This window comes from Streptomyces malaysiense (genome assembly GCF_000980885.2).
GTDB lineage: Bacteria > Actinomycetota > Actinomycetes > Streptomycetales > Streptomycetaceae > Streptomyces > Streptomyces malaysiense.
On record NZ_LBDA02000067.1, the window covers coordinates 1 to 56,441 of the forward strand.

At 71.9% G+C, this 56,441-nt stretch carries 51 protein-coding genes, 10 tRNA genes, 1 other RNA gene and 1 pseudogene (1 of these 63 running past the window's edge); 33 read left to right on the forward strand and 30 right to left on the reverse strand.

What is annotated here, in order from left to right; genetic code table 11:
- The 6 genes from VT52_RS36060 to VT52_RS26650 form a co-directional block, all read right to left on the reverse strand.
- Nucleotides 1-150, reverse strand: a 150-nt coding sequence (locus tag VT52_RS36060) for a transposase (protein WP_143070920.1), incomplete at its 3' end; no start/stop codon positions are given.
- Nucleotides 151-411: 261 nt separating this feature from the next.
- A tRNA-Lys gene (locus VT52_RS26630) sits at nt 412-484 on the reverse strand.
- Nucleotides 485-572: 88 nt separating this feature from the next.
- On the reverse strand, nt 573-2,108 hold the full coding sequence (locus tag VT52_RS26635; RefSeq protein ID WP_046428250.1) for an amino acid permease: 1,536 nt from the start codon (nt 2,106-2,108) through the stop codon (nt 573-575).
- 113 nt (nt 2,109-2,221) lie between these two features.
- Nucleotides 2,222-4,339 (reverse strand): DEAD/DEAH box helicase, encoded by a 2,118-nt coding sequence (locus VT52_RS26640; protein WP_053055733.1) that lies wholly within the window; start codon nt 4,337-4,339, stop codon nt 2,222-2,224.
- Between the two features lie 218 nt (nt 4,340-4,557).
- Nucleotides 4,558-5,076, reverse strand: coding sequence for a hypothetical protein (locus VT52_RS26645; protein WP_046428254.1), 519 nt, complete (start codon nt 5,074-5,076; stop codon nt 4,558-4,560).
- Between the two features lie 189 nt (nt 5,077-5,265).
- Nucleotides 5,266-5,616 carry a metallopeptidase family protein gene (locus VT52_RS26650; RefSeq protein ID WP_046423001.1) on the reverse strand — a complete coding sequence of 117 codons (351 nt, stop codon included), beginning with the start codon at nt 5,614-5,616 and terminating at the stop codon, nt 5,266-5,268.
- A gap of 83 nt (nt 5,617-5,699) precedes the next feature.
- Here VT52_RS26650 and VT52_RS26655 point away from each other — a divergent pair, with 83 nt between their 5' ends.
- The 5 genes from VT52_RS26655 (at nt 5,700) to VT52_RS26675 (ending at nt 8,064) form a co-directional block, all read left to right on the forward strand.
- Complete coding sequence (locus VT52_RS26655) at nt 5,700-7,289, forward strand: metallophosphoesterase family protein (protein ID WP_079175283.1); 1,590 nt, start codon at nt 5,700-5,702, stop codon at nt 7,287-7,289.
- A gap of 80 nt (nt 7,290-7,369) precedes the next feature.
- Nucleotides 7,370-7,442, forward strand: a tRNA-Glu gene (locus VT52_RS26660).
- 39 nt (nt 7,443-7,481) lie between these two features.
- A tRNA-Asp gene (locus VT52_RS26665) sits at nt 7,482-7,556 on the forward strand.
- A gap of 24 nt (nt 7,557-7,580) precedes the next feature.
- Nucleotides 7,581-7,654: transfer RNA gene (locus tag VT52_RS26670), tRNA-Phe, on the forward strand.
- 77 nt (nt 7,655-7,731) lie between these two features.
- The gene (locus VT52_RS26675) at nt 7,732-8,064 is read left to right on the forward strand and encodes a hypothetical protein (protein WP_046423003.1); all 333 of its coding nucleotides are present in this window, start codon (nt 7,732-7,734) and stop codon (nt 8,062-8,064) included.
- Nucleotides 8,065-8,076: 12 nt separating this feature from the next.
- Here VT52_RS26675 and VT52_RS26680 read toward each other — a convergent pair whose 3' ends face one another.
- Nucleotides 8,077-9,102 carry an ABC-2 transporter permease gene (locus VT52_RS26680; RefSeq protein WP_046423005.1) on the reverse strand — a complete coding sequence of 342 codons (1,026 nt, stop codon included), beginning with the start codon at nt 9,100-9,102 and terminating at the stop codon, nt 8,077-8,079.
- 108 nt (nt 9,103-9,210) lie between these two features.
- On the opposite strand from VT52_RS26680, the gene hrpA reads away from it, so the two are divergent.
- The 3 genes from hrpA (at nt 9,211) to VT52_RS38170 (ending at nt 13,750) form a co-directional block, all read left to right on the forward strand.
- Entirely contained in the window at nt 9,211-13,155 is a 3,945-nt protein-coding gene (gene hrpA / locus VT52_RS26685; protein ID WP_046423007.1) for an ATP-dependent RNA helicase HrpA, read from the forward strand.
- A gap of 97 nt (nt 13,156-13,252) precedes the next feature.
- Nucleotides 13,253-13,327: transfer RNA gene (locus tag VT52_RS26690), tRNA-Asp, on the forward strand.
- Between the two features lie 249 nt (nt 13,328-13,576).
- Nucleotides 13,577-13,750, forward strand: a complete 174-nt coding sequence (locus tag VT52_RS38170) for a DUF6274 family protein (RefSeq protein ID WP_167377743.1) — start codon at nt 13,577-13,579, stop codon at nt 13,748-13,750.
- Between the two features lie 440 nt (nt 13,751-14,190).
- On the opposite strand, the gene bldC is transcribed toward VT52_RS38170, so the two are convergent.
- Nucleotides 14,191-14,397, reverse strand: a complete 207-nt coding sequence (gene bldC / locus VT52_RS26695) for a developmental transcriptional regulator BldC (RefSeq protein WP_003949541.1) — start codon at nt 14,395-14,397, stop codon at nt 14,191-14,193.
- Nucleotides 14,398-14,951: 554 nt separating this feature from the next.
- Nucleotides 14,952-15,794, reverse strand: a complete 843-nt coding sequence (locus tag VT52_RS26700; protein ID WP_046423017.1) for a DUF8083 family protein — start codon at nt 15,792-15,794, stop codon at nt 14,952-14,954.
- Between the two features lie 198 nt (nt 15,795-15,992).
- Here VT52_RS26700 and VT52_RS26705 point away from each other — a divergent pair, with 198 nt between their 5' ends.
- The gene (locus VT52_RS26705; protein WP_046423018.1) at nt 15,993-17,096 is read left to right on the forward strand and encodes a Leu/Phe/Val dehydrogenase; all 1,104 of its coding nucleotides are present in this window, start codon (nt 15,993-15,995) and stop codon (nt 17,094-17,096) included.
- 318 nt (nt 17,097-17,414) lie between these two features.
- Nucleotides 17,415-17,663 (forward strand): DUF3073 domain-containing protein, encoded by a 249-nt coding sequence (locus VT52_RS26710; protein WP_046423021.1) that lies wholly within the window; start codon nt 17,415-17,417, stop codon nt 17,661-17,663.
- Nucleotides 17,664-17,758: 95 nt separating this feature from the next.
- Here VT52_RS26710 and purM read toward each other — a convergent pair whose 3' ends face one another.
- The 7 genes from purM to purS form a co-directional block, all read right to left on the reverse strand.
- On the reverse strand, nt 17,759-18,826 hold the full coding sequence (gene purM / locus VT52_RS26715; RefSeq protein WP_046423023.1) for a phosphoribosylformylglycinamidine cyclo-ligase: 1,068 nt from the start codon (nt 18,824-18,826) through the stop codon (nt 17,759-17,761).
- Between the two features lie 34 nt (nt 18,827-18,860).
- Entirely contained in the window at nt 18,861-20,390 is a 1,530-nt protein-coding gene (purF, locus tag VT52_RS26720; RefSeq protein WP_046423025.1) for an amidophosphoribosyltransferase, read from the reverse strand.
- Nucleotides 20,391-20,593: 203 nt separating this feature from the next.
- Nucleotides 20,594-21,040: an META domain-containing protein gene (locus VT52_RS26725; RefSeq protein WP_046423026.1), complete on the reverse strand. Its 447-nt coding sequence runs from the start codon at nt 21,038-21,040 to the stop codon at nt 20,594-20,596.
- Between the two features lie 53 nt (nt 21,041-21,093).
- A complete protein-coding gene (locus tag VT52_RS26730) occupies nt 21,094-21,891 on the reverse strand; it encodes a maleylpyruvate isomerase family mycothiol-dependent enzyme (protein ID WP_046423027.1) in 798 nt (265 codons plus the stop codon).
- A gap of 269 nt (nt 21,892-22,160) precedes the next feature.
- Nucleotides 22,161-24,419, reverse strand: coding sequence for a phosphoribosylformylglycinamidine synthase subunit PurL (purL, locus tag VT52_RS26735; protein ID WP_046423028.1), 2,259 nt, complete (start codon nt 24,417-24,419; stop codon nt 22,161-22,163).
- The gene (gene purQ, locus VT52_RS26740; RefSeq protein ID WP_046423029.1) at nt 24,416-25,096 is read right to left on the reverse strand and encodes a phosphoribosylformylglycinamidine synthase subunit PurQ; all 681 of its coding nucleotides are present in this window, start codon (nt 25,094-25,096) and stop codon (nt 24,416-24,418) included. Before purQ ends, purL begins: the two co-directional genes overlap by 4 nt.
- Complete coding sequence (gene purS / locus VT52_RS26745; protein ID WP_037650676.1) at nt 25,093-25,365, reverse strand: phosphoribosylformylglycinamidine synthase subunit PurS; 273 nt, start codon at nt 25,363-25,365, stop codon at nt 25,093-25,095. The genes purQ and purS overlap by 4 nt, the downstream gene beginning before the upstream one ends.
- A 310-nt stretch (nt 25,366-25,675) precedes the next feature.
- Here purS and VT52_RS26750 point away from each other — a divergent pair, with 310 nt between their 5' ends.
- The 8 genes from VT52_RS26750 to VT52_RS26785 all read left to right on the forward strand — a co-directional run bounded on the left by VT52_RS26750 (nt 25,676) and on the right by VT52_RS26785 (nt 30,346).
- Nucleotides 25,676-25,993 carry a histone-like nucleoid-structuring protein Lsr2 gene (locus VT52_RS26750; protein ID WP_046423035.1) on the forward strand — a complete coding sequence of 106 codons (318 nt, stop codon included), beginning with the start codon at nt 25,676-25,678 and terminating at the stop codon, nt 25,991-25,993.
- A gap of 190 nt (nt 25,994-26,183) precedes the next feature.
- Nucleotides 26,184-26,255 (forward strand) — tRNA-Gly (locus VT52_RS26755).
- Nucleotides 26,256-26,337: 82 nt separating this feature from the next.
- Nucleotides 26,338-26,413 (forward strand) — tRNA-Gly (locus VT52_RS26760).
- 147 nt (nt 26,414-26,560) lie between these two features.
- Nucleotides 26,561-27,526, forward strand: coding sequence for an ABC transporter ATP-binding protein (locus VT52_RS26765; RefSeq protein ID WP_046423037.1), 966 nt, complete (start codon nt 26,561-26,563; stop codon nt 27,524-27,526).
- 47 nt (nt 27,527-27,573) lie between these two features.
- Complete coding sequence (locus tag VT52_RS26770; RefSeq protein WP_046423039.1) at nt 27,574-28,353, forward strand: ABC transporter permease; 780 nt, start codon at nt 27,574-27,576, stop codon at nt 28,351-28,353.
- Complete coding sequence (locus VT52_RS26775) at nt 28,326-29,639, forward strand: sensor histidine kinase (protein ID WP_338059205.1); 1,314 nt, start codon at nt 28,326-28,328, stop codon at nt 29,637-29,639. The genes VT52_RS26770 and VT52_RS26775 overlap by 28 nt, the downstream gene beginning before the upstream one ends.
- Nucleotides 29,636-30,250, forward strand: coding sequence for a response regulator transcription factor (locus VT52_RS26780; RefSeq protein ID WP_046423041.1), 615 nt, complete (start codon nt 29,636-29,638; stop codon nt 30,248-30,250). The genes VT52_RS26775 and VT52_RS26780 overlap by 4 nt, the downstream gene beginning before the upstream one ends.
- 23 nt (nt 30,251-30,273) lie before the next feature.
- Nucleotides 30,274-30,346: transfer RNA gene (locus VT52_RS26785), tRNA-Gly, on the forward strand.
- 46 nt (nt 30,347-30,392) lie between these two features.
- Here the strand turns inward: VT52_RS26785 and VT52_RS26790 are convergent.
- The 6 genes from VT52_RS26790 to ffs form a co-directional block, all read right to left on the reverse strand.
- Nucleotides 30,393-31,292 carry a phosphoribosylaminoimidazolesuccinocarboxamide synthase gene (locus VT52_RS26790; protein WP_046423042.1) on the reverse strand — a complete coding sequence of 300 codons (900 nt, stop codon included), beginning with the start codon at nt 31,290-31,292 and terminating at the stop codon, nt 30,393-30,395.
- Between the two features lie 91 nt (nt 31,293-31,383).
- Nucleotides 31,384-32,880 carry a N,N-dimethylformamidase beta subunit family domain-containing protein gene (locus VT52_RS26795; protein ID WP_046423044.1) on the reverse strand — a complete coding sequence of 499 codons (1,497 nt, stop codon included), beginning with the start codon at nt 32,878-32,880 and terminating at the stop codon, nt 31,384-31,386.
- Between the two features lie 251 nt (nt 32,881-33,131).
- Nucleotides 33,132-34,943, reverse strand: coding sequence for a M48 family metalloprotease (locus tag VT52_RS26800; protein ID WP_046423047.1), 1,812 nt, complete (start codon nt 34,941-34,943; stop codon nt 33,132-33,134).
- A gap of 330 nt (nt 34,944-35,273) precedes the next feature.
- A complete protein-coding gene (purD, locus tag VT52_RS26805; protein ID WP_046423048.1) occupies nt 35,274-36,530 on the reverse strand; it encodes a phosphoribosylamine--glycine ligase in 1,257 nt (418 codons plus the stop codon).
- 140 nt (nt 36,531-36,670) lie between these two features.
- Complete coding sequence (locus VT52_RS26810; protein ID WP_071387668.1) at nt 36,671-38,977, reverse strand: DNA polymerase III subunit gamma and tau; 2,307 nt, start codon at nt 38,975-38,977, stop codon at nt 36,671-36,673.
- Between the two features lie 54 nt (nt 38,978-39,031).
- An RNA gene (gene ffs / locus VT52_RS26815) (signal recognition particle sRNA small type) lies at nt 39,032-39,126 on the reverse strand.
- A 73-nt stretch (nt 39,127-39,199) separates the two neighbouring features.
- Between ffs and VT52_RS26820 the strand changes: the two genes are divergently transcribed.
- Nucleotides 39,200-39,287 (forward strand) — tRNA-Ser (locus VT52_RS26820).
- Nucleotides 39,288-39,344: 57 nt separating this feature from the next.
- Here VT52_RS26820 and VT52_RS38980 read toward each other — a convergent pair.
- From VT52_RS38980 to VT52_RS26840, 5 genes and pseudogenes are all read right to left on the reverse strand, one after another.
- A pseudogene (locus VT52_RS38980) lies at nt 39,345-39,494 on the reverse strand (site-specific integrase); the annotation flags it as partial.
- A gap of 149 nt (nt 39,495-39,643) precedes the next feature.
- Nucleotides 39,644-40,405, reverse strand: coding sequence for an SDR family NAD(P)-dependent oxidoreductase (locus VT52_RS26825; protein ID WP_046424619.1), 762 nt, complete (start codon nt 40,403-40,405; stop codon nt 39,644-39,646).
- Nucleotides 40,402-40,878 carry a cupin domain-containing protein gene (locus tag VT52_RS26830; protein WP_046424622.1) on the reverse strand — a complete coding sequence of 159 codons (477 nt, stop codon included), beginning with the start codon at nt 40,876-40,878 and terminating at the stop codon, nt 40,402-40,404. The genes VT52_RS26825 and VT52_RS26830 overlap by 4 nt, the downstream gene beginning before the upstream one ends.
- A 21-nt stretch (nt 40,879-40,899) precedes the next feature.
- Nucleotides 40,900-41,484 (reverse strand): GNAT family N-acetyltransferase, encoded by a 585-nt coding sequence (locus VT52_RS26835; protein ID WP_046424624.1) that lies wholly within the window; start codon nt 41,482-41,484, stop codon nt 40,900-40,902.
- Complete coding sequence (locus tag VT52_RS26840) at nt 41,474-43,570, reverse strand: penicillin acylase family protein (protein WP_046424627.1); 2,097 nt, start codon at nt 43,568-43,570, stop codon at nt 41,474-41,476. Before VT52_RS26840 ends, VT52_RS26835 begins: the two co-directional genes overlap by 11 nt.
- Nucleotides 43,571-43,666: 96 nt before the next feature.
- On the opposite strand from VT52_RS26840, the gene VT52_RS26845 reads away from it, so the two are divergent.
- Entirely contained in the window at nt 43,667-44,260 is a 594-nt protein-coding gene (locus tag VT52_RS26845) for an HhH-GPD-type base excision DNA repair protein (RefSeq protein WP_046424631.1), read from the forward strand.
- A gap of 78 nt (nt 44,261-44,338) precedes the next feature.
- Nucleotides 44,339-45,034, forward strand: coding sequence for an HdeD family acid-resistance protein (locus VT52_RS26850; protein ID WP_046424632.1), 696 nt, complete (start codon nt 44,339-44,341; stop codon nt 45,032-45,034).
- Between the two features lie 61 nt (nt 45,035-45,095).
- On the opposite strand, the gene VT52_RS26855 is transcribed toward VT52_RS26850, so the two are convergent.
- Entirely contained in the window at nt 45,096-46,694 is a 1,599-nt protein-coding gene (locus VT52_RS26855) for a helicase HerA-like domain-containing protein (protein ID WP_046424634.1), read from the reverse strand.
- A 132-nt stretch (nt 46,695-46,826) separates the two neighbouring features.
- Here VT52_RS26855 and VT52_RS26860 point away from each other — a divergent pair, with 132 nt between their 5' ends.
- Both VT52_RS26860 and VT52_RS26865 read left to right on the forward strand, forming a co-directional pair.
- Nucleotides 46,827-47,123 carry a type II toxin-antitoxin system VapB family antitoxin gene (locus tag VT52_RS26860; protein WP_004943146.1) on the forward strand — a complete coding sequence of 99 codons (297 nt, stop codon included), beginning with the start codon at nt 46,827-46,829 and terminating at the stop codon, nt 47,121-47,123.
- A 134-nt stretch (nt 47,124-47,257) separates the two neighbouring features.
- Entirely contained in the window at nt 47,258-47,905 is a 648-nt protein-coding gene (locus VT52_RS26865; RefSeq protein ID WP_079175284.1) for a LytR C-terminal domain-containing protein, read from the forward strand.
- 103 nt (nt 47,906-48,008) lie between these two features.
- Here the strand turns inward: VT52_RS26865 and upp are convergent, their stop codons facing one another.
- Nucleotides 48,009-48,644, reverse strand: coding sequence for a uracil phosphoribosyltransferase (gene upp, locus VT52_RS26870; protein ID WP_046424662.1), 636 nt, complete (start codon nt 48,642-48,644; stop codon nt 48,009-48,011).
- 103 nt (nt 48,645-48,747) lie between these two features.
- Here upp and VT52_RS38985 point away from each other — a divergent pair, with 103 nt between their 5' ends.
- The 8 genes from VT52_RS38985 (at nt 48,748) to VT52_RS26910 (ending at nt 53,391) form a co-directional block, all read left to right on the forward strand.
- A complete protein-coding gene (locus VT52_RS38985) occupies nt 48,748-48,942 on the forward strand; it encodes a hypothetical protein (protein ID WP_046424664.1) in 195 nt (64 codons plus the stop codon).
- Between the two features lie 321 nt (nt 48,943-49,263).
- The gene (locus VT52_RS26880; protein WP_046424638.1) at nt 49,264-49,803 is read left to right on the forward strand and encodes a tRNA adenosine deaminase-associated protein; all 540 of its coding nucleotides are present in this window, start codon (nt 49,264-49,266) and stop codon (nt 49,801-49,803) included.
- Nucleotides 49,804-49,871: 68 nt separating this feature from the next.
- Nucleotides 49,872-50,303 carry a tRNA adenosine(34) deaminase TadA gene (tadA, locus tag VT52_RS26885; RefSeq protein ID WP_046424665.1) on the forward strand — a complete coding sequence of 144 codons (432 nt, stop codon included), beginning with the start codon at nt 49,872-49,874 and terminating at the stop codon, nt 50,301-50,303.
- A 45-nt stretch (nt 50,304-50,348) separates the two neighbouring features.
- A tRNA-Ser gene (locus VT52_RS26890) sits at nt 50,349-50,433 on the forward strand.
- 155 nt (nt 50,434-50,588) lie between these two features.
- On the forward strand, nt 50,589-50,768 hold the full coding sequence (locus VT52_RS26895; protein ID WP_046424641.1) for a hypothetical protein: 180 nt from the start codon (nt 50,589-50,591) through the stop codon (nt 50,766-50,768).
- A gap of 10 nt (nt 50,769-50,778) precedes the next feature.
- Nucleotides 50,779-51,072: a Dabb family protein gene (locus VT52_RS26900; protein WP_046424643.1), complete on the forward strand. Its 294-nt coding sequence runs from the start codon at nt 50,779-50,781 to the stop codon at nt 51,070-51,072.
- Nucleotides 51,073-51,236: 164 nt separating this feature from the next.
- Nucleotides 51,237-52,091, forward strand: coding sequence for an RNA polymerase sigma factor SigF (locus VT52_RS26905; protein WP_079175286.1), 855 nt, complete (start codon nt 51,237-51,239; stop codon nt 52,089-52,091).
- A gap of 385 nt (nt 52,092-52,476) precedes the next feature.
- On the forward strand, nt 52,477-53,391 hold the full coding sequence (locus tag VT52_RS26910) for an RNA polymerase sigma factor SigF (RefSeq protein ID WP_046424646.1): 915 nt from the start codon (nt 52,477-52,479) through the stop codon (nt 53,389-53,391).
- Nucleotides 53,392-54,052: 661 nt separating this feature from the next.
- Here the strand turns inward: VT52_RS26910 and VT52_RS36070 are convergent.
- Nucleotides 54,053-54,256, reverse strand: a complete 204-nt coding sequence (locus VT52_RS36070; protein WP_079175287.1) for a hypothetical protein — start codon at nt 54,254-54,256, stop codon at nt 54,053-54,055.
- 206 nt (nt 54,257-54,462) lie between these two features.
- On the opposite strand from VT52_RS36070, the gene VT52_RS26920 reads away from it, so the two are divergent.
- The gene (locus tag VT52_RS26920) at nt 54,463-54,957 is read left to right on the forward strand and encodes a MarR family winged helix-turn-helix transcriptional regulator (protein WP_046424649.1); all 495 of its coding nucleotides are present in this window, start codon (nt 54,463-54,465) and stop codon (nt 54,955-54,957) included.
- Nucleotides 54,958-55,045: 88 nt separating this feature from the next.
- A protein-coding gene (locus VT52_RS26925; protein ID WP_046424666.1) for an MFS transporter crosses the window boundary here: on the forward strand, nt 55,046-56,441 show its 5' portion. The gene runs 1,094 nt beyond the window's last position; 1,396 of the gene's 2,490 nt are visible here — the first part of the coding sequence; it begins with the start codon at nt 55,046-55,048; its stop codon lies off the right edge, out of view.

The window sequence follows — 56,441 nt, forward strand, 5'->3', positions numbered from 1 at the left end:
CAGATCACGCCACGGAACACCCGTGCGAACCCGCCACCGAACTCCGTTGATCAACCGCCGCCGGTTCGCGGACCTGCGGCTCACGCCTGCCGCCGGCAGCAACGACTCCAGCACCGACCACTGTTCATCAGAAAGATCCCCACGCCCCACACCGTGATCATCACGGCGCGAGGCGTGGACCGGAACCCGATCTAAAACACGGCCTAGGGCACGTACCGGCAACCATCGGTATGCAGCCGCACACGCCGCCGATCACCTGCCCTGCGGACACCGCCTGGCGTGCAGCCCCGAACGCATCCGCTCACGCATCGCTCACGCAAGAGCCGGAAAACGAAGCAGCGCCCGGGACGGCCGAAGCCGACACGAGCGCTGCGTAGCAGGTCAGAGGGGGTAAGCCCTCCCCTGCCGCCGTAGGCCCTGTGGGACTCGAACCCACAACCAATGGATTAAAAGTCCACTGCTCTGCCAATTGAGCTAAGGGCCCAGGCGATGTTGCCTGTCCGAGCATAGCCGGAGGAGGCCGGGTCTCCGATCGGGTAGGGGGGACCCGGCCGCGTCGGGGGGCGGGATGGCTAGTTTTTGACGGGGTTGGAGGCGGGGGTGCGGGCGCGTGCGGGGTCGAGGAACCAGTGGCGGGCGGAGACCAGCCACCAGGTGGTGGCGAAGCCCAGGACGACCAGGACGGCGACGGGGGCGTAGTTGAAGGTCTTCCAGGTGACGGGGGACACCTGGGGGAGCATGAAGAGGATCGTGATCGCCAGCACCCACAGGACGGAGATCACCCCGACCACGCCCGACCAGCGGCCCAGGTGCCAGGGTCCCCGCTCGAACGCGGCGCCCTTGCGGACCCGCAGGAAGGTCGGGACGACGTAGGCGATGTAGAGGCCGATCACCGCGATGGACGTCACCGCCGCGTAAGCCGTCGAGTTGATCAGGTAGGGCAGGCCGAGGACCAGCGCGGCGAGCGCGGCCAGCCAGACCGCAGCCACGGGGGTGCGGGTGCGGGGGCTCACCGTGTGCCAGAGCCGGGAGAACGGCAGCGCGCCGTCGCGCGAGAAGGCGTAGATCATGCGGCTGTTGGCGGTCACGGAGGCCATGCCGCAGAAGAGCTGGGCGCCGATCACCACCAGGAGCAGCAGCTTGCCCGCGGTGGCGCCGAGCGCGTCCAGCAGGATCTGGGCCGGCGGCGCGCCCGTCGCGGACGCCAGCTCCCCGTCGTACGACTGGATCGCGTAGGTGAAGCCGAGCAGCAGGACGAACCCCGCGATCCAGGACGTCCAGATGGAGCGCACGATGCCCTTCGGGCCCGCCGTGGCCGCGTCGTGCGTCTCCTCGGTCATATGGGCGGAGGCGTCGTAGCCGGTGAAGGTGTACTGGGCCATCAGGAGGCCGAGCAGGACGACGTAGACGCCGCTGCCCCAGCCCGTCCGGTCGACGAAGTGGGTGAAGACGAAGGACGTCGAGCGGTGGTGGTCGGGCACGACGGCCAGGGCGCCGACGATGACCACCACCCCGAGCACGTGCCACCAGACGCTCACGCCGTTCAGGAAGGCGACGATCCGCACCCCGAAGGTGTTCAGCAGGCCGTGCAGCACCAGGATCGCGGCGAAGAGCAGGACGGTGCGCCCGCGCGTGACCTCGAAGCCGAACTGGAGGTTCAGGTAGGCACCGAGGAAGGACGCGGCACCGAAGTCGATGCCCGCGGTGACCGCGACCTGGCCCAGCACGTTGAACCAGCCCGTGAACCACGCCCAGGCCGCCGCCGAGCGCGCGGGCGCCAGCCGGTGGGCCCAGAAGTACAGGCCGGCCGAGGTCGGGTAGGCCGAGCAGATCTCGGCCATCGACAGCCCCACGAGCAGCGTCATCAGGCCGACCGCGACCCAGCCCCAGGTGATCACGGCGGGGCCGCCCGTGGTCATGCCGAAGGAGTAGAGGGTGAGACAGCCCGACAGAACCGAGATGATCGTGAAGGACACCGCGTAGTTGGCGAACGCCGACATACGCCGGGCGAGGACCTGTGTGTAACCGAGCTGGGCCAGCCGTTCCTCGTCCGACGGCACACCCGCTGTCGCGTCACCTGTGGCGCCGCCTGTCGCATCTTCTGTCATGCCCCCAGCAATTCCCCCGTCGCGTGCGTGACATGCGTCACTCGGGGACGGTACGCGGAAGGGCCCGCACGACGCAGGTCGTGCGGGCCCTTCGCGGTTCGTACGGCGATCCGTCAGCCGTTGCGCTTCCAGCGCGGCTTGTCGTCGCGGCGGCCGAAGGAGGAACCGGTGCCGCGGTGGTCGTCACGGCGACCGTAGGGGCGCTCGTGGCCGCCGGAGCGGAAGCCCGGACGGTCGTCGCGGCGCTCGCGGTTGAACGGGCGGTCGCTGCCCCGGTGGCCGCCGCGGTCGTCCCGGCGGAAGCCACCGCGGTCGTCGCGGCGCTCGAAGGAACGGCCGCCACGATCGTCACGACGGTCACCGCGGTCGTCCCGGCGGAAACCGCCACGGTCGTCGCGGCGCTCGAAGGAACGGCCGCCACGATCGTCACGACGGTCGTCGCGGCGCTCGAAGCCACGGCCACCACGGTCGTCACGACGGTCGCGGTCGAACGGACGGCGGTCGTCACGGCGCTCGAAGGAACGGCCGCCACGGTCGTCACGACGGTCACCGCGGTCGTCCCGGCGGAAACCGCCGCGGTCGTCACGACGGTCACGGTCGAACGGACGGCGGTCGTCACGGCGCTCGAAGCCACGGCCACCACGGTCGTCACGACGGTCGCGGTCGAACGGACGGCGGTCGTCACGGCGCTCGGGCGCCGCCGAAGCCGCCGGACGCTCCTCGCGCTCGGCCTGCTGCGCGGCCGGCTCCTCGGACACGGCCTCGGCCGCCGCGGCCTGCGCCTCGGCCACCGCGGTCTCCGGGTCCTCGCCGCGCTCACGGGCGACACGGGCCACCAGGCGGTCGGCCTCCTCGCGCAGCTCCGTCGCGCGGCGCTGGGCACGCTCCAGCTGCTTGGTCAGCTGGCCGACCTCGCGCTCGGCCTGCTGCGCGGCGTTGCCGGCGGACTCTGCCTGCACCTCGGTCATGGACCGGGCACCGGTGATCTCGGCGACCTCCGGCTCGAAGGCGGCGCCGCCCTGGATGATGTGGCGGCCCGCGTCGACGCCGGCGTCCTCCATCAGGCGGAAGATCTGGCGCCGCTGGTGAGGCAGCGACAGGGAGACGACGGTGCCGGTACGGCCCGCACGCGCGGTACGGCCCGCACGGTGCAGGTAGTCCTTGTGGTCGCCGGCCGGGTCCACGTTGAGGACCAGGTCGATGCCGTCGACGTGGATGCCGCGGGCGGCGACGTCGGTGGCGACCAGGACGTTGACGTAACCGTCCTTGAAGTCGGCCAGGGTGCGGGTGCGCGCGCCCTGGGTCATGCCGCCGTGCAGCGCGTCGGCCTTCACGCCCGCGTCGCGCAGCTGCTCGGCGACGCGGTCGGCGCCCAGCTGGGTGCGGACGAAGATGATCGTGCGGCCCTTGCGGGAGGCGATCGCGGCGGTGACCGGAGCCTTGTCCTTGGGCTTCACGATGAGGATGTGGTGGGACATGGTCGTCACCGCACCCTGGGCCGCGTCCACCTCGTGGGAGACGGGGTTCTTCAGGTAGCGGTCGACGAGGGTCTGGATCTCGTTCTCCATCGTGGCGGAGAAGAGCATCCGCTGACCGTCGGCCGGGACCTGGTCGAGCAGTTCGGTGACCTCGGGCAGGAAGCCCAGGTCCGACATCTGGTCGGCCTCGTCCAGGACTGCGATCTGGACGTCCTCCAGCGAGCAGGCGCCGCGGTTGATGATGTCGCGCAGCCGGCCCGGGGTGGCGACGAGGATGTCGACGCCGCGCTCCAGGGCGTAGATCTGGTTGCCCATGGACGTACCGCCGCAGACGACCTTCATCTTCAGGCCGACGACGTCGCCGTACGGCTGGAGGGCGTCCGCGACCTGCATGGCCAGCTCACGGGTCGGGGTGAGGATGACCGCGCGGGGGCGCTTCTTCTCGGTGCGGCCGCCGGCCAGCTGGGCCAGGGTCGGCAGACCGAAGGAGAGGGTCTTGCCGGAGCCGGTGCGGCCACGGCCGAGGATGTCCTTGCCGAGCAGGGCGTCCGGGATGGTCGCGGCCTGGATCGGGAAGGGGGTCGTCACGCCGTTCTGCGCGAGCTTGCGCACGACGCCCTCGGGGAGGCCGAGGTCGGCGAAGGTGGTCTGGGGGGCCTCGGGGGCCTGGGTCTCAGTGGCCTCGGTCGTCTCGTCCACGAGTTCGTTCTCGTTTTCGGGCACGACGATCTGGTCAAAACTGGACACGGACATGCGAATGCGAAACCTTCCGGAGTCTCGTCGGCACGCGCCCGTCAACTCCGTGATTCGCATACGACCGCCTCAATGCGGTCCGACACGGCAAGGGAGAGTACGCGCCACACGGCGCGCTCTGTGGTGGCGCCGGGCAAATGGGATCAAACGATCTACCACCATACGCACCCTCCACCCATGAAGGCAAACCGATGGGCCGCTCCGGAGGGTGCGTCCGGTCACATCGGGATGCCCGCCGCGGGTGCCGGGTCCCGTCGCACCAGCTGGGGGCCCGGGTCCTCGTGCGCCGAGGAGGAGGGTTCGGCCGAAGGGGGCGCGGTGTCGGGCGGCGGCGGGGTGGTCGCCGGTGGCGGGGGCGGCGCGGTGGTGGGTCCGGGGGTCGGCTGCTCCACGGGCGGGGCCGGTGGGGCCCCTGGGGTCCTGCCGGGCTTCACGGGGGCCGTGGAGGCGCTGTCCGCCGAGGACGCGCCGGCCGAGGCCGCCGGAGCGGACTCCCCCGGTTTCCGCTCGGCGCCGCTCCCGCGCGCGCCGTCGCCCCCGGGCGCGACCCGGCCGGGGCCGGCCGCGCCGTCCACCGCGGGCCCGGCGCCGGCCGCCGCCCCGGCGCCGCCGTGCCGCGCCGTGGAATGGGAGGGCGCGATCCGGCTCCCGGCGTCACCCACGTTCACACAACCGGTGGCGGCGCAGACGGCCAGTGCCGTGACGACCAGACGTACGGGTACGGGCAAGGGGCGCACGGCGGCCACCTCCGGGGGCGGGGAACGGGGTCAACCCGTTCAACTCCCGTCGCCCGCAGGAGGACACGCGCCGCGTACGCATCAAGCCGGGACGGCCGGGGAGCCACCACGAGCGGGGCCGCGTCCCCCACGGCCGCCTCGACGCCCCGTCACCCCGTCACCCCGTCACCCCGTCACCCCGTCACCCCGTCACCCGTAGCCGAGCGCGTGCAGCCGGGCGTCGTCGATGCCGAAGTGATGGGCGATCTCGTGCACCACGGTCACCTCGGTCTCCGCCACGACGTCCTCGCGTGTGTCGCACATCCGCAGCGTCGGCCCCCGGTAGACCGTGATCCGGTCGGGCAGCACACCGGCGTACCACTCGCCCCGCTCGGTCAGCGGGGTGCCCTCGTACAGGCCGAGCAGCTCGGGATCCGCGGCGGGCGGCTCGTCCTCCACGAACACCGCCACGTTGTCCATGAGCCGCGTCAGCTCCGGCGGGATCCGGTCGAGCGCCTCGGCGACCAACTCCTCGAACTCCTCGCGCGTCATCTCCAGCACAGGGTCATTGTCGGGCACGGGAAGGCCGCACGGGAGCGGCGGACCGCCGCATACCCCCGCCCGCACATGGGCATACGGGACCAATGGTCCGCGTCCCCGTCCCCGTCGCCGTCCTGAACCGCCTGCCGAACCCCGTCGCGGCCCTCGCCCGCCGCCCCCGCCCCGGTTCCCGCCCCCGTCCGCTCCCCGAGCTGGAGCTCGCCGCCCGCCCCCGGCCATGGCTCGGCGCGCTGGGCCTCACCGCGGTCGTACTGATCGGCGCCTGGCTGGGGCTGCTGGTCGTCGGCAACGTGCGGACGCCGGTCGGCCCGATGAACACCACGATGGCGCTGCGCCCCTCGCTGACCGGCGGCACCAAGATCAACGTGTCACCGCTGGGCGCGCTCACCCTGGACAGCCATGTCGCTCCGGTCCGCCTGGACGTCAACGTCGACCAGCTGGACCCGCTGCGCTCCCAGGAGCTGGTGGACCACCCGGACCGGATCTCCGGTCTCCAGGACGAGGTGGTCCACGACGTGGAGCACGGCACCTTCGAACTCGCCGTGCGCTCCGGCGTCGCCGTGGTGGCCGGCGCGAGCGCCCTCGGGTTCGCCGTCTACCGGCGACCGCGCCGCGCGCTCACGGCCGGCGGGCTCGCCCTCGCGCTGCTGGCCGCCTCGGGCGCCTCCGCGTACGCCACCTGGAACCCCGAGTCGGTGCTGGAGCCGAGGTTCTCCGGGCTGCTGTCCTCCGCGCCCTCGGTGATCGGCAACGCCCGCAGCATCGTCACCGACTTCGACGTCTACCAGCAGGAGTTGGCCCGCCTGGTGACGAACGTGACCAAGCTGTACGACGTCACGTCCACGCTGCCGGCCTATCAGCCGGACCCCTCCACCATCCGGGTCCTGCACGTCTCGGACATCCATCTGAACCCGGCGAGCTGGAAGATCATCGCCTCGCTGGTGAAGCAGTACAAGGTGAACGTGATCGTGGACTCCGGCGACACGATGGACCACGGCACGGCGGCGGAGAACGGCTTCCTGGACCCGATCGCCGGTCTGGGCGTGCCGTACGTCTGGGTACGGGGCAACCACGACTCCCGGACCACCCAGCGCTATCTGGAGCACCTAAAGAACGTCCGCGTGCTGGACGACGGGCACGCGCGGACGGTGGGCGGCCTGCGCTTCGCGGGCATCGGTGATCCGCAGTTCACCCCGGACCGCGCGGTGGTACCGGGCGGTGACGCCGCCGAGCGGCTGGCGGGCGACCGGCTGGACAGCGCGCTGCGCTCCCAGCGGGCGGCGGGGACGCCGGTGGACGTGGCGATCGCGCACGAGCCGGTGGCGGCGCGGGAGACGGACGGGGAGGTGCCGCTGGTGCTGTGCGGGCATCTGCACCACGAGGGGGACGAGAAGCTGCCGTACGGGACACGGCTGCGGATGGAGGGCTCGACCGGGGGCAGCGGGCTGCGCGCGGTGGAGGGGAAGTACCCGGCGCCGATCGAGGCGTCGGTGCTCTACTTCGACCGCGACAGCCATCGGCTCCAGGCCTGGGACGCGATCCGGCTGGGTGGCCTCGGGCTGACGACGGCCGAGGTCAGCCGCCATCTGGCGGACGGGAACCGGCCCGGCGCGACACCCCCGTCGACCGCCCCCTCACCCTCCGGGAGCGGGGGCTCCACCCGCCGCCCGTAAACCGTTTTGGCGATCCCCCTCGCCATCCCATATGCTTCTCACGTCCCCGACGCGCTGAGAAGCGCCCAGGCGGGCCGATAGCCCTCATCGTCTAGCGGCCTAGGACGCCGCCCTTTCAAGGCGGTAGCACGGGTTCGAATCCCGTTGGGGGCACGCAGAACCGTGTGCGACACTGTTGCACACAAACAGCTTGGTCCTGTGGAGCAGTTTGGAGTGCTCGCCACCCTGTCAAGGTGGAGGCCGCGGGTTCAAATCCCGTCAGGACCGCTGAGGTTTCACGTGAAACCTCGTGGCTGGGTAGCTCAGTTGGTACGAGCGATCGCCTGAAAAGCGATAGGTCGCCGGTTCGACCCCGGCCCCAGCCACAACCCGAAGGCCCCGTTCGACGAACGGGGCCTTCGTCGTATGGCAGCATCGCGCTCCAGCCAGGTCGGGGGGACCAATGAGCGGTACCGAGATCGAGCTCGAGAAGGACAAGGCGAAGTACGGCCTGCTGGCGGTGATGGCCAGCAATGTCGCGATCGTCGCCGTGGCGGTCGTCGGGGTCTACCGGCTGAAGGGCGACACCTCGGTGATCGTCGGCATCCTGACCGCCGCCTTCACCGCGGTCAGCGGCATGACCACCGCCTATATCGGCATCAAGGCCGTGTCCAACACCGCGCGGTCCATGACCCTGGTCGGGCCGGCCCAGCAACAGAGCCCCGCACCGGTCCCCGCGGCCCCCGCCGGGCCGGACGCGGCCCCCGTCCCCGCGGCACCCGCCCCGACCTCCTAGGCGCCGGCCTTTCTAGGCACCGACCTCCTTGTCAGGGCCCGTCGGGCGCCCGCCCGGATGACGGTGACGCCAGACCAGGAAGATCACGCAGGCGAGGACGGACCAGCCGGCCAGTACCAGGAACGGGAAGGCGTGCTGGTCACCCCGGAAGTAGACCGCCGTGTGCTGCGCGTTCACCGAGGCGCCCGGCGGCAGCCAGCGGCCGACCGTGCCGAGCACGGACGGCAGCAGGGGCCAGGAGACGGCACCACCGGACGAGGGGTTGCCCAGCAGCACCATCAGGCCCCAGGTCGGCAGCATGGCCCAGCGTCCGAACATCGTGTTGAACATCGTGAAGACCATGCCGGACGTGAACATCGTCAGGGCGAGGATCAGCCATGACTCCACGAACGGCAGCCGCAGCGCGCCCAGCCACCAGTCCACCACCGCGGCGATCGTGAACCCGCCGAGCAGGGAGTAGGCGACGGTGAAGGCGATGCGCTCCAGCGGGTTCAGCGCCTTCGCGTGCACGCTGAGCTGGATCGCGCCGATGAAGCCGATCACCACCGCGGCGAGCGAGACGTAGAAGATCGCCAGCCCTCGCGGGTCGCCCTTCTGGAGCGGCTTGAGGTCGTGCAGCACGACGGGCGTCCCGGTGGCCCGGCCCACACTCGTCGCGGCCTCCCCGAGGACCTGCGCGACGGTCGCCCCGGAGGCCGCCGACACGTCCATCCTGACCGGGCCGGTGCCCGAGGGCGCGTCGATCACCGCGAAGACGCGCTGTTCGTCCACGGCGCGTACGGCCGCCGCCCGGTTCGCGTACGGGTGCAGCTTCAGCGAGGCCGACAGGGCGTGCTCCATGCCCGTGAGGAAGGTGCGGACGGGCGGCCGGTCGTAGGGGCCGGTGACCGCGGCGGGGATGCTGTGCGGGGTCGGGTTCGCCATGGCGTAGGTGTAGGAGCCCGCGAAGAGGCCGGCCGCGGCGGAGATCAGCAGGAGCAGGACGGAGGCGGGGAGGAAGGGGGACCGTTTGAACGCCGTCCAGCGCGAATCGGACATGGTGGAACTCTGGCATCCCGCCGTGGGAGGTGCCTCCGGGCGCGCCCCGCCCGACCGGCGGCAAATCGGTCGACTCGGTTTCGGCCGAGGTGAGATCCTGGATCGCGTATGTCTACGCATCCAGCCCCCGCCCTCGGCTCCCTCGCCGCCCGTCTGACCGAGTTGTCGCTGCGTGACGCGCACCGGCTCGGACGCCGGCTCGAGGGCGCGCGCAAGATCCGTAAGCCCGAGGCCCGTGACGCCGTGCTCGCCGAGATCGAGGGCGAGCTCGACAAGGCAGCGGGCCGGATGGCCGAGCGGCGTGTCCGCGTGCCGGCCGTCACCTATCCCGAGCAGCTGCCCGTCAGCCAGAAGAAGGACGAGATCGCGGCGGCCATCCGCGATCACCAGGTCGTCATCGTCGCCGGTGAGACCGGTTCCGGAAAGACGACGCAGATCCCCAAGATCTGTCTCGAACTGGGCCGCGGCGTGCGCGGCATGATCGGGCACACCCAGCCCCGCCGGATCGCGGCCCGCACCGTCGCCGAGCGCGTCGCCGAGGAGCTGCGCACCCCGCTCGGCGAGGCCGTCGGCTGGAAGGTGCGCTTCACCGACCAGGTGAACCCGGACGCCACCTTCGTGAAGCTGATGACGGACGGCATCCTGCTCGCCGAGATCCAGACCGACCGCGAGCTGCGCGCCTACGACACGATCATCATCGACGAGGCCCACGAGCGGTCCCTCAACATCGACTTCCTGCTCGGCTACCTCGCCCAGCTGCTGCCCAAGCGGCCGGACCTCAAGGTCGTCATCACCTCGGCGACCATCGACCCCGAGCGCTTCTCCCGGCACTTCGGGGACGCCCCGATCATCGAGGTCAGCGGGCGGACGTACCCCGTGGAGGTGCGCTACCGGCCGCTCCTCGAAGCGGAGTCGGAGGACGCCGACCGCGACCAGATCACGGCGATCTGCGACGCGGTCGAGGAGCTCCAGGCCGAGGGCAAGGGCGACATCCTCGTCTTCCTCTCCGGCGAGCGGGAGATCCGCGACACGGCGGACGCGCTGGAGAAGAAGAAGTACAGGTTCACCGAGGTCCTGCCGCTGTACGCCCGGCTGTCGCACGCCGAGCAGCACCGGGTCTTCCAGCAGCACACCGGCCGCCGGATCGTGCTGGCCACGAACGTCGCCGAGACCTCCCTCACCGTCCCGGGCATCAAGTACGTCGTCGACCCCGGCTTCGCCCGGATCAGCCGCTACAGCCACCGCACCAAGGTCCAGCGGCTGCCCATCGAACCGGTGTCGCAGGCCAGCGCCAACCAGCGCAAGGGGCGCTGCGGCCGTACCTCGGACGGCATCTGCATCCGGCTGTACAGCGAGGACGACTTCCTCGCCCGGCCGGAGTTCACCGACGCGGAGATCCTGCGCACCAACCTCGCCTCCGTCATCCTCCAGATGACCGCGGCCGGCCTCGGCGACATCGAGAAGTTCCCCTTCATCGACCCGCCGGACCACCGCAACATCCGCGACGGCGTGCAGCTGCTCCAGGAACTGAGCGCGCTGAACCCCGCCGAGAAGGACCCCCGCAAACGGCTCACCGACACCGGCCGCAAGCTGGCCCAGCTGCCCGTGGACCCGCGGCTCGCCCGGATGGTGCTGGAGGCCGACCGCAACGGCTGTGTCCGCGAGGTCATGGTCATCGCGGCCGCCCTGTCCATCCAGGACCCGCGCGAGCGCCCCGCCGACAAGCAGGCGCAGGCCGACCAGCAGCATGCCCGCTTCAAGGACGAGACCAGCGACTTCCTCGCCTACCTCAACCTGTGGCGCTACGTCCGCGAGCAGCAGAAGGAGCGCGGCTCCAGCTCGTTCCGGCGGATGTGCAAGCAGGAGTACCTGAACTTCCTGCGCATCCGCGAGTGGCAGGACATCTACACCCAGCTGCGGACCGTGGCCAAGCAGATGGGCATCCACCTCGCCGAGGAGGACGCCCCGGCCGACCGGGTGCACGTCTCCCTGCTCGCCGGCCTGCTCTCCCACGTCGGTATGAAGGACGTACGGGAAGGCAGCAAGAACGAGTACCTGGGCGCCCGCAGCGCCAAGTTCGCGATCTTCCCGGGCTCGGCGCTGTTCAAGAAGCAGCCCAAGTTCGTGATGTCGGCCGAGCTGGTGGAGACCAGCCGGCTGTGGGCCCGGGTCAACGCGAGGATCGAGCCCGAGTGGGTCGAGCCGATCGCCGGGCATCTGTTGAAGCGCACGTACAGCGAGCCGCACTGGGAGAAGGACCAGGCGGCCGTGATGGCGTACGAGAAGGTCACGCTGTACGGCGTGCCGATCGTCGCCCAGCGCAAGGTGAACTACGGCCGGATCGACCCCGAGGTCTCCCGCGAGCTGTTCATCCGCAACGCGCTGGTGGAGGGCGACTGGCGCACCCACCACAAGTTCTACGCCGACAACCGCAAGCTCCTCAGCGAGGTCGAGGAGCTGGAGCACCGGGCGCGGCGCCGGGACATCGTGGTGGACGACGAGACGCTGTTCGACTTCTACGACCAGCGGGTGCCCGAACACGTCGTCTCCGGAGCGCACTTCGACTCCTGGTGGAAGCGGAAGCGGCACGAGCGGCCGGACTTCCTGGACTTCGAACGGGAGATGCTGATCCGGGAGTCCGCGGAGGCCGTCACCAAGGCGGACTATCCGGACAGCTGGCGGCAGGGCGCCCTGAAGTTCCGGGTCACCTACCAGTTCGAGCCGGGTGCGGACGCGGACGGTGTGACCGTGCACATCCCGCTCCAGGTCCTCAACCAGGTCACGGACGAGGGCTTCGACTGGCAGATCCCGGGCCTGCGGGAAGAGGTGGTCACCGAGCTGATCCGGTCCCTGCCCAAGCCGATCCGGCGCAACTACGTGCCGGCGCCGAACTACGCCAAGGCGTTCCTGGAGCGGGCGGTGCCCCTCCAGGAGCCGCTGACCGTGACGATGGCGCGCGAGCTCAAGCGCATGGTCGGGGTGCCGTTCGAGGCGGAGGACTTCGACTGGGCCAGGGTTCCCGAGCATCTTCGGATCACGTTCCGGATCGTCGACGAGCGGCGCCGGAAGCTGGCCGAGGACAAGGACCTGGAGGCGCTCAAGCTCAGCCTGAAGCCGAAGGCGCGCAAGGCGCTCTCCCAGGCCGCGGCGGCGACCGCGTCCCGCGAGGGCGGCCCCGCGCTGGAGCGCAGGGGGCTGACCGACTGGTCGATCGGCACGCTGAGCCGGGTCTTCGAGACGCGCCGGGCCGGACAGCCGGTGAAGGCGTACCCGGCGCTGGTGGACGACGGCGACACGGTCTCCGTACGGCTCTTCGACACGGAGGCCGAGCAGGCGGAGGCCATGTGGAGGGGCACCCGGCGGCTGATCCTGCGCAACATCCCGGTGAACCCGGCCAAGTTCGCGTCCGAGAAGCTCAGCAATCAGCAGAAGCTGGGGCTGTCCGCCAATCCGCACGGGTCCGTCCAGGCGCTGTTCGACGACTGCGCGATGGCCGCCGCGGACAAGCTGATCGCGGACTTCGGCGGCCCGGCGTGGGACGAGGAGTCGTACCGGAAGCTGTACGACAAGGTGCGTGCCGAGATCGTGGACACCACGGTGCGCACGGTCGGCCAGGTGCAGCAGGTGCTGGCCGCGTGGCAGGCCTGTGAGCGGCGCCTGAAGGCCGTGCGCAGCCCCGCGCTGCTGGCGAACCTGACGGACGTCCGCAAGCAGCTGGACGCGCTGGTGAAGCCGGGGTTCGTCACGTGGGCGGGGATACGGCGGCTGCCGGATCTGATGCGGTACCTGGTGGCGGCGGACCGGCGGCTCCAGCAGATGCCGGCGAACGTGCAGCGGGACACCACGCGCATGGAGAAGGTCCACGAGATGCGGGACGAGTACGCCTGGCTGCTGGAGCAGCTTCCGCAGGGGCGGCCGGTTCCGCAGCAGGTCCTGGACATCCGCTGGATGCTGGAGGAGCTGCGGGTCAGCTATTTCGCGCACGCGCTGGGCACGGCGTACCCCGTCTCCGACAAGCGGATCGTGAAGGCGATCGACGCGGCCGCGCCGTGACCGACCGATCACAGGGGGTGAGTTCGACCAGGCGGCTCCACCTCCTGTAGAGTCTCGTCTCGCAGCGCAACGCGACAAGCCAAGCGCCGCGAAACCTGGTCCTGTGGAGCAGTTTGGAGTGCTCGCCACCCTGTCAAGGTGGAGGCCGCGGGTTCAAATCCCGTCAGGACCGCAGTAAGGCCAAGGCCCGCATCCCCTGAGGATCGCGGGCCTTAGTCGTGTCCGCCCATGTCCGCCGACCCCCTCGCCCGGCCCCTCGACGGATCCCTGCGGCGACGGCACGGCCACAACGGCCCCTGAGGGCAACGAAACTCAGCAAACCCCACCAGAAGCCCACCCGGCCCCTTCCGGGCGCTTCCGGGTGCCTCCACGCCGTCGCGCGGCCTTGACCGCGCCCGCTTCGCTCGGTACCCAGGAGGGCATGAGGACATCGCTCAGACAGGAGACGCGGGCGCTGCTCAGGGCGCACCTCGCGGCCGCGTCGTCGCACCGGCATCTCACCCGGCACTGCCCGGTCTGCCACCACTTGATGCGGCTGGCGATGAGCGCGGGGGCTGGGGGGCGGGGCGAGGACCGGGGGCCCGGTACCGCGTGACCGGTACAGGCCCCAACTCCCCTCTGCGCAGGGGACACTGGAACCAGTGATTCCACTAGCCCACGTATGCCCGGGGCAACAAGTGGCCCGGCATGTGACGGGTGTCACTGCATGAGTTTTCAGAACCGCGCAACTTACACCCCTCCTACAACGGGTCAATTTAATATGTGCAATTGCACTCTGTACCGGAGTGCACCCTCAGCGCCCCCACCAACCCCCACCCCGCCTCCGACCAGCGCACAAAACAGATCGCGCTGGACCCGGCGGAGTCCAGCGCGATCGACGACGCACCCTGTGTCGCTTGCCTACAACGTTCTTTTCGGCCTGGGCGTGGGTCCTGTTGGGGCAGGTCCCGCGTCGCTTGAAGCTAGGGTTTCGGGCGTCTCGGCAGGTTGGGGGGCCTGCCGTTTCGCCCTGTTTTCAGTTGTTCCGCTGCTCGGTCAGGCCTCGCTGCGCTGCTGCGGGATGCCCGCGAGCAGAGCGCGGACCTCAGCCTCGCGGTAGCGGCGGTGCCCGCCGAGCGTGCGGATCGACGTGAGCTTGCCGGCCTTCGCCCACCGCGTGACCGTCTTGGGGTCGACGCGGAACATGGTGGCGACCTCAGCCGGGGTCAGCAGCGGCTCGGCATCAGGGGTGCGAGCGGTCATGAGCGGCCTCCTCGGGAGAACCGAACCTTCTCGGTTCTTTCCTCTAAATTCTGCACCTTGACCCGCGTTGCCCGAAATGGCGGACGCGAGTCGAGTCGGTTATAGGACGAACGGCTTGTCCTCGGCACTACAACTACACCATCTGTCCAGCCCGGTCGGCCAAACCGATGGAATTGCCCTCCCAGGTGTTCATCAGCGACGGAAGCCGATGGACCATGCCATAGCGGACAGTCACGCCACCGTGACGATCAGTCACAGGGCGATCAGGAGGCACCAGTCCCCCCAAAGCGTGCAATGCAGAGATTCCGCCCACAGTGCACCACACTTGGACGGAAGGAGCCCTCCCCGGACTCCTTGTCCTATTTTGGCATGAGGAGGGGGAAGAGGCGCAAGGGCCCTGTACGTGCAGTCCATCACCTTTAGGGCGCCCTTGACGCAAACGCCCCGATCGGGGCCGACACCCCGTCAGTTGAGTGAAACGCGCTTGACCGTACGCCGTTGAGCACCGTCTCAGCTGTGACGTGGATCACGTTCTGGCGGATTCTGTTTGAACGTCAGTTCGCCGAGCGCCGGTCCCGCACCGCACGCCACCGCTCCACGAGCCGCGCGTACGCCTCTCCGGCCGCCGCCTCGTCCCCCTGGCGCAGCGCCTCGATGCCCTCGGCGACGTCCGCCGCCGAGTGGTCGTCCGCCAGTTCGTCGGCCGGCAGCACATGCACCAGACCGCCGTAGTCCAGCTCCACCAGCGACCTCGGATGGAACTCCTCCAGCCAGCGCCCGACGTCCAGCAGGCCGTCGATCAGCGGCCCCTCCGCGACGGTCTCCCTCAGGGTGCGCAGCGCCCTGGCCACCCGGCGCCGGGCCTGCACCATCGGCGTGCGGTAGCGCAGTACCGGTGGCGCCTCGTCGGTCCCCTTGTCGTACTGCCGCTCCTCGTCCGCGACCAGCACGAACCAGTTCACCGGCACCTGCCAGGTCGCCGTGCGGATCCACGGGCGCGCGTCGGGGTTGCGGCCGAGCCAGCGCTCGTAGTCCAGGGCCGCCTGCCGGCGCACCACCGGCGGCAGCACCGCGTCCAGCACCGGCGGGGGCAGCTCGTCGCCGAGTTCCTCCAGCGCCTGCCAGCCGCGCAGCCGGGTCCGCCAGGGGCACACGCAGACCACCCCGTCGACCTCCAGCACGAAGGCGTCGCCGCTCTCGTGCACCGGCACCGCGATGGGCGGGGTCGGCACCAAGTCGGCCAGCGCGCGCCGCAGTTCGTCCTGGTACGAGGGCCGGTCCGGGCGGCGGGCGTAGCGCGCCCAGTGGCCGCGCTCCGGCTCCGGGAAGGCGCCCAGCGGCTCGTACACGCGCAGGTAGGCGGCATAGGGGACGACCACGGAGGACACCTTCGGCACGCCTGCTCCCTCCCCATCGGACCCGGCTGGAAACACTGCAAATCGTGCCACGGTCAGGGGGGCGCGGTGAGTCCGTGCGAGTGATCCTGAACACTGCGCGGACGACGCCCGCACACAGGCTCTACGCTCATGCCACCAGCACCCGCCACCCGTACGGGGGCTGACCCCACCCGCCGCAAGTACACAGGAGTCACCACAGTGACCGACGTAACCGGCGCGCCCGCTGATGTCCTGCACACCCTGTTCCACTCGGAGCAGGGCGGTCATGAGCAGGTCGTGCTCTGCCAGGACCGCGCCAGCGGTCTCAAGGCCGTGATCGCGCTCCACTCCACCGCCCTGGGCCCGGCCCTCGGCGGTACCCGCTTCTACCCCTACGCCACCGAGGCCGAGGCCGTCGCCGACGCGCTCAACCTCGCGCGCGGGATGTCGTACAAGAACGCCATGGCCGGCCTGGACCACGGCGGCGGCAAGGCCGTGATCATCGGCGATCCGGAGCGTGACAAGACCGAGGAGCTGCTCCTCGCCTACGGCAGGATGGTCGCCTCCCTCGGCGGGCGCTACGTCACCGCCTGCGACGTCGGCACCTATGTGGCCGACATGGACGTGGTCGCCCGCGAGTGCCGCTGGACCACCGGCCGCTCCCCGGAGAACGGCGGCGCCGGGGACTCCTCGGTGCTGACCGCCTTCGGCGTCTACCAGAGCATGCGGGCCAGCGCCCAGCACCTGTGGGGCGACCCCTCGCTGCGCGACCGCACGGTCGGCGTGGCCGGGGTCGGCAAGGTCGGCCACCACCTGGTGCGCCACCTGCTGGACGAGGGCGCGCGGGTCGTGATCACGGATGTCCGCCCGGACGCCGTCCAGCGGGTCCTCGACCAGTACGAGGGTGTGACGGCGGTCGCCGACACCGACGCGCTGATCCGCCTGGAGGGCCTGGACATCTACGCGCCCTGCGCGCTCGGCGGCGCCCTGAACGACGAGACCGTGCCGGTGCTCACCGCCAGGGTGGTGTGCGGCGCGGCCAACAACCAGCTCGCCCACCCGGGCGTGGAGAAGGACCTCGCCGACCGTGGGATCCTCTACGCGCCGGACTACGTGGTGAACGCGGGCGGGGTCATCCAGGTGGCCGACGAACTGCACGGCTTCGACTTCGAGCGGTGCAAGGCGAAGGCGACGCGGATCTTCGACACCACTCTGGCCATATTCGCACGTGCGAAGGAAGACGGGATCCCGCCGGCCGCGGCGGCCGACCGGATCGCCGAGCAGCGGATGGCCGAGGCGCGCGCGGGCCGCACCGGTCACTGACCCGGCCGCGCGGAAGACCCCGCGCGGCCGGCTTCGCACACATGAGCGGTACCCGCCGAGGGCAGCTTAGAGAGAACTCTCACTTCCATCGGCGGGTCGTTCCCCGATAAGTGGTTAAAATCGCCACTGACCAGCGAGGACAGGGCACCTCGAAGGTTCTGTGCACACGCGCGTGCTGCGGGCGACGTACCGTATGGGCGCGGGCTCAGGTACCGTGGAAGCCCTACGGACCGGCCTCTCCACGGAGAGTCCGATCCAGATCATGAACGCGTGTCAGACTCTGGGGCCGTCGAGCCCCGTCACCGAGGGGGTCGAGCCATGGGGCGCGGCCGGGCCAAGGCCAAGCAGACAAAGGTCGCCCGCCAGCTGAAGTACAACAGCGGTGGGACTGATCTTTCACGTCTGGCCAGTGAACTGGGCGCATCAACTTCGAACCAGCCGCCGAACGGCGAGCCTTTCGAGGACGATGACGAGGACGAGGACGACCTTTACTCCCGTTACGCCGACCTCTACGAGGACGACGAGGACGAGGACGAGGGCCCCTCACAACACCGTCGCGGCGCTTGACCTTGCACTGAGCACCAGTCCGGTCGGTGGCACAGCCACCGACCGGCTTCTGTGCTACCCGCGAGCGGCTCTCGCGGGCACCACACCGTGAGGCGTCACTTCGCGTAGTCCCCCACCAGCTCCGCGCCGCTGTCCTTGTCGCCACGCCCGGTGATCTCGCCGGCCACCCAGGCCTCGACGCCCCGGTCGGCCAGCGTCGCGAGGGCCACCTCGGTGGATTCCTCGGGGACGATCGCCATCATGCCGACGCCCATGTTCAGCGTCTTCTCCAGTTCCAGGCGCTCCACGTTCCCGGTCCTGCCGACCAGGTCGAAGATCGCGCCCGGGGTCCAGGTCGCGCGGTCGACCACGGCGTGCAGGTCGTCCGGGATCACCCGGGCCAGGTTGGCGGCGAGCCCGCCGCCGGTGATGTGGCTGAAAGCGTGCACATCGGCCGTGCGGGTCAGGGCCAGGCAGTCCAGCGAGTAGATCTTGGTGGGCTCCAGCAGCTCCTCGCCGAGGGTGCGGCCCAGCTCGGCCACCTCCGACTCCAGGGCCAGACCCGCCGTGTTCAGCAGGACGTGGCGGACCAGGGAGTACCCGTTCGAGTGAAGCCCGGAAGCCGCCATGGCGATCACGGTGTCGCCCTCGCGGATGCGATCCGAGCCGAGCAGCCGGTCGGCCTCCACGACGCCCGTACCGGCGCCCGCGACGTCGAAGTCGTCCTCGCCGAGCAGGCCCGGGTGTTCGGCCGTCTCACCGCCGACCAGGGCGCAGCCGGCCAGCACACAGCCCTCCGCGATGCCCTTGACGATGGCGGCGACCCGCTCGGGGTGGACCTTGCCGACGCAGATGTAGTCGGTCATGAACAGCGGCTCGGCGCCGCACACCACGATGTCGTCCATGACCATGGCGACCAGGTCGTGGCCGATGGTGTCGTAGACACCCAGGCGGCGCGCGATGTCCACCTTGGTGCCCACGCCGTCCGTGGCGGAGGCGAGCAGGGGGCGCTCGTAGCGCTTGAGGGCGGAGGCGTCGAAGAGTCCGGCGAAGCCGCCGATGCCCCCGAGGACCTCGGGACGCCGGGTCTTCTTGACCCACTCCTTCATCAGCTCGACGGCGCGGTCGCCCGCCTCGATGTCGACGCCCGCCGCTGCGTAGCTGGCACCAGTTGTCTCAGACATGACTGTGAGAGCTTTCGTGTCGTACTGCGGGGTGTTACGGGCGGCGGATCGCGTCGGCCGCGGCCGTTTCGGCGGGACCGGCCGCCAGCTCGGTCTCCAGCAGCTGCTTGCCGAGCAGCTCCGGATCCGGCAGCTCCATCGGGTACTCGCCGTCGAAGCAGGCGCGGCACAGGTTCGGCTTCGCGATGGTGGTCGCGTCGATCATGCCGTCGATGGAGATGTACGCGAGCGAGTCGGCGCCGAGGCTGGTGCCGATCTCGTCGATCGTCATGCCGTTGGCGATCAGCTCCGCGCGGGTGGCGAAGTCGATGCCGAAGAAGCAGGGCCACTTCACCGGCGGCGAGGAGATGCGGATGTGCACCTCGGCGGCGCCCGCCTCACGGAGCATGCGCACCAGGGCCCGCTGGGTGTTGCCGCGCACGATCGAGTCGTCCACGACGACCAGGCGCTTGCCCTTGATGACTTCCTTGAGCGGGTTCAGCTTCAGCCGGATGCCCAGCTGGCGGATGGTCTGCGAGGGCTGGATGAACGTACGGCCCACATAGGCGTTCTTCACCAGTCCGGCGCCGAACGGGATGCCCGAGGCCTCGGCGTAGCCGATGGCGGCCGGGGTGCCCGACTCCGGGGTCGCTATCACCAGGTCGGCCTCGACCGGGGCCTCCTTGGCGAGCCGGCGGCCCATCTCCACCCGGGAGAGGTACACGTTCCGGCCGGCGATGTCGGTGTCCGGACGGGCCAGGTACACGTACTCGAAGACACAGCCCTTGGGCTTTGCTTCCGCGAATCGCGAGCTGCGCAGACCGTTCTCGTCGATGGCGACGAACTCGCCCGGCTCGATCTCGCGGACGAAGCTGGCGCCGCAGATGTCCAGGGCGGCGGACTCGGAGGCGACCACCCAGCCGCGCTCCAGGCGGCCGAGGACCAGCGGGCGGATGCCCTGGGGGTCACGGCCGGCGTAGAGGGTGTGCTCGTCCATGAAGACGAGCGAGAAGGCGCCCCGGACCTTCGGGAGGACCTGCTGGGCGGCCTCCTCGATGGTCAGCGGCTTGCCGTCCTCGTCGACCTGGGCGGCGAGCAGCGCCGTCAGCAGGTCGGTGTCGTTGGTGGCCGCGACCCGGGTGGAACGGCTGTTGTTCTCGTTCGGGAGTTCGGCGACCATCTCGGCGAGCTGCGCCGTGTTGACCAGGTTGCCGTTGTGGCCGAGCGCGATCGAGCCGTGCGCGGTGGCGCGGAACGTCGGCTGGGCGTTCTCCCACACGGACGCACCGGTGGTCGAGTAGCGGGCGTGTCCGACCGCGATATGACCCTGGAGCGAGCCGAGAGAGGTCTCGTCGAAGACCTGGGAAACCAGGCCCATGTCCTTGAAGACGAGGATCTGGGAGCCATTGCTGACCGCGATTCCCGCGGATTCCTGACCCCGGTGCTGGAGGGCGTAGAGCCCGAAGTACGTGAGCTTTGCGACCTCTTCACCCGGAGCCCAGACACCGAAGACGCCACACGCGTCCTGGGGGCCTTTCTCACCGGGGAGCAGGTCGTGATTGAGTCGACCGTCACCACGTGGCACGGCACCGAGTGTAGGCGAGATCGACCACTGGTCCGAATTGGGGATACGCGGTCCTAACGGACGGGCGGTTCCCGGATCACCTTGTCGCTTTCTGCGTATACGCAGGTCAGCGCGGCGTGTCCGGGGTCACCCGGGGTCCTCGCCGACCGCCCGCGACTTTCCTCGGGGCGGTTTGGCCGTATGCGTGAGTGAGGTGTCGCACATCATTCTGGTGTGCTGTGGGTGAGGTTGACGTGGTCTCCGTGACTCGTGGTGAGCGTGAGCTCGCCGTGGTCGGCCACGCCGGTGAACGTGCCGCCGCCGAGCAGCCCGCCGAGCAGCCGCTCGAACGCCATCCGGGCGTCGTCGCAGACCATCCTGGTGGTGCGCAGCCGCCCGAAGGTGACGCGATCGCCGTGCAGGGCGGCGGGGGCGCTGAAGCCGTTGCAGCCGAGGTTGCCGGCGGCGGTTCCGTCGTCACGGACCAGCAGGCGGGCGGAGGCCGGTGCGGGGTGCGTGGCGCCCTGGGCGGTGACGCTCACGACCCGCCACTCGACACCGGTCAGGGGTTCGTCGACGGTCACCGCTCCACTGTGCGCGGGCGTGGCGCCACAGGCCACCGCCAGGGGGAGGCACAGGGCGAGAGCGGCGGGCGCTTTGTTCCGTTTCATGCGGATACGACGGTGCACCGTCACCGCCGGTTCCCACCGGTCCCACCGGTCCCTCAGGTCATGACCGGCAGGAGGCCCCCGATGTCGGCCCGCTCCCCACTCGCGCTGACCTTGGCCTCGTCCACGGCCGTCCGCCAGTCCGTCCGCCCGGTGGCGAGCCGTACCCATGTCAGCGGATCGGTCTCCACCACGTTGGGCGGGGTGCCGCGGGTGTGCCGGGGGCCCTCCACGCACTGCACCACGGCGAACGGCGGCACGCGGACCTCGGTGGACCCCCCGGGCGCCTTCACCGCGAGCGCGTCGGCGAGCAGCCGGGTGGTGGCCGCCAGCGCCTGCCGGTCGTACGGCACGTCGAGCCCCGGCACGGCGGCGTTCAGGTCGTCGGTGTGCACGACGAGTTCGACCGCGCGGGTGACCAGGTAGTCGTCCAGGGACAGGACACCGGCGTCGGTCGGCAGCAGCCGGCTCCCCGGGTGCTCGGCGAGGAGATCGCGCAGGGAGACGTCGATGTCCGCGAGGTAGGCGTCGAGGTCGGGATGCCCGGCGGTGAGGTCCCGGGTGAAGGCGTCGATGGCCACGGAGTTCGCGGCGGTCGCGAAGGGCCAGTCGAGCAGCACGGCATCCGCCCTGGCCGGCTCGGGCCGCGCGAGCGCCCGCTGTACGGCCGTCAGCGCCATCCCGATGTGCACGACCAACTCCCGCACGGACCAGCCCCCGAGCCGGGTCTCCCCCGCCAACTGCTCCTGACCGAGCCCGCGTACGGCCTCCCGCACCGCCCCGAACTGGCCGAGGACCGCGGCACGGGTCCGGACGGGATCGTAGGTACGGGCGCGCTTCTTGGCCGGTGGCATGGGGGGAGCTTATGCGCAGTCACCCGTGTGGGTGAGCAGCAGCGGAAACCACGCCGCGCGGGCGGGAGCGGGTGACTCTGGCTTCCGCCTGGAGGGGGATGCAGCATGGCGGCTACCGCGACGTCCATACCGCGAAGTCCGGGGAGAAGGTACTCGTCCCCGGCCCGATGGACATCGAGCTGGACACGGAGATCCTCAAGAACTACGTCCGCTGAACCGTCACGAGAGCCCCCCGCCCGGAACCGGGTTCCGGGCGGGGGGCTCCGTGTCTACGCCAGCAGCGCGGGGATCGTGCCCTCGTGGGCCTCGCGCAGGTCGGCGAGGGGCAGGGTGAACTCGCCCTGGATCTCGACCGAGTCGCCGTCCACGACACCGATGCGGGTGGCCGGGAGGCCGCGGGCGCCGCACATGTCGTTGAAGCGGAGCTCCTCCGAGCGGGGGACGGCCACGAGGGCGCGGCCGGCCGATTCGGAGAGGAGGAAGGTGAAGGCGTCCAGGCCGTCGGGGACGACCAGGCGCGCGCCCTTCCCGCCCAGCAGGGCCGACTCGACCACGGCCTGGACCAGACCGCCGTCGGACAGGTCGTGCGCGGAGTCGATCATGCCGTCGCGGGAGGCGGAGATCAGGATCTCGGCCAGCAGCCGCTCACGCTCCAGGTCGACCGCCGGCGGCATACCGCCCAGGTGGTCGTGGATCACCTGGGACCAGGCCGAGCCGCCGAACTCCTCGCGGGTGTCGCCGAGGAGGTAGAGCAGCTGGCCCTCCTCCTGGAAGGCGACCGGGGTACGGCGGGCGACGTCGTCGATCACACCGAGGACCGCGACGACCGGCGTCGGGTGGATCGCCGCCTCGCCCGTCTGGTTGTAGAGCGAGACGTTGCCGCCGGTCACCGGGGTGCCGAGCTGCTGACAGCCGTCCGCGAGGCCGCGTACCGCCTCCGCGAACTGCCACATCACCGCCGGGTCCTCGGGCGAGCCGAAGTTCAGGCAGTCCGAGACCGCGAGCGGCTTCGCGCCCGTCGTCGCCACGTTCCGGTACGCCTCCGCCAGCGCCAGCTGCGCGCCCGTGTACGGGTCCAGCTTGGCGTAGCGGCCGTTGCCGTCCGTCGCGATGGCGACGCCGAGGCCGGTCTCCTCGTCCACCCGGATCATGCCCGAGTCCTCGGGCTGCGCCAGCACCGTGTTGCCCTGCACGAAGTGGTCGTACTGCTGGGTGATCCACTTCTTGGACGCCTGGTTCGGGGACGCCACCAGCTTCAGGACCTGCTCGCGCAGCTCCTCCGGGGTCGCCGGGCGCGGCAGCTTGTTCGCGTCGTCGGCCTGGAGCGCGTCCTGCCAGGAGGGACGCGCGTACGGGCGCTCGTAGACCGGGCCGTCGTGCGCGACCGTGCGCGGGTCGACGTCCACGATCTTCCCGCCGTGCCAGAAGATCTCCAGCCGGTCGCCGTCGGTCACCTCGCCGATGACCGTGGCGATGACGTCCCACTTCTCGCAGATCTCCAGGAAGCGCTCGACCTTCGCCGGCTCCACGACCGCGCACATGCGTTCCTGCGACTCGCTCATGAGGATCTCCTCGGGCGAGAGCGTCGAGTCGCGCAGCGGGACGTCGTCCAGGGTGACGCGCATGCCGCCGGAGCCGTTGGAAGCCAGCTCGCTGGTCGCGCAGGAGAGCCCGGCCGCGCCGAGGTCCTGGATGCCGACGACCAGCTTCTCCCGGAACGCCTCCAGGGTGCACTCGATGAGGAGCTTCTCCTGGAAGGGGTCACCGACCTGCACCGCGGGGCGCTTGGAGGGCTTCGCGTCGTCGAAGGTCTCGGACGCGAGGATCGAGGCGCCGCCGATGCCGTCGCCGCCGGTCCGGGCGCCGTACAGGATGACCTGGTTGCCCGCGCCGGAGGCCTTGGCGAGGTGAATGTCCTCGTGCCGCATCACACCGATGGCACCGGCGTTGACCAGCGGGTTTCCCTGATAGCAGGCGTCGAAGACGACCTCGCCGCCGATGTTCGGCAGGCCCAGGCAGTTGCCGTAGCCGCCGATGCCGGCGACCACGCCCGGCAGGACGCGCTTGGTGTCGGGGTGGTCGGCCGCGCCGAAGCGCAGCGGGTCGACCACCGCGACCGGGCGGGCGCCCATCGCGATGATGTCGCGGACGATGCCGCCGACGCCCGTGGCCGCGCCCTGGTAGGGCTCCACGTAGGAGGGGTGGTTGTGCGACTCCACCTTGAAGGTGACCGCGTAGCCCTGGCCGACGTCCACCACACCGGCGTTCTCGCCGATGCCGACGAGCAGCGCGTCCGACTCGGGCGCCTTCTCGCCGAACTGGCGCAGATGGACCTTGGAGGACTTGTACGAGCAGTGCTCGGACCACATGACCGAGTACATGGCGAGTTCCGCGCCGGTCGGGCGGCGGCCGAGGATCTCCACCACCCGCTCGTACTCGTCCTTCTTCAGGCCGAGTTCGGCCCAGGGCAGCTCGACGTCGGGGGTCGCGGCCGCGTGCTCGACCGTGTCCAGAGGCGTCCGGCTCATGCGTTGACCAGCTTCTTGAGGATCGAGGTGAAGAAGGGGAGGCCGTCGGTGCGGCCGGAACCGATCAGCGGCTCGACGGCGTGCTCGGGGTGCGGCATCAGGCCGACGACATTGCCCGCCTCGTTGGTGACGCCGGCGATGTCGTTGAGCGAGCCGTTGGGGTTGAAGTCGACGTAGCGGAAGACGACGCGGCCCTCCGCCTCCAGCTTGTCGAGCGTGTACGGGTCGGCGACGTACCGGCCGTCCATGTTCTTCAGCGGGATGTGGATCTCCTGGCCCCGGCGGTAGTCGCCGGTCCAGGCCGTCTCCGCGTTCTCCACCCGCAGCTTCTGGTCGCGGCAGATGAAGTGGAGGTGGTCGTTGCCGAGCATCGCGCCCGGCAGGAGGTGGGCCTCGGTGAGGACCTGGAAGCCGTTGCAGATCCCGAGGACCGGGAGGCCGGCCTTCGCCTGCTCGATGACCGTGTCCATGACCGGCGAGAAACGGGAGATGGCGCCGGCGCGCAGATAGTCGCCGTAGGAGAAACCACCGGGCAGGACCACGGCGTCGACCTGCTTGAGGTCCTTGTCCTTGTGCCAGAGGGCGACCGGTTCGGCGCCCGCGAGACGGATCGCGCGCTGGGTGTCCCGGTCGTCCAGGCTCCCCGGGAAAGTGACGACGCCAATACGAGCGGTCACTTCGCCGCCTCCGCGACTTCCGCGCCCTCTTCCACCTTGACGGTGAAGTCCTCGATCACCGTGTTGGCGAGGAAGGATTCCGCGAGATCACGGATGCGGGCGAGCGCGGCCTCGTCGACCGGGCCGTCAACTTCCAGTTCGAAACGCTTTCCCTGACGGACGTCCGAGATCCCTTCGAATCCCAGGCGCGGCAGCGCACGCTGGACCGCCTGGCCCTGGGGGTCGAGGATCTCCGGCTTGAGCATGACGTCGACTACGACGCGTGCCACTGGCACTCCCGATGTGTGGTGCTGAGCAGGTTCCTTCAGACTACCCGCACAAAATTTCTACGCGGGTAGAGTTGGAGGAAACTACGTGAGGCGCATCACGATCGGGTGTCGGACCCCTGCGGCCGAGAAAAGTTCTGGGAAAGTTCGACAGGCCGCCCGTGACCCCTATTGCGTTCGGACACGCGGACGGATTTAGTCGGGCTTCACTTTGCATTGCCGGGCACTGTACAAATGAATTGGCAATAGCCGATACTCGGCACGTCAACGCCGGTGAGCTGTATCGACGTGCCGCACGAAGGGACCGATATTCGTGGCGCAAAAGGTCGTGGTCACTCTCTTCGACGACATCGACGGCTCGGAAGCGGCGGAGACGATCGCCTTCGGACTCGACGGCAAGTCGTACGAGATCGACCTGAACGAAACCAACGCCAAGAAACTGCGCAAGGCGCTCGCGCCGTTCGTCGAGGCCGGCCGCAAGCGGTCGCGCTCCGGCAAGGCGTACAAGCAGACCGAGGTGGCACCCGACCCGGCGGCCGTGCGCGCCTGGGCCCAGGCCAACAAGATGGACGTGCCCGCGCGCGGGCGTATCCCCAAGAAGGTCTACGAGGCGTTCAGCAGCGCGCGGTGAGGCGTGTGCGGGCCCGCGAAGGGGCGGCGCCCAGGGTCCGTCAGCGGACCCTGGGGGCCGTGCAGTTGGGCCGAGCGGGGGCGGGCGGAGGACCTCCGGGGAAGCCGACTTGCGCTACCCCCCCGCTGATCAGCTAATGTCTGAGACACGCCGAGGGGCGAGGCCGAAAGGCCACAACCCCGAGGATCATGCGGGTGTAGTTCAGTAGTAGAACATCCCCCTTCCAGGGGGAAGGCGCAGTGTGCGATTCCTGTCACCCGCTCTGGCATCGGCCGTCCGGACCACTCTCGTGGATCAGGTAGGCTGGTGCTCGCACCGATCGGTGGGAGCCGGTCGGGGGCAGTGCGGACGTAGCTCAGTTGGTAGAGCGCAACCTTGCCAAGGTTGAGGTCGCGAGTTCGAGCCTCGTCGTCCGCTCCAAGGAAAAGCCCCGGTCTTCGTGACCGGGGCTTTTCTCGTGCTCTCCCCGAAGCGACCCGGAAGTGCGAAGCGCCCGCTGACATTTGTCATGCCGGCCGATGACACCGCGCACTGCCGGCCGCCCCCGGACGCCGGGACGCTGAGGTCATGGACATCGACGGGCACGAGCAGGTGATCGAGGTCACCGGTCTCACACGCGTCTACGGCGGCGGATTCGAGGCCGTACGCGGAATCGGCTTCTCCGTGACGCGCGGCGAGATCTTCGCGCTGCTGGGCACCAACGGCGCGGGCAAGACCTCCACCATGGAACTCCTGGAGGGCCTCGCCGCGCCGACCCGCGGCGAGATCAGGGTCCTCGGCCACGATCCCTACCGCGAACGGACCGCCGTACGCTCCCGTACCGGCGTGATGCTCCAGGAGGGCGGCTTCCCCGCGGAGCTGACCGTCGCCGAGACCGCACGGATGTGGGCGGGCTGCACCAGCGGCGCCCGGCCCGCGGCGGAAGTGCTGGCCAGGGTGGGGCTCGGGGACCGGCACGGGGTGCGGGTCAAACAACTGTCCGGCGGCGAACGGCGCCGGCTCGACCTCGCGCTCGCCCTGCTCGGCGACCCCGAGGTGCTCTTCCTGGACGAGCCGACGACCGGTCTCGACGCCGAAGGCCGCCGGGACACCTGGGAGTTGGTGCGCGCGCTGCGGGACGCCGGCACGACCGTGCTGCTGACCACGCACTACCTGGAGGAGGCCGAGGGCCTGGCCGACCGGCTAGCCATCCTGCACGCGGGCCGCATCGCCGCCGCGGGCACCCCCGCCGAGGTCACCGCGGGCCGCCCCGCCCGGATGTCCTTCCAGCTCCCCGAGGGCTACCACCTCGGCGATCTGCCCCCGCTGGCCGCCCTCGGCGTCCGCGGCCACGAACACGCGGGCCGGACCGTGCGGCTGCGCACCACCGACCCCCAGCGCACCGCCGCCGGCGTCCTCGCCTGGGCCGAGCGCAAGGGCCTGCGCCTGGACGCCCTCGATGTGCGCTCGGCCTCCCTGGAGGAAGCGTTCCTGGGGATCGCGGGGCACGACGGCGGGGACGGTCCGGAACTCGGTCAGGGGGTGGCGGCGTGAGCGGGACGGCATCCGAACGGACGTACACGGGCAGCGGAGGCGACGGCATGAGCGGGGCGGTACGAACGTCGGCCGGGCGGCGGTTGGGGGCGCTCGGGCGGGCCGAAATCGCGCTGCTCGGGCGGAACCGGGGGGCCGTGGTCACCGCGCTGCTGGTGCCGCTCGCGCTGCCGTTCACCGTGCGGGGGGCGTACGCGCGGCTGGACCTGAAGGCGCACGGGGTGGACGCCGGCACCGCGATGCTGACGGCCGCCATCGGCTTCTCCTTCCTCTTCGCCGTCTACACCGCCCTGGTCGGCGCGTACGTCGCCCGCCGCGAGGAACTCGTCCTCAAGCGGCTGCGCACCGGCGAGCTCTCCGACGCCGAGATCCTCACCGGCACCGCCCTGCCCGCCGTCGGACTCGGTCTCGCCCAGGCCCTGGTGCTGTCCGCCGGCTGCGCCCTGCTGCTGCACACCGGCCCGCCACGGGCGCCCTGGCTGATCCTGCCGGGACTGCTGTCCGGCCTCGTGGTGAGCGCCGCGCTCGCCGCCGTCACCGCGTCCTTCACCAGGACCACCGAGAGCGCCCAGGTGACCGCGCTGCCCCTGCTCCTCGTGTCCATGCTCGGCTCCGGGATCACGATCCCCGCCGCGGCCATGCCCGACCGGATGGCGTCGGTCTGCGCGCTGCTCCCGCTGTCCCCGGCGATCCGGCTCGTCGAGGCGGGCTGGACCGGGCGGTCGAGCGGCCCGGAGACGCTGGCCGCCCTGGCGACCGCGCTGGCCTGGACCGTGGTGGCGGTGTTTGCTGTACGACGGTGGTTCCGCTGGGAACCACGGCGCTGAGAACGGGGGTGCGGCGCGTGCTGGGGCGGATGCGGAGCTGGCAGCGGCGGTACTGGGGCGAGCGGAGCAAGGCGGAGCGGGTCGAGTTCCAGAGCGTGGTCACCTGGAACGCCACCATCTGGGTGGTCCCGCTGAGCTGGCTGCTGCCCCCGATCACGGCCGGCCTCCACCGGCACCCGGGGGCCCTCCCGCTCGGCGTCCTGCTGATCGCCGTCGGTCTGCTCCAGTGTCTGGTCGCCTGCCGGCTCACCCGGCCCGTGCTCGACCACTACCTCGGCCGGTCCGCACTGCCCGCGCGGGCCCATCGCGGCGCGGCCCTGCTGCTTGCCCTGGCCCTCGCCCTGCTCGTGGCACTCGTCGCGCTCGGCAGGCTGGGCGGGACCACCAGCCGGATGATGCTCAGCGCGGTGCTCATGCCCTTCGGAATGACCTACGCGTTCACCGTCCCCGTGGCCGTGTTCCTGCGCCGGTCCGCCGCCCTGTCTGCGCTGCTCGCGGTGGCCCTGACGCTCATCCACCCCAGCGGCCTCGGCGTGCTGGCGACCGTGCTGGCGGCCGCCTTCGCCACCGCCTTCACGCTGATGGCCGCCCGCTGCGGCGCCTGGACCCTCTCGGTGCTCTGGGAGGCCGAACGCGGCCGGGAGATCCAGGCCAGGCTCGCGGTGGCCGAGGAACGGCTGCGGTTCGGGCGCGATCTGCACGACGTCCTCGGGCGGAACCTCTCCGTGATCTCCCTCAAGAGCGAACTGGCCGTCCAACTGGCCCGGCGGGGGCGGCCGGAGGCGGTGGAGCAGATGATCGAGGTGCAGCGGATCGCGCAGGAGTCCCAGCGGGAGGTGCGGGCCGTCGTACGCGGCTACCGGGAGGCCGATCTGGGCGCCGAACTGGCGGGCGCGCAGGGCGTGCTGGAGGCGGCCGGGATCGACTGCGAGGTGCACGCGGAGCCGGCCGGGCTGCCCGCCGAGGTGCAGTCGGCGCTCGGCTGGGTGGTGCGGGAGGCGACCACCAATGTGCTGCGGCACGGGGACGCCCGGCGGTGTGCGGTGGGACTGGCGGTACGAGAGGGGTCGGTGGTGCTGACGGTGCAGAACGACGGGGTGCGGGCCGCCGCGACGAGCGCAGGCCGCGGGTCGGGGCTCGCCGGGCTGCGGGAGCGGCTCGCGGCGGTGGGCGGGACGCTGACGGCCGGTGCCGCGGACGGGGACCGGTTCCGGCTGGTGGCCGAGGTGCCGTTGCCGAAGGGGGCGCCGCGAACGGCGCGGGAAGTGAGTGACATCACGTCATGAGTGATCCGGTACGACTGCTGCTCGCCGACGACGAGCACCTGATCCGGGGCGCGCTGGCCGCCCTGCTCTCGCTCGAGGACGATCTGTTGGTGGTCGCGGAGGCGGCCACCGGACCCGAGGCCCTGGCGATGGCGCGGGCGCACGCCCCCGATGTGGCGGTGCTGGACCTCCAGATGCCGGGCCTGGACGGTGTGAGGGTCGCCACATCCCTGCGGGCCGAACTGCCCGGCTGCCGGGTGCTGATCGTCACCGGTCACGGGCGGCCGGGGCACCTGAAGCGGGCCCTCGCGGCGGGGGTGCGCGGCTTCGTGCCGAAGACCGTCAGCGCACAGCGGCTCGCCGAGATCATCCGGACCGTGCACGCCGGAAACCGCTACGTGGACCCGGAATTGGCCGCCGACGCGATCTCCGCCGGGGACTCCCCGCTGACCGCCCGGGAGGCGGAGGTGCTGGAGCTGGCCGCCGACGGGGCGCCGGTCGCGGAGATCGCCGAGCGGGCCGCGCTGTCCCCCGGGACCGTGCGCAACTACCTCTCCTCGGCCGTCACCAAGCTCGGCGCCGAGAACCGGCATACGGCGGTACGTCTCGCCCGCGAGCGAGGTTGGGTATAGTAGCTCTCGCGCCACGGCGCACTGCGGACGTAGCTCAGTTGGTAGAGCGCAACCTTGCCAAGGTTGAGGTCGCGAGTTCGAGCCTCGTCGTCCGCTCCGGATAAAGGCCCCGGTCCATCGGACCGGGGCCTTCCTCGTGTGCCTAGGACCAGCTGGTGCCGGTCAGGCGCTCGTACGCCTCCACGTACTTGGCGCGGGTGGCGTCCACGACGTGCTGGGGCAGCGGCGGCGGGGGCTGCTCGCTCTTGCGGTCCCAGCCGGACTCCGCGGAGGTCAGCCAGTCACGCACGAACTGCTTGTCGTACGACGGCTGCGCGCGCCCCGGCTGCCACTGGTCGGCCGGCCAGAAGCGGGAGGAGTCCGGGGTGAGCACCTCGTCGGCGAGGACGAGCGTGTCGCCGTCGAAGCCGAACTCGAACTTGGTGTCCGCGAGGATGATGCCCCGCTCGCGGGCGATGTCGCGGGCCCGGGAGTAGACGGCGAGGGTGGCCTGGCGCAGCTGGGCGGCGGTCTCGGCGCCGACCTGGCGGGCGACCTCCTCGTACGAGACGTTCTCGTCGTGCTCGCCGACCTCGGCCTTGGTGGCCGGGGTGAAGATCGGGGTGGGCAGCTCGGAGCCGTCGACGAGGCCCTCGGGGAGGGCGAGGCCGCACACGGTCCGGGAGTCCTCGTACTCCACCAGGCCCGAGCCGGTGAGGTAGCCGCGGGCCACGCACTCGACCGGGATCATCCGCAGCGACTTGCAGACCAGGGTCCGGCCCGCCCAGTCGGCGGGGGCGCCGACGGGCAGCTCCTCGGAGATCACATGGTTCGGGGCCAGGTCGCGCAGCTGGTCGAACCACCACAGGGACAGCCGGGTCAGGACACGGCCCTTGTCGGGGATCTCCGTGGGGAGCACCCAGTCGTAGGCGGAGATGCGGTCGCTGGCGACCATCACGAGGTCGCCCGCCTCGTTCCGGTAGAGGTCCCGCACCTTTCCGGTGTGCAGGTGCACCAGGCCCGGAACCTGGATCGGCTCGGGCTTTTCTACGAATCCGGACACGGTTCCTCCCCGTGGTTCTGTCCAACTGCCTCGATTCTCCCCTATGGGGCGGTCGGATCCGGCCAGGGGTCGCCCGGGGCCGGGAGCCGGCTCAGTCGCGCTTGCAGATGCGGTCCAGGAGGTTGGCCGTGGCCCGCTGGATACGGGGGTCCACATGGCCGGGGCGATCCAGGGCCGGGGACCAGGCGAAGGTGCCGGAGGCGAACACCCAGGCGCCGGACGGGGCCCGGTACAGGGAGGTCTCCTGGTGGCGCAGGGTGCCGCCGGCGTCGGTGTACGGGGAGTGCGAGAGCAGGATGCGCTCGTCGTGCGCGGGCAGCGCGGTGCGCGGGAAGTACCGGTCGGCCTCGCCCGCGACCAGGCCGGGGATCTCGTCGCCCTCGTGCGCGCCGGTGGCCTCCCACAGCCAGTGGCCGGCGTTGCGCACGATCAGCGGGCGCGGTTCGGGCACCCGGCCCGCGTACTGGATGCCGATCAGCTCCTGTTCGGGGCGGTCGACCTCCCGCCACAGCACCGGCCTGCCCGGTCCCTTGCGCTTGCGGCAGGTCAGCAGCCGGTCCGGCGTCCCGGACGGCGAGGGCCCCAACTCGACCTGCCAGTACATGGTGTTGGCGGAGAGGAAGACCAGCGAGGTGCCGTGGTCGCGGGCCAGTTCGGCGGCGCGGCGCATGGGCGGCGTCCAGTACTCGTCGTGGCCCGGGAAGATCAGGCCCCGGTAGCGGGTGGGGTCCACCCGGCCGGCGTGCAGGTCACGGGCGTCGGCGTAGGCGAGGTCGTAGCCGTAGCGCTCGGCCCAGCGGATGACGTCGTAGGCGTGCCCGACGTGCAGCGGCAGGCCCGCGCCCGCGTAGGGCCGGTCGAAGGAGACCGTGGTAGCCGCGTCGGCCTCGCCGAGCAGCGCGCCCTGTTCGTCCCAGGCGTGGTAGAGGCTGGCGCCGGTGTGCCCGTCCTCCGGGTACAGGTTGTACGCCTGCCACGTCACGTCGGGCAGCAGCAGCAGGAGATCGGCCGGGCGGTCGTCGCGGACCGTGAACGGCACATGGGAGCGGTAGCCGTCGGCGGTGGTCAGCACGGCCACATAGGCGCCGACGCCCCAGTGCGAGGGCACCTGGAGGCGCCAGGACAGCCACCAGTGGTGGCAGGAGACCGTGCGGTCGGCGGCCAGCGGCGGGGGCTGCACGATGCCGGACAGCCGGGGGCTGGTGGTGATCTTGGCGGCGCCGTCGCCCGCGTAGTGGCCGATCCGGTAGATGTCGACGGAGAACTCCTGCGGCGGGTCGACCGTGATGTGGAAGTCGATCGCCCCGCCGGGCGCGACCGCGCCGGTGGCGGTGAAACCCTTGATCTGGCGGTGCACATCGTCGGCCGAACGGGGGCCGCCGGGGGAGGTGCGCGGCGCGGGGATGCGCGCGTCGTCCCGGGTGTGCTGCTGGGGAACGGCGTCGACGTACCAGGGCACGACGTGGCCGGTGTCGTCGAAGTAGGTCTCGCTGCCGCGCAGCCAGGGCACCGGGCCCAGGCCGAAGGGATCCGTGACGGCGTGCGCGATCGCTCCGGACTCCCAGCGGCGGATGTGGTCCGAGGCCATGGTCGCTCCCCTCCCCGAGCCCCCCGATGTCCTGTGGGCGGGTGGTGCTCGCGGTGCTCGGCCGTGCTGTCGTATGTCGCATGCCTTTGCCAGGTGCGTGATGGTTCCAGCACATCACATGACGCACGGGCTCGGTCACTATTCGTTGCGAATTGACCTGAAGTGGAAGCCGAGGCTCCCGTCGGGCGAGGTGTCTCGGCCGTGGGCCGCCGGACGAGGCGTCCTGACTGTCGGACGAGGCGTATCGGCTGTCAGACGAGGCGTATCGGTTTCTCGGGGCGTATACCCGCGGCGGCCAGCCACTCCCGCAGCGGGCCCGGGTCGCCCTCCTCGATCAGGCTCAGCACCCGGGGGGTCAGGTCGGCCGCCCGCTCGCCGTGCAGCAGCAGGGACGGGCCGTCCAGCCAGTCCAGGGCGGGGACCGCGCCCGCGGTGTCGACGGCGGCGCAGCACACCATCGCCGTGACGTGATCGGTCAGCAGTTCGCGGGCGGTACGCGGGGGCTGGAGGGGGACGAGGGGCAGCGCGCCGCCGTCCCAGAGGGTGCTGGGCGGGCCCTGTCCGGCGGCGGTGGCGCCGCGCGGCACGGCGTTCTCCTCCCGGGCCACCTCGGCGCTGAGGCCGGCGGCGAGGAGGGCGCTGCGTTCGGTGCCGGGGTCGTCGTCCTCGGCGGGGCCGTCGTCCTCGTCCGGGTCGACGGCCGCCGTGGGACCCGGGCAGGAGTCCGGGTCGGCGTGCGCGGGGACGAGGGCGGTCCCGGGCGCGGCGGCCGCCGGGCCGACGGGGTCCGCGGGCTCGGTGAGGTGGTCCAGGATCCGGGCCAGGGTGGGGCCCGCGGTGTGCCGGACGGGACGGGTGCCGAGGGAGTCCAGGACGCGGTGCAGGCGGGCCGCGTCGGCCCGCCAGGTGCGGTCCACGACCTCCTCCGGGTACGCCTGCCAGTCCACCGGCGCCCAGTCGGCGCGGGGTCCGGCGGGGCCGCCGTGGAAGAGGCGCGCGGCGAGCAGCGAGGTGGCCTCGTCCACGCTGCCGGGCTCCTCCAGGAGATCGCAGGCGGGCCGCTCGCCGAGGCGCGAGGTGAAGCCCTCGGCCAGCCGGTCGCGCCGGGACAGCTCGGTGAGCGCGGCCACCACACCCGCGTCCAGCCGGGAGGGCCAGCGGCCCATCCGCCAGGCGGGCAGCGCCACCCGGGTCAGCAGCCGGTCCCAGCCCGCGTACGCGAGCCCGACCTGCTCCTGGGCGACGATCCGCAGTCCGTAGTCCACCGTCCGCGCCCGCTCGGCGGCCGCCGCGGCGACCCCGCGCTCCATCTGCGCGGCGTGCTCCCGGCAGGCGCCCAGCAGCAGCCGGGCCACCCGGCCGAGGAGCGCGCACGCCCCGCGGGCCAGCGGCCCCCGCCGCGGCGTGGCGGCTACGGCGAGGGTGGCGTCGAGGCCGCGCACGAAACGGCGTGCGGCGGCTATGTCGGGGTGCGCCGAGGGGCCCGTACCGGCGACGACCGGGGCGATGACGGCACGCAGTTCACCGACCCGCATCCACCACAGGAACGGGGAGCCGATGACGAGGACCGGCGTGACGGGGACCCGTCGGGGGCGGCGCCGCTCGCCCGGTACCTCCGCGTCGCCGGGACCCGGCCGCGCGGGCGGGCCGTGCGCGGCGTGCGAACGGTCCTCAAGCCAGCTGTCGCAGTCCGGGGTGAGGGCTATGGCGGAGGGCGCCGGGACCTCCAGCCGCTCGGCGAGGTCGCGCACCATCCGGTACAGGTCGGGGGCGGACTCCTCCGTGACCGGCACCGTCGGGGTCATGGCGGGGCGGGCGCGGGCGACGACCAGGGCGATGCCGGCGGTGGCCAGCAGGACGAGGACCGCGAGGGCGCCCACGGCCCAGCGAGCGGCGTCCCAGCCGGGGCCCACCAGATGGCCCGTGGCCGCGCCGGCCAGCAGGACCACCTCGGCCGCCGCGGGCAGCACGGCCGCGCCCAGGGCCCGGCCCCGGACCCGCAACACCGCGAGGGCCCGGGAACGCGCGGCCTGCGCGCCCGCTTCCACACCGATTCCGGTCACGTGCCGACCTCACCCCCTCCCTTGTCGATGCCGTGCTGTCCTGGTGCTGCTCACTCCCCCACTGTGGCATCCGTCACTGACAACGCAATGCCGGTGGGCCAAGTGCGCAGTACCGATGAGCCAAGTGCGCAATGCCGGTGTGCCAAGCGCCGGAGCGCTTGCGCGGCACCCTAGTTGCGCCCCCGGCCCACGTCAGCCGGATGGGCGATTGCTCACTCGATGGAATGGCTTTGGTCAGAGCTGGGTGACAGAAAGCAAAGATCAGGCCCCGGATTGCGAATCCGGGGCCTGATGGGGTGAAACGGGAGCTGGGAGACGTCGGAAGGGCGCTCAGAGCGCCCCGGCGGCCGCCTTCGCCGCGATGTCCGTGCGGTACTGCCCGCCGTCCAGCCGGATCCGGCCCACCGCCCGGTACGCCCGCTCGCGCGCCTCGGTCAGGTCCTTGCCGGTGGCGGTGACGGACAGCACGCGCCCGCCCGCGCTGACGACCGCGTCGCCGTCCTGCCGGGTGCCCGCGTGCAGCACATAGGCGTCCGGGGCGTCCTCGGCGGCCACTTCGGCCAGACCGGTGATCGGGTCGCCGGTGCGCGGGGTGCCGGGGTAGTTGTGCGAGGCGACGACGACGGTGACGGCCGCGTCCTCGCTCCAGCGCAGCGGCGGCAGGTCGGCGAGGCCGCCGGTGGCGGCGGCCGCCAGCAGCCCGGCCAGCGGGGTCCTCAGCCGGGCCAGCACGACCTGGGTCTCGGGGTCGCCGAAGCGGGCGTTGAACTCGATGACCCGCACACCCCGGCCGGTGATCGCCAGACCGGCGTAGAGCAGCCCGGAGAACGGCGTGCCGCGGCGGCGCAGTTCGTCCACCGTCGGCTGGAGCACCGTGCGCAGCACCTCGTCGACCAGCTTCGGGTCGGCCCACGGCAGCGGCGAATAGGCGCCCATGCCACCGGTGTTGGGACCCTCGTCGCCGTCCAGGGCGCGCTTGAAGTCCTGGGCCGGCTGGAGTGGTACGACGGTCTCGCCGTCGGTGACCGCGAACAGGGACACCTCGGGACCGTCGAGGAACTCCTCGATCACCACGCGCTCGCAGGCGGCCGCGTGCGCCTTGGCGGCGTCCAGGTCGGAGGTGACGACGACGCCCTTGCCGGCGGCGAGGCCGTCGTCCTTGACGACGTAGGGGGCACCGAAGGCGTCGAGGGCCTCGGCGACCTCCTCGGCGGTGGTGCAGACGTACGACCGGGCGGTCGGCACCCCGGCCGAGGCCATGACGTCCTTGGCGAACGCCTTGGACCCCTCCAGCCGGGCGGCCTCGCCGGACGGGCCGAAGACCGGGATGCCCGCGGCGCGCACGGCGTCGGCGACACCGGCGACCAGGGGGGCCTCCGGGCCGACGACGACCAGCTCGGCACCGAGCCGCCGCGCCAGCGCGGTCACCGCGGCACCGTCGAGCGCGTCGACCTGGTGCAGCTCGGCGACCTCGGCGATGCCGGCGTTGCCGGGGGCGCAGTGCAGCGCGGTGACGTCGGGATCGAGGGACAGGGAGCGGCACAGGGCGTGTTCGCGGGCGCCGCTGCCGATGACGAGGACGTTCACGGGGTCAGCCTAATGGCAAGGTCGCCGAAGTCCGGGGGGCGGGGAACCCGTACGTTCCTACAAGGCCCCGGGGCCGGGCCGGCTCTCGGACCCGGGACCGGGTCCGGCGCGACCGGCGATCGCCCGCTCCCCGCGCCCGCTCACTCGTTGGTGAATTCCTCCACCACCGTGGCGCCCAGTTCGCGCACGATCAGGTCGTGGCCGGAGAGGGCGGACTCGTCCAGGTCGGGGTCGTCGTCCTCGGGGATGTCGTCCTCGATGGAGACGGGGGGCGGCTCGGGGGCGGCGGGGCGGGGCGCGGCCGGGCCGGATGCCGAGTGGGCGGAGCCGCCGGAGGCGGGGGTGGAGGCCCGCGGGGCGGACTGGGAGGGGGCACCGGGGCGGGGCGCGGGCGAGGAGCCCTGACCGCCGCCGGACGCGCCGCCACCGCCGTGACCGCCGCCGGGGACACCCGGGCCGCCGCCGAAGCCACCGCCAGCGAAGCCCGCGGAGCCGCCCGGGGCCGGGGGCGCGGCGCCGCCGCCGGACGGGTCGACCAGCGACTCGATCTTCCACTGCACGTTGAACTGCTCGGCCAGCGCGGCGCGCAGCACGTCCTCGCTGCCGCTGCTCGCGAAGTTGTCACGGGCCCCGGCGTTCACGAAGCCGAGCTGGAGGGTGGTGCCGTCGAAGCCGGTGACCTGGGCGTTCTGGCTGAGCAGGATCCAGGTGAAGCGCCGGCGGTTCTTGACGGCCTCCAGGATGTTCGGCCAGAGCACGCGGGGGTCGAGACCGCCGGCGGGAGCGGCCGCGGGGGGCTGGGGGGCCGAGGGCGCGGGGGCGGTAGCCGGGGCGGGCCGGGCCGTCGGCCGGGGCGCGGCCGAGGGGGCCTGCTGCTGCGGAGCACCGGGCGCGGCGGCCGTGGGCCAGCCACCGGGGCGCCGTCCGCCTCCGGCGGGAGCGGCCGTGGGCCAGGCGCCGGGGGCGGCCGAGCCGGGAGCCTGGGCGGCCGGGGCCGGCTGCTCGGCGGGAGCGGGCGCCACCGGGGCGACAGGCTCGGGAGCGGGAGCGGGGGCGGGCATGGGCGCGGGTGCGGGGGCGGCCGGAGCCGCGCCACCGGCACCGGCCCCGCCGCCGGCCCCCGGCTCGGAACCGGGAGCGCCGCTCGCTCCGCCCGGCACCCCCCGCACGGCCGCCCGTGCCGCCGCCGGGCCACCGCCGGGCGGGACCATCGCGGCCGGGGCGCCACCGTGGGCCTCCGGCCCGGGGACGTAGCCCATGGCGGGCGCACCGGCGCCCGCGCTGAAGCTGACACCGCGCTCGACACGGTCGAGGCGGGCCATGAGGGAGCGCTCGTCGCCGTAGGCGGCGGGGAGCAGGACGCGGGCGCAGATGAGTTCGAGCTGGAGGCGGGGCGAGGTGGCGCCGCGCATCTCGGTGAGGCCCTCGTTGACGAGGTCGGCGGCGCGGCTCAGCTCGGCCGCGCCGAAGGTGGACGCCTGGGCCCGCATGCGCTCCAGGACGTCCGCCGGGGCGTCGATGAGCCCCTTGTCGGCGGCGTCCGGCACGGCGGCGAGGATCACCAGGTCACGGAGGCGTTCGAGCAGGTCGGCGACGAAGCGGCGCGGGTCGTTGCCGCCCTCGATGATGCGGTCGACGACCTCGAAGGCGGCAGCGCCGTCACCGGTGGCGAAGGCCTCGACGACGGAGTCGAGCAGGGAGCCGTCGGTGTAGCCGAGGAGGGCCGTGGCCATGGCGTACGTCACACCGTCCGCGCCCGCGCCGGCGAGGAGTTGGTCCATGACGGACATGGAGTCACGGACCGATCCGGCGCCCGCGCGCACGACGAGGGGGAGCACGCCGTCCTCGACGGGGATGTCCTCCCTCTGGCACACCTCGCCGAGGTAGTCCCGCAGGGTGCCGGGCGGCACGAGCCGGAAGGGGTAGTGATGGGTCCGGGACCGGATGGTGCCGATGACCTTCTCGGGCTCGGTCGTGGCGAAGATGAACTTGAGGTGCTCGGGCGGCTCCTCGACGACCTTCAGCAGGGCGTTGAAACCGGCCGACGTGACCATGTGGGCCTCGTCGATGATGTAGATCTTGTACCGGCTGCCCGCGGGGCCGAAGAAGGCCTTCTCGCGCAGTTCACGGGCGTCGTCCACGCCTCCGTGGGAGGCGGCGTCGATCTCGATGACGTCGATCGAACCCGGTCCGTTGCGCGCGAGGTCCCGGCAGGACTGGCACTCGCCGCACGGGGTGGGTGTGGGGCCCTGCTCACAGTTGAGGCAGCGGGCGAGGATGCGCGCGCTGGTGGTCTTCCCGCAGCCACGCGGCCCGCTGAACAGGTACGCGTGGTTGACCCGGTTGTTGCGCAGCGCCTGCTGCAACGGGTCGGTGACATGCTCCTGCCCGATGACCTCGGCAAAGGTCTCGGGACGGTAGCGGCGGTACAGCGCGAGAGACGACACGCTTACGAGGTTATAGGCGCGCACTGACAACCGGCCGCCGAAGCCCCCGCCAACGCAGACGCCCCCCACGCACCCGCCAGAGCCGACCTACCCTTGCTGCCTTCCGGCCCTGGGGGAGTTCAGTCAGATAGCGCCGCGTGAGGGGCTACGCAGAGAGTACCCGATCCGGGCCTGCGGGAACGAGTTCGCGAGCACCCTCCTCGGTCATGTAATGTTCCGACCGGAGGATTCGCCTAGAGGCCTAGGGCGCACGCTTGGAAAGCGTGTTGGGGGCAACCCCTCACGAGTTCGAATCTCGTATCCTCCGCCAGTGCCTCACCGGGCACGATGTCGAAGGGCCCCCTGGAAACAGGGGGCCCTTCGACGTGCGGGCGGAGACGCCCGGCTCCCACCCCGTGAGCTGATCGACGACCCGGGCCGGGACCCCGAGCAGCATGAGCACAGTGGCGGCCGTGCGCCGGGCGTCGTGAAGCCGGCCGCCCCGAACCTTCGCGTCTTCCAGTAGCCGCTTCCGGTCGGGCACCCGTGCTTTCACCCGGGACGCACGCGGTTTGCGCACAGCTTGAGGCATCCAGCGGGCACTGTGTGGCCTCTCCGAGGGCGGTTCGGACGGCGCGGTGCGCCCGGTGAGCCGTGGCTCCGGGCCAGCGGCACCCGGCAGGCCCCTCACCAGGTAGGCCGCGCCGACACGCCGCCGTCCACCACCAGGTCGTGCCCGGTGATCCAGGAGGCGAGAGGGGAGGCCAGGAAGACGCAGGCGTCGGCGACGTCCTCGGGGCGTCCCAGGCGGCCGGTGGGGGTGGCGGTGAGCCAGCGGTGGACTCCGTCCAGCCAGGTGCCGGAGAGGCCCGGACGGTCGATCAGGCCCGGGGAGACCGTGTTGACGCGGATGCCGTCGGGGCCGTACTCCAGCGCGGCCGCGCGGGCGTGCGTCACGACCGCCGCCTTGGCCGCGCCGTAGTGGGCGTGGCCGGGGGCGGGGTGGCCCGCCTCGATGGAGGCGATGTGGGTGACGGTGCCACCGCCGTGCGCGCGCAGGTGGGACGCGGCGGCCTGGGTGCAGGCGAAGACGCTGGTGAGGTCGGTGTCGACCACCGCGCGCCACTCGGCCGCGGTCATCCCGGGCAGGGGCTGGACCGGCTGCACGGCCGCGTTGTTGACCAGCGCGGTGAGCCGGCCGCCGGACCACTCCAGGGTGTCGTGGACCAGGCGGTGGCAGGCGTGCTCGTCGCTCAGGTCCGCGCTCAGGACGACCGCCTCACCGCCCGCCTCCCGGATCCGCTCGGCGGTCTCCCCGGCCGCGGTGACCGCCGTACGGCAGTGCAGCGCGACCGCCGCGCCCTGTTCGGCGAAGCGCAGCGCGATGGCGCGGCCGATGCCGCCGCCCGCGCCGGTCACCAGGGCGGTCTGTCCGTCGAGGAGGCTCATGGGCGGCACAGTTCCCTGATCCGGGCGGCCTCGGCGGGGTAACGCGCCGTGAGGTCCGCCGCGTCCCCGTGTTCGTAGTCCGCGTAGGTGAACCCGGGGGCCGTCGTGCAGCCGAAGAACGTCCAGGCGCCGCCGGGGGCCACCCGCGCCCCCATCCAGGTGCGGGCCGGGACGGTCAGCTGGAGCCGCTGTCCGGCGCGCAGGCCGGGGCCGAGGACGGCGGTGCGGGTGGTGCCGTCGGGGGCGAGGAGCAGCAGGTGCAGCGGGTCGCCGAGGTAGAAGTGCCAGACCTCGGCGTAGGGGAGGCGGTGCAGGGCGGAGTAGTCGTCCGCCGTGAGCAGGGCCACGATGGCGGCGCCCTCGGGGCGGCCGTCCGCCCGCTCGGGCCCGGCCCAGGTACGCCGGAACAGACCGCCCTCGCGGGGGATCGGTTCGAGTCCGTAGTGCGCGATCAGCTCGTGCGGAGTCGTCACCCCCGGAAGGCTACCCCCGCTCTACCCGCGCTCCAGGAAGGCGAGTTGGGCGTGCTTCTCGGGCAGGTACACGTCGGGGAGGTCCACCTCGGGCAGGACGACGGCCGGTCCGGGCACGAAGCCCTGGCGGACGAAGCGGGCGATCGCCCTGGCGTTGCGGACGTCCGGGTCGACCACGAGCCGGCGCCTGCCGAGGGCGGTGAGCGCGTACGTCGTCAGGACCGTGAGCAGCGCGGAGGACCAGCCGGGGCGGGCGCCGGCGGCGCCGGCGGGGGCGAGGAGGACGTGCACGCCGAGGTCGCCGGGGCGGACGTCGTAGCACTCGCCGACGCGGTCCGCGGCGGGCTCGTACGTCTGGAACAGGGCGGCCGGGACGCCGTCCTTGGTGACCAGGTGTGCGTGATGGGTGTCCAGGGTGGCCATGTGGGCGTAGATCTCGGCGACCTGGTCGCGGCCGAGGCCGGTCATGCCCCAGAAGACGGCGCGTTCCTCGCTCACCCAGGCGTGGATCACGTCCGCGTCGGCGGCGGGGTCCAGGGGACGGACGCGGACGGTGCCGAAGCCGTCGACGTGCCGTTCGTACGCCGGGTACGGGTCAGTGCTCATGCGGGTGCTCCAGGGTGCGGTCCGGGGTGAGCCGGTTCCAGTCGGTGACGACGGGGGCGAGTTCTCCCCCGAGCCACAGCGGGAGTTGGTCGTGGTGGTGCGGGCTGCCGGGGACGCCGTCGGCGCCGAAGGGGACCACCCAGCGGCTGGCGTCCCGGTCGGCGAGGTCCCAGACCCAGCGGGCGGCGGGGCCCCGGGCGGCGAGGTCGGTGAGGCCGGGCACGGCGGAGGTGCACAGCACGCAGTCGTGGTCGCCGGCCAGACCGGGGGTGGCGAGGCCGTCCGGCAGGGCCTGCCAGGGGGCGAGGCGATGGGTGTCCGACCAGGTGCCGGCGGGGGGTTCGGCGGCCACCTCCTCAAGTGCCGTGCGGACGAGGGACGGACGGTCGATGCCGTACAACTCCTCGGCGCGCAGCAGGTGTTCGAGGGCGTATCCGACGCGCGGGACGAGTGCCAGCCAGGGCCGCAGCACCTCCGGGTACTCCGTCGGAGCGGTGAGCGGCGCGAACACCGGTCGCGCGGCGAGCAGTCGTACGACGGCGCCGCGCAGCGCCGCGTAGACGGCCGCGTCGGTGCTGTCGGCGTCCATGCGGCGGTCCCACGCGAGCAGGCGGTCGCGCAGCCGGGCCGCGGCCGGGGTCAGACCGTCGAGCGCGGCGAGGTGGCCCAGGAGGGGCGCGGCGGAGGCGAGGTGGGTGTCGGTGTGAATCGCGGCCATGTCCCCGGCGCTCCAGCGGCCACCGGCGTCGAGGAGGGCGCGGATGCGGTCGGCACGGTGCGGCGGGGCGAACTCCACGCCGAGCGGGGCGGCCGGGCCGCGCTGGTTGGCCATCACGGCGACGCCCTCCGGGACGGGGGCGTACGGCATCTCGTGCCAGCCCCGCCAGTCGTGGCCGGGGCGCCAGGCGGGTACGGGGTGGAGGAGGTTGGCCCGTGCGCGCAGCGGGACGCGCCCGGCGACCCTGTGCAGGGTGCCGCCCGCCGTGTCGGCGGCCTGGACGACGTTCACCGGCTCGCACCAGGCGTCCAGGGCCCGGTCGACGTCGGCGACGTTCCTCGCGCGCAGCAGCCCGAGCAGCGCGCCGAAACCGAGGTCCTCCGTGACGCGGGGCGGATGGCGCAGGGTGAGCGCCTCGCCGTCGGCGGCCCGTGGCCCGTACGACGTCCCCGGGCCCCCCGCGATCACGGGCCCCCGCTCCGTCTCGATCACCTCGACCTCGACCGGCGCCTCCCCCGCGACCTCCAGGGTCTGTGTGTGCGCGTGCGCCGGGTGCCAGTGCCCGTCCGGGCCCAGTGCCGTCACCGAGGAGCCCTCGCGGCGCAGGCGTTCGCGGTAGAGGTCCTGGTAGTCGGCCATGGCGTTGGTGATGCCCCAGGCGACCGCGCCCGCGTGGCCGAAGTGGGGGAGGCCGGGGACGCCGGGGACGGCGAGGCCGAGGACGTCGAACTCGGGGCAGGCCAGGCGGATCTGCTGGTAGACACCGGGGTCCTCGATGAAGCGGTGGGGGTCGCCGGCGAGCAGCGGGTGCCCGGTTGCGGTGCGGGCGCCGGAGATCAGCCAGCCGTTGCTGCCCGCCGTGCCGGGCCCGTCCGTGGCGAACAGGCCCACCGCCTCCGGGCCCAGGTGCCGGATCGCCCGCTCGCGCCAGAGCTTGGCCGGGAAGCCCGCGAAGAGGAGGTGGGTCGAGAGCCAGACGGCGAGCGGGGTCCAGGGCTCCCAGCGGCCCGGGGCGAGCGCGGTGCGGGCGAACTCCGGGGCGCGGCGGGCGCCGGCCGGCAGGCCCTCGTTGACGCCGTCCGCGTACGACCGCACCCAGTGCGCCGTCTCCGGGTCCCGGCGCTCCAGCGCGGCGAAGCAGCGGCGGGCCGTGTCGGCCAGGCGGGCCCGGCGGGCGAGGACGTCCCAGGGGAGCTCACCGGGGCCGAGGAAGGAGGCGGACGTGCCCTGGGCGCGGTGCCGTTCGACCTCCAGCTGCCAGGCCCGGTCGAGCGCGGTGACCCGGCCCTGGGCGCGGGCCAGTCCATGGACGTCCGCCGCGCGCAGGTGGGGGATGCCGAAGGTGTCGCGGTAGGTCTCGCTGGTCACCCCGGACCCTCCAAATCTTAGGTTAGCCTTGCCTAATTTCCAATGAGGGGAATCGTACGCGACGCGCGATCACCCGCGACGCGGGATCATCGACCCATGGACGTCACCCTGCACCTCGCCCAGGACCCGGCGGCCGACGCGCTGCTCGGACGCTCGCCCCTCGCCGCGCTCACCGGGATGCTGCTGGACCAGCAGGTCCCGATGGAGTGGGCCTTCAAGGGACCCAGGACCATCGCCGACCGGCTCGGCGCCGAGGACCTGGACGCGCACGAGATCGCCGCGCGGGACCCCGAGGCGTTCGCCGCGCTGCTCTCCGAGAAGCCGGCCGTGCACCGCTATCCGGGCTCCATGGCCAAGCGCATCCAGCAGCTGTGCCAGTACCTCGTCGAGCACTACGACGGGGACGCCGAGGCCGTCTGGCGGGGTGTCGGCAGCGGCGCCGAGCTGCTGAAACGCCTGGAGGACCTGCCCGGGTTCGGCCGGCAGAAGGCGCAGATCTTCCTCGCGCTGCTGGGCAAGCGGCTCGGGGTCGCGCCCGAGGGCTGGCGGGAGGCGGCCGGCGCCTACGGCGAACCGGATTCCCACCGGTCCGTCGCCGACATCACCGGACCGGACTCGCTCGCCAAGGTGCGCGCCCACAAGCAGGAGATGAAGGCTGCGGCCAAGGCGGCGAAAGCGGCCCGGAAGTAGCACCGGGAACGGGCCCGGGGGTAAGCCTGGTGGCCCACCCGGGTGGCGGGGAGCGCGGAGCCGTTCCGAGCATGGAGCATGACCGAGGCATCGCAGCACGGCCCGGAATGGGGACGTGAGTTCGACGACCAGCGCGTCCACGGCGGACACCCGCCGGGCGCCCCGCACGATCCGCAGGCGCGCCGCGAGCGCCATGAGGCCGAACCACCGGTCGAGGGGCCGCTGCACGCCCTGGCCGAGGCCGTCTGGCAGGTGGTCCTGGTCACCGGGATCGCCTCGCTGGTCCTGGGCGTCCTGGTCCTGGTGTGGCCGGGCCACTCCCTGGCCGTGGCCGGCGTCCTCTTCGGGATCTACCTCCTGGTCAGCGGTGTGTTCCAGCTGACCGCCGCGTTCGGCACCCACCGGGCGACCTCGCTGCGGGTGCTGGCGTTCATCAGCGGCGCCCTGTCGATCCTGCTCGGCCTGCTCTGCTTCCGCGGGCCCATGCAGTCGACCCTGCTGCTCGCTCTGTGGATCGGCATCGGCTGGCTGATCCGCGGGGTCACCCACACCATGGCCGCGATCTCCGACCCGCGGATGCCCGCGCGCGGCTGGCAGATCGCGCTCGGCATCCTGACCTTCGTGGCCGGGATCGTGCTGATCGACTCGCCGTTCCGGTCGGCGGCCGTGCTGACCCTCGTCGGCGGCATCTGGCTGGTCGTGGTCGGCATCACCGAGATCATCACCGCGTTCCGCATCCGCCACCGGGCGAAGCAGGTGCCGCAGACCGTCTGAACCCGTTTCCGTACCGCCGGGCCCGGCGCGGTCGCCGCCTCCGGTCCGGCGGTCCGCGCGCTCACCGCCTGCGGCGCGCCGTCCCGAACAGGGACCGGGTGATCTCGCGGCCCAGCTGGGTGCCGACCGAGCGGGCCAGGGACTTGAACATCCCGCTGCCGACGACCTGTTCGACCAGCGTGGGCTCCTCCTTCGCCGGACGCTCGCGCGGGGCGGCGGGCGGCGGTGCCTGCACCGCCGCGGCGCTCAGCTTCTCGTACGCCGACACGCGGTCCACAGCCTGTGCATAACGGTCGTGGAGCGGCGAGGCACGCACCGCGTCGTCGAGTTCGGCCGGATCCAGCGGGCTCATCAGGGACTCGGGGGCGCGCAGCCGGGTGGCGGCGACCGGGGTGGGGGCGCCGGTCTCGCCGAGCACGGTCACCACGGCCTCGCCGGTGCCGAGACCGGTGAGCAGTTCCTCCAGGTCGTACGGCGATCTCGGGAAGGTCCGCACGGTCGCCCGCAGCGCCTTCCCGTCGTCCGGGGTGAAGGCCCGCAGGGCGTGCTGGACGCGGTTGCCGAGCTGGCCGAGGACGTCGGCGGGCACGTCCTTCGGGGTCTGGGTGACGAAGAAGACGCCGACGCCCTTGGAGCGGATCAGCCGCACCGTCTGCGTGATCGAGTCCAGGAACGCCTTGGACGCGCCGTTGAACAACAGGTGCGCCTCGTCGAAGAAGAACACCAGCTTCGGCCTGTCCGCGTCGCCGATCTCGGGCAGGTCGTGGAACAGGTCGGCCAGCAGCCACATCAGGAAGGTGGAGAACAGCCGCGGTCTGTCCTGCACGGCGGGGAGTTCGAGGACGGAGACGACGCCCCGGCCGTCGTCCGCCGTCCGCAGGAAGCCGGCCGTGTCGAACTCCGGCTCCCCGAAGAAGTCCGCCATGCCCTGCGCCTCGAAGACGGTGAGCGAGCGCAGGATCACCCCGGCGGTGGCCGCGGAGAGCCCGCCGATGCCCATCAGCTCGGGTTTGCCCTCGTCGGAGGTGAGAAAGGCGACGACCGCCCGGAGATCCTTGAGGTCGATCAGTTCCAGGCCCTTGGTGTCGGCGTAGTGGAAGATCAGGCCGAGGGACTGCTCCTGGGTCTGGTTGAGCCCGAGCACCTTGGACAGCAGCACCGGTCCAAAACTCGTGACCGTGGCGCGCACCGGGATGCCGTGGCCGAGGCCGCCCAGCGCGTAGAACTCCGCCGGGAAACCGGCCGGGGTCCAGCGCCGGCCGACCTCGCCGGACCGCTGCCGCACCCGCTCGTTCTCCTGGCCGGGGCGCGCGATGCCGGACAGGTCGCCCTTGATGTCCGCGAGGAACACCGGCACCCCCTGCGCCGACGATTGCTCGGCGATCAGCTGGAGGGTCTTGGTCTTGCCGGTGCCGGTGGCGCCCGCGACCAGGCCGTGCCGGTTGAGCGCGGCCAGCGGGACGCGGACCGGGGCGTCCGCGTGGCAGGCGCCGTCCCACAGGAGGGCGCCGAGGCCGAGGGCGGGTCCGGAGAAGGCGTATCCGGCGGCGATCTTCCGGGCCGGCCCGGGGAGCCCGGCGGGGCCCGGGGTGTCCGCACCGGGGCCCGCACCGCGGTCCGCGCCGGGGTCCGCACCGGGCTCTGCGTCGCGGTCGCTCATCTGGTCCCCTGTCCCTCCGACACGGCCCTCGCTGCCGATAGACGGCATTCATCCCGCTTGCGGAACCTTTTCAAGCGTCGCACTCCGGCGCCATGGCTGCGCCCGGAACGTCTGGGCCGGTAGGCTTTCCGTGTGATCTTCAAGCGCATCGGAAACGGCCGGCCGTACCCCGATCACGGCCGGGAAAGCACCCGGCAGTGGGCGGACGTCGCGCCGCGCCCGGTCCGCCTCGATCAGCTCGTGACGACCAAGCAGCAGCTGGACCTGGAGACCCTGCTCGCGGAGGACTCGACGTTCTACGGCGACCTCTTCGCGCATGTCGTGAAGTGGCAGGGCGACCTCTACCTGGAGGACGGCCTGCACCGCGCGGTGCGTGCGGCGCTCCAGCAGCGCCAGGTGCTGCACGCGCGGGTGCTCGAACTCGACTGACGGCCGGCCGGGGCCTGGGCCGAGTACGCCGATCGGCCGCGCGGAGCCCGCCGATTGACCCTTTCGGGTTCCACTGAGCGCCCTCGACTGATCATCTAATAGGCATCCCAGCCTCGGCGCACTACGCTGCGTTCATGAGCATGCTGACTCCCCCCGGCATGGGCGGCAAGTACCGGATCACGGGGACGAAGTACCCCCGGATGCGCCGGCCCCGGCGGCGAGGCCGGCTGGTCGCGGCCGTACTGGCCTCCGTGTGCACGCTCGGCCTGCTCGGCTGGGGCACGCTGGAGCTCATCGACGTCTTCAGCGGGGGCGGATCGACCGCCGGCGCCGCGAAGCGATGCCCCGCCGAGGGCAAGGCCGACGCGGCGCGGGCCGCGACCGCGCACGGCGGGAAGGTGCTGCCCCCGCCCGGCCGGATCACCGTGAACGTCTACAACGCCACCCAGCGCACGGGCCTCGCAAAGGACACCGCGGACCAGCTGAAGAAGCGCGGGTTCAAGATCGGTGACGTCGGCAACGCCAGTGCGGACTACGACAAGAAGGTGAAGGGCGCGGGAGTGGTCCTCGGGCCGACCTCCGCGGTCGGCACGTCCCTGCCGGTGCTCGGCGCGCAGGTCGCGGGCGCGGAGCAGCGCCCCGACGGGCGCAAGGGCGCCACGCTCGACCTCATCCTCGGGGACGGGTTCAAGGGGCTGGTGAAGGCGGCCGACGCGAACAAGGCGGTGACGGCCCTGACCGCCCCTTCGACCACCGTCGACCCGGTGAAGAAGGGCTGCTGAGGCTCCGTCGCCGAGTGCGGGTCCGCACCGGCCGCTCGCGCCCGCGCGGCCGGGCCGCGCACCGGCACGGACCCGCGCCCCTCCGGGGCGCGGGAAGCCGCTGTTACTCCGCCGCCCCGTACAGCCTGTCGCCCGCGTCGCCCAGGCCCGGGATGATGTACCCGTGCTCGTTGAGGTGGTCGTCGACCGCGGCCGTCACCACCGTCACCGGCGTGCCCGCCAGTTCGCGCTCCATCAGCTCGACGCCCTCGGGCGCGGCCAGCAGGACCACGGCCGTGACGTCGTCCGCGCCGCGCCGGATCAGCTCGCGGATGGCGGCGACCAGGGTGCCGCCCGTGGCCAGCATCGGGTCGAGGACGTAGACCTGGCGGCCCGAGAGGTCCTCCGGCATCCGGGTGGCGTACGTGGAGGCTTCGAGCGTCTCCTCGTTGCGGATCATGCCCAGGAAGCCCACCTCGGCGGTCGGCAGCAGCCGGACCATGCCGTCGAGCATGCCGAGACCGGCGCGCAGGATCGGCACGACGAGCGGGCGGGGGCGGGCCAGCTTGACGCCGGTGGTGCGGGCGACCGGCGTGTCGACGTCGACGACCTCGGTGCGCACGTCCCGCGTGGCCTCGTAGGCGAGCAGAGTGACCAGTTCGTCGGCGAGCCGGCGGAAGGTCGCGGAGTCGGTGCGCTGGTCGCGCAGCGTGGTGAGCTTGTGAGCGACCAGGGGGTGGTCGACGACGTGGAGGCGCATGCCCATAACGGTACCTGCGCCCCGGACCGGTCCGCGCTGGCGTCAAACCCGCCGTCCGGGGCAAGGTGACAGGGACGGACTGGGGTGGTGTGACGTGTCTGACCTGCCTGATACTCCCGATGACGCGCAGGGGACCAGGGCCGCGGATCCCGAGGCCGAGGCCGAACGGCGGCGCCGTAGAGCCCGGTTCCTGCGCGAGCTGGCCGAGGCCCGTGCCCTGCGCGACCGGGTCCAGCCGCGACGCGCCAAGGCGGCCCGGCTGCGTCACGCGATGCGGATGCGCACCTTCCGTTGGTAAGGCCGGGGCCATGAGCTGGGACCCCTGGGCAAGAAGCGGGTGAGGAAGATCGCCGACCGGGCCGATGTTTCCGCGGCGGGCGTGCGTGAGCCTCCGGCAAAGCCGCGTACGATCCGCAGGTGGCCGCAATGAGAGCGCTGGTGACTCTGTGACGATTCACGCTCGAAACCGCCAGACACAGGGAGCCGAAGACGTCCCCTGAACGCCTTGTTTCTGCCACGATTCCGAGTGGGTGGGGCTCGGAGCCCAGCTCTCTCCGCCCAAGAACCTCCGCCGGGGGGACCCCCAACCGGCACGCCTATGACCAGTGGGAGAGTCACGGTGTACTTCGCCGCACTGCTCGCGCGCACCGAAGACGGGTGGGAAGCGAGCGACACAGAGCTCGACGATGTGGAGACCCTGTCGGATCTGGCCGACCTGGCCCGTGAATCCTCCCCCGAGGAGGACACGGTGCTCGTCCTGATCGAGCAGGAGGACGCGTGGTTCGGCGTCGTTCGCGTGGACGGGGAGGACGACCCCCGTATCTACGTCTCGGACGCGGCCGCCGCCGCCCGCAGCGCCTACGGTGAGCTGCTGCTCACCGATGAGCTGCTGGGCCGGGAGCCCGGCGCCGCCGACGGCCCCGACCTGGACGAGCTCGACCTCGACGGCACCGAGGACGGCGAGTCCGAGGCCGATGACGACGGGGACGAGGAGGGCGGCACGGGCGACGCGGTGCCGCACAGCCCGGTCGGCGACAGCGAGATCCTCGACGACCTGGGCATCAGCGAGAAGGAACTGCGCTCCCTGGACGCCGAGGACGCGCTCGGTTCCATCGCCGAGGCCCTGGGCGCCTCGGAGGTGCTGGAGACCGTCCGCTGACCGCGGGACGACCGGTGGGCGGCACCCGTGCGGCACCGGACCCGGTGCGTGACCCCTGGCGGGACGCGATGCGGCTCGCCCTGGCCGAGGCCGAGGCCGCCGTCCGGGGCGGAGACGTCCCGGTCGGCGCCGTCGTCCTGGCCCCGGACGGTACGACGGTGCTCGCCACCGGGCACAACGAACGCGAGGCCACCGGGGACCCGACGGCCCACGCGGAGGTCCTGGCGATCCGGCGGGCCGCCGCGCGCCTCGGCGAGTGGCGGCTGACCGGCTGCACGCTCGTGGTCACCCTGGAGCCCTGCACCATGTGCGCGGGCGCGCTGGTGCAGTCCCGGGTGGACCGGGTGGTCTACGGCGCCCGGGACGACAAGGCGGGCGCCGCCGGCTCGCTGTGGGACGTGCTGCGCGACCGGCGGCTCAACCACCGTCCGGAGGTCGTCGAGGGCGTCCTCGCGGGGGAGTGCGCCGCGCTCCTCACCGAGTTTTTCCGGGATCGCTGAACACCGATTTCGAACCACGCCCCGCCGTGCTGTAAGGTCTCCCTCGGTAGCGTGTCCGAGCGGCCGAAGGAGCTCGCCTCGAAAGCGAGTGTGGCGCAAGTCACCGAGGGTTCAAATCCCTCCGCTACCGCTTCCGAAAGGGCCCCGTCACACGACAGGGCCCTTTCTGCATACACCCAAATCCTCCCGCGCGGCGGGCCGTTGGCCATGAATGAAGGCGTGAACGTTACACTCACCGCCGGCAAGCACGGGCCCGACGGGCCATGGACACACGGGAGGGCCGCGGTGGCGGTGAACGCGAAGAAGATCGCCCTGTACGCGCTCGTGGTCTTCGTGCTGTACGTGATCATCACGGACCCGGCCAAGGCGGCCGGCTACGTCCAGATAGGCTTCGAGGGCATATCGGACGCGGCCAGGGCCATCGGGGACTTCATGACCTGGGCCGCCAACGGAGGAAAGAACTGAGGTACTCCGCATGATCCGCCACCTGGTCCTGTTCAAGCTCAACGAGGGCGTCGAGCGCGACGATCCGCGGGTCGTGGCGGGCGTGGCGGCCTTCCGGGCGCTGCCGGAGCAGATCGAGGAACTGCGCTCCTGGGAGTGTGCCTGGAACATCACCGACCGGCCGATCGCCTACGACTTCGCGATCAACTCGGCGGTCGAGGACACCGGCGCCCTCCAGCGATACCTGGAGCATCCGGCCCATCAGGCGGGCGTCGCCCTGTGGCGCGAGTTCGCCACGTGGGTGATCGCGGACTACGAGTTCTAGACCCCCCTCCCACCGACTCACCCCGAAGCCTCCCGCCGCTCAGGCGGGGGGCTTTCGCGCGTTTCACGCCCCAACTTGTCAATGTTTGAACACAACACGGCGTTAACCGGTGCTTGCACACAGTGCACATGTCTTGTGATGCTATGACCGCTTTTGACGGATGATTGACCGAAGAGGTGGCGTTGACCGTGCCGGCCAGTACTGCGCCACCCCAGGAGGAGGCTCCCGTCCCCGCCTCTGCGCCCCCAGGGAAACGCCGCGGCGCGGACACCCGGGCCCTGACCCAGGTGCTCTTCGCCGAGCTGAAGGACCTCGCCCCCGGCACGCCGGAGCACAACCGGGTACGGGGCGCGCTCATCGAGGCGAACCTCCCGCTCGTGCGCTACGCCGCCGCCCGCTTCCGCTCCCGCAACGAGCCCATGGAGGACGTGATCCAGGTCGGCACCATCGGCCTGATCAACGCCATCGACCGCTTCGACCCGGAACGGGGCGTGCAGTTCCCGACCTTCGCCATGCCGACCGTCGTGGGCGAGATCAAGCGGTACTTCCGGGACAACGTCCGCACCGTGCACGTGCCGCGCCGGCTGCACGAGCTGTGGGTGCAGGTCAACAGCGCCACCGAGGACCTGACCACGATGCACGGCCGCTCCCCCTCCACCGCCGAGATCGCCGAGCGGCTGCGGATCAGCGAGGAGGAGGTGCTCAGCTGCATCGAGGCGGGCCGCTCGTACCACGCCACCTCTCTGGAGGCCGCACAGGAGGGCGACGGGCTGCCCGGACTGCTGGACCGCATCGGCTACGAGGACCCCGCCCTGGACGGCGTGGAGCACCGCGACCTGGTCCGCCACCTCCTGGTCCAACTCCCCGAGCGCGAACAGCGGATCCTGCTGCTGCGCTACTACAGCAACCTCACCCAGTCCCAGATCAGCGCGGAGCTCGGCGTCTCCCAGATGCACGTCTCGCGGCTGCTCGCCCGCAGCTTCCAGCGGCTGCGCTCGGCGAACCGCATCGACGCGTAACCGGGGACAACGGCCGCCCCACCAGAGGCCCGGCGTATAACAGAGCCCCGGGCGCATACCGGGCAAGTCGACGGTCGCACGGTGGGCGCACCGAAGCACACACCCGAACGGCCCTGCATCGCAAACCCGATCGAGCGCTCACCGCCGCGAGCGATTCGCTCACCAGGGCTGTTGCCGCCGCCGAGGGCCCGAAAGCCCGTCAGACCCCTTTTATCCAGGGGCGATTCGGATCTCTCGTGTCGACATGTCACTACAGCGTGTTGCCGACATGTGACATTCTGCCGGAGACGCGTTTGCCGGGGCCCTGGCACCGGTATTCAGGTGAAGGCTGCGTTGCTCGACCGACGGCGCGGCCGCGACCGTCCCGCGACCCGAAGGGGGTGGCATGTCCGCAGAACAGGGCAGCTCGAAAGTGCTGACGCCCGCGAAGAGCGAGGCGGCGCCCAAGGAGCTCGACGCACTCGACGTCCTCGACGGCATCGAGGGCGTCACGTCCCTCGACGCCGTGCCGGCCCCGGCCACCCCGCCGACGGGCGAGGCCATCGACACCCGCACCCTGTCCCGCTCCCTGTTCCTGCGCCTGGCCGCGCTGGAGGAGAACAGCCCCGAGCGCGCCTACGTCCGGGACACCCTGATCGAGCTGAACCTGCCGCTGGTCCGCTACGCGGCGGCGCGCTTCCGCTCGCGCAACGAGCCGATGGAGGACATCGTCCAGGTCGGCACCATCGGCCTGATCAAGGCGATCGACCGCTTCGACTGCGAACGGGGCGTGGAGTTCCCGACGTTCGCGATGCCGACGGTGGTCGGCGAGATCAAGCGCTTCTTCCGGGACACCTCCTGGTCGGTGCGCGTCCCGCGCCGCCTCCAGGAGCTGCGCCTGGCCCTCACCAAGGCCAGCGACGAACTGTCCCAGAAGCTGGACCGCTCCCCCACGGTGACCGAACTGGCCGCCGCCCTCGGCGTCTCCGAGGAGGACGTGGTCGACGGCCTCGCGGTCGGCAACGCCTACACCGCCTCCTCGCTGGACTCCCCGGCCCCGGAGGACGACGGCGGCGAGGGCTCCCTGGCCGACCGGCTGGGTTACGAGGACACGGCCCTCGAAGGCGTGGAGTACCGCGAGTCCCTCAAGCCGCTGCTGGCCAAACTCCCGCCCCGGGAGCGGCGGATCATCATGCTGCGCTTCTTCGCGAACATGACCCAGTCGCAGATCGGCGAGGAGGTCGGCATCTCCCAGATGCATGTCTCCCGGCTGCTCACCCGGACCCTGGCCCAGCTGCGCGAGGGCCTGATCTCGGACTGAGGGTTCCCGTCCGGCGGAGCGCCGGCCACGCGGCCGGACGCCCCGTCACGGGACGCCTCGTACGACGGCATGGTCACCCGGCCGCCGGCGCGCCCTCGCGGGAGCCTCGGCGGCCGCCGTGTGCCTGGGTCCGGCCCCGGGGGGTGCGCCGGCCCGGACGGCGGGGGCGGCCCTGCCGCGGCGGGCGGTGCGGGCCGTGCGAGCCCGGTCGAGGCGAGCCCCGCCGGATCGGTGCCGCTGGTGACGCCGGACGGGCCGAGGGGTGGGGGACGGTCCACCGGGGCACCGCCGGCTCTCCCCCGGCCGCCACCGGCTCCGGCTCTGAACCCGCGCGGGCGGGCGGCGGTCCCGTACCGGGCACGCCGGGCCCGCCCTCACCGGCCGGTCACGAGGACGGGTGCGGGCGCGGGCACGGGTGACGGCCGTACGTCCCCCGCGTCCGCCCCCTCGGGCGGGCCCGTGACGCCGGACGGGGCCGGCGGTGGCGCCGGAAAGGTCACCGAGGGCTTCCGGAGGTCCGCGGCCGCGGCGGTGCGTTCGGGCCCGGTGACGTCCGGGACGCACGCCACCGGGGCGCGCGGCATCGACGGGCCGACCGTGCGGACGTCCGTCCCGTGGAAGTGAACACCGGAGAGAGGGGCTCCTCCTCCGGGTGCGCGGATTACTTCAGCGCGAGCCAGGCGACGCCGGCCACGACCACGAGGGCCACGATGACGCCGATGATCACGCCGACGCGCGGACCGGAGGAAGACGCGGCGGCCGCCTGCTGCTGACGCCCCTGCGGAGCCTCGTCGACGAACGCGCGGAACATCTGAGTGCTGCCGGCAGGGTCGTAATTGCCCTGGGGGCCCTGGGTGTTAGCCATGGCCCGAGACCTTAGCGAAGACGGGCCGGGGCACCCAAGTGGGGGGCCACCGGGACAGACGGGGACACCCTTCGCGCACCCACCTGCATATTCACAACCGCAACGCGAGGCCTTTACTAAAGCTTTACGAAAGCGACCTTCCAGTTATTTGCCTGTAGCAACCAATACCTTTATGGTTGCCCCAAGCAACGATTACGGGAGGTGTGATGGCCGAGCATGCGCAGTTTGACGAGCTTGCGCGTCAGCTCAGCGCCGTCGGCGCCGTGAAACGTGACCTCGTACGGGTGCTGCCCCCCGAGTGTCCCGGGGGTTCGGCCGCCGTGCTGACGCTGCTCGGCCGGCACGGCGACATGCGCATGAGCAAGCTCGCGGAGCTGCTGGCCGTCGATCTGTCGGTGACCAGCCGGCACGTCGCGCATGTCGCCGCACGCGGCTGGATCGAGCGGCACCCGGACCCGGCGGACAAGCGCTCGCGCATCCTGCGCCTGACGACCGCGGGCCAGGAACAGCTGGACGAGCTGTCCCGGCGCACCTCCCAGGTGCTCGCCGAGCGGCTCGGTGACTGGACCGACGACGAGGTCGCCCAGCTCATCCGCCTGATGACCCGCCTGCGCTCGTCGTTCGGCGACTGCCGGTCCCCCTCGGCCCGGCCGTCCGCCCCCGTAGTCGAAGAGACCACCCGTACACCCGCAAGCACGTAAGAAAAGGAAGCCCATGGCAACGACCACACCAGCCGGTGTGCGGGCTCACGCCAAGCACGGGGGAGGCTCCTCGGCGGGCGACGCCCCGATGACCCACCGCCAGATCATGGAGGCGCTCTCCGGCCTGCTGCTGGGCCTGTTCGCCGCCATCCTGTCCTCCACGATCGTCACCAACGCACTGCCGACGATCATCAAGGACCTCGGCGGCGGCCAGTCCGCGTACACCTGGGTCGTCACCGCGGCCCTGCTGGCGATGACCGCCTCCGTGCCCCTGTGGGGCAAGCTGGCCGACCTGATGAGCAAGAAGGCGCTCGTCCAGATATCCCTGGTCATCTACGTGGCCGGCTCGGTCATCGCCGGTCTCGCGCAGAACCCGGCGATGCTGATCACCGCCCGTGCCGTCCAGGGTCTCGGCGCCGGCGGTCTGTCCGCCCTGGTGCAGGTCATCCTGGCCGCGATGATCGCCCCGCGCGAGCGCGGCCGGTACTCCGGCTACACCGGCGCCACCTTCGCCGTGGCCACCGTCGGCGGCCCGCTGCTCGGCGGTGTCATCACCGACACCAGCTGGCTCGGCTGGCGCTACTGCCTGTTCGTCGGCATCCCCTTCGCGCTGATCGCGCTGGTCGTCCTCCAGAAGACCCTGCACCTGCCGCTCATCAAGCGCCAGGTCAAGGTCGACTGGCTCGGCGCCTTCTTCATCACCGCGGCCGCCTCGCTGCTGCTGATCTGGGTGACCTTCGCCAACGACAAGTACGACTGGCTGTCCTGGCAGACGTACGTGATGGTGGGCGGCACGATCCTGCTCGCGCTCGCCTTCGTCCTCACCGAGACCAGGGCGTCCGAGCCGATCATCCCGCTGCGCCTGTTCCGCAACCGCACGATCACGCTGGCCTCGCTGGCCTCGCTGTTCGTCGGTGTCGGCATGTACTCGGGCACCGTCTTCTTCTCGCAGTACTTCCAGCTGGCGCGGGACAAGTCCCCCACCATGTCCGGTGTGATGACCATCCCGATGATCGGTGGTCTGTTCATCTCCTCCATGGTCTCCGGGCGGATCATCTCCAGCACCGGACGCTGGAAGAACTGGCTGGTCGCCGGCGGTCTGTTCCTCACCGCGGGCCTCTCCCTGCTCAGCCTGATGCGCTACGACACCCCCTACTGGCAGCTGTCCATCTACATGGCGCTCCTGGGCATCGGCGTCGGCATGATGATGCAGAACCTGGTGCTCTCCACGCAGAACCAGGTCGCCCCGAACGACCTGGGCGCCGCCTCCTCCACGGTGAGCTTCTTCCGCTCCCTCGGCGGTGCGGTCGGCGTCGGCGTGCTCGGCTCGATCATGTCGGACCGGATCAGCCACTACGCCAGGAACAGCATCGGCGAGCTCGGCATCAAGGAGCGGATGGCCGCGGCCAAGGCCGTGGGCGGCGGCGAGCTGCCCGACATGAACAGCCTGCCCCTGCCGATCCGGCATTGGCTGGAAAGCGCCT

Bases quoted from the DNA above. Each gene is read 5' to 3' on its own strand.
- VT52_RS26635 (WP_046428250.1), bottom strand. From the start codon at position 2,108: ATGACAGAAGATGCGACAGGCGGCGCCACAGGTGACGCGACAGCGGGT.
- VT52_RS26640 (WP_053055733.1), bottom strand. From the start codon at position 4,339: ATGTCCGTGTCCAGTTTTGACCAGATCGTCGTGCCCGAAAACGAGAAC.
- VT52_RS26655 (WP_079175283.1), top strand. From the start codon at position 5,700: ATGGTCCGCGTCCCCGTCCCCGTCGCCGTCCTGAACCGCCTGCCGAAC.
- VT52_RS26675 (WP_046423003.1), top strand. From the start codon at position 7,732: ATGAGCGGTACCGAGATCGAGCTCGAGAAGGACAAGGCGAAGTACGGC.
- VT52_RS26680 (WP_046423005.1), bottom strand. From the start codon at position 9,102: ATGTCCGATTCGCGCTGGACGGCGTTCAAACGGTCCCCCTTCCTCCCC.
- hrpA (WP_046423007.1), top strand. From the start codon at position 9,211: ATGTCTACGCATCCAGCCCCCGCCCTCGGCTCCCTCGCCGCCCGTCTG.
- VT52_RS38170 (WP_167377743.1), top strand. From the start codon at position 13,577: ATGAGGACATCGCTCAGACAGGAGACGCGGGCGCTGCTCAGGGCGCAC.
- bldC (WP_003949541.1), bottom strand. From the start codon at position 14,397: ATGACCGCTCGCACCCCTGATGCCGAGCCGCTGCTGACCCCGGCTGAG.
- VT52_RS26710 (WP_046423021.1), top strand. From the start codon at position 17,415: ATGGGGCGCGGCCGGGCCAAGGCCAAGCAGACAAAGGTCGCCCGCCAG.
- purM (WP_046423023.1), bottom strand. From the start codon at position 18,826: ATGTCTGAGACAACTGGTGCCAGCTACGCAGCGGCGGGCGTCGACATC.
- VT52_RS26725 (WP_046423026.1), bottom strand. From the start codon at position 21,040: ATGAAACGGAACAAAGCGCCCGCCGCTCTCGCCCTGTGCCTCCCCCTG.
- VT52_RS26730 (WP_046423027.1), bottom strand. From the start codon at position 21,891: ATGCCACCGGCCAAGAAGCGCGCCCGTACCTACGATCCCGTCCGGACC.
- purL (WP_046423028.1), bottom strand. From the start codon at position 24,419: ATGAGCCGGACGCCTCTGGACACGGTCGAGCACGCGGCCGCGACCCCC.
- VT52_RS26765 (WP_046423037.1), top strand. From the start codon at position 26,561: ATGGACATCGACGGGCACGAGCAGGTGATCGAGGTCACCGGTCTCACA.
- VT52_RS26770 (WP_046423039.1), top strand. From the start codon at position 27,574: ATGAGCGGGGCGGTACGAACGTCGGCCGGGCGGCGGTTGGGGGCGCTC.
- VT52_RS26780 (WP_046423041.1), top strand. From the start codon at position 29,636: ATGAGTGATCCGGTACGACTGCTGCTCGCCGACGACGAGCACCTGATC.
- VT52_RS26795 (WP_046423044.1), bottom strand. From the start codon at position 32,880: ATGGCCTCGGACCACATCCGCCGCTGGGAGTCCGGAGCGATCGCGCAC.
- VT52_RS26825 (WP_046424619.1), bottom strand. From the start codon at position 40,405: ATGAGCCTCCTCGACGGACAGACCGCCCTGGTGACCGGCGCGGGCGGC.
- VT52_RS26835 (WP_046424624.1), bottom strand. From the start codon at position 41,484: ATGAGCACTGACCCGTACCCGGCGTACGAACGGCACGTCGACGGCTTC.
- VT52_RS26845 (WP_046424631.1), top strand. From the start codon at position 43,667: ATGGACGTCACCCTGCACCTCGCCCAGGACCCGGCGGCCGACGCGCTG.
- VT52_RS26850 (WP_046424632.1), top strand. From the start codon at position 44,339: ATGACCGAGGCATCGCAGCACGGCCCGGAATGGGGACGTGAGTTCGAC.
- VT52_RS26855 (WP_046424634.1), bottom strand. From the start codon at position 46,694: ATGAGCGACCGCGACGCAGAGCCCGGTGCGGACCCCGGCGCGGACCGC.
- VT52_RS26865 (WP_079175284.1), top strand. From the start codon at position 47,258: ATGAGCATGCTGACTCCCCCCGGCATGGGCGGCAAGTACCGGATCACG.
- upp (WP_046424662.1), bottom strand. From the start codon at position 48,644: ATGCGCCTCCACGTCGTCGACCACCCCCTGGTCGCTCACAAGCTCACC.
- tadA (WP_046424665.1), top strand. From the start codon at position 49,872: ATGCGGCTCGCCCTGGCCGAGGCCGAGGCCGCCGTCCGGGGCGGAGAC.
- VT52_RS26900 (WP_046424643.1), top strand. From the start codon at position 50,779: ATGATCCGCCACCTGGTCCTGTTCAAGCTCAACGAGGGCGTCGAGCGC.
- VT52_RS26910 (WP_046424646.1), top strand. From the start codon at position 52,477: ATGTCCGCAGAACAGGGCAGCTCGAAAGTGCTGACGCCCGCGAAGAGC.
- VT52_RS36070 (WP_079175287.1), bottom strand. From the start codon at position 54,256: ATGGCTAACACCCAGGGCCCCCAGGGCAATTACGACCCTGCCGGCAGC.
- VT52_RS26920 (WP_046424649.1), top strand. From the start codon at position 54,463: ATGGCCGAGCATGCGCAGTTTGACGAGCTTGCGCGTCAGCTCAGCGCC.